The sequence below is a fragment of the Paracoccus mangrovi genome, assembly GCF_042648425.1.
Taxonomy (GTDB): Bacteria; Pseudomonadota; Alphaproteobacteria; order Rhodobacterales; family Rhodobacteraceae; genus Paracoccus; species Paracoccus mangrovi.
Genome location: NZ_JBHRXJ010000004.1, coordinates 111217 through 165511 on the forward strand (window position 1 = coordinate 111217; position 54295 = coordinate 165511).

The window sequence follows — 54295 nt, forward strand, 5'->3', positions numbered from 1 at the left end:
ATCAACCGCATCGCGCGGGATGCCCGGCCGGCCTCGGTGCCGCTGTTGATGGCGCTGGGTGACCGGGAAAAGCGTTCCGGCAGCGATGGCCCGCCGCCCGATGGACCGGCCCCCGCCACAATGCAGTTCATCGAAACGCTGCGCCGGCATCCCGGCCACCGGGCACAGGTGCATGTCCTGCCCGGTCATGCCCATATCCAGACGCTTGCCGGTTCCTTCCCGCTGGTGCTGCCCTTTGCTGGCGCCTGAGCGCGTCAACCCGATCTTAACGGAAACCGTTCATCCTTGATTCGGTAACGGAGGGTGACGATGGTCTTTGCCGGATATGCCCTGATCCTGTCATGGGCCGCCTTGTGCGGATGGGGCGCCATTGAGGTGCAAAACGGGATGTCGGGCCCGTATCTCTTGTCGGGGGGATGGCCCGGATTTGCGGGGGAAACCGCGCGGGCGGAGGAAATTCATCTGGGCATCAGCTGGCTTGTCGGCGGGTTGGCCTGTGGGGTTTTCATGCTGGCCTTTCCGACGCTGGGGCCGCCGGGCTGGCGATTGCGCGGCGGGTGGCGGTGACCGGCATTTGCGGGTCGATTGCCTGTGCCGGTCGGGTGGGCCGGGCGGGCCGGATCCCCGGCCTAGCCCTGCGCCATGCGCCGCAGAAGTTCGGGCGCGATCAGGGATGACGCCTCGGCCGAGGTCATGTCGGCATGCCGCAGCGGCAGGTCGATCACCTCAAGCCGGGCGGCATAGGGTTGCCACATGGCCGGGCTGAGCGCCGTGCCCTGATGGTCGCGGGCGGCACGGAAATGCACCAGCTTGCCGTCAAAGCGGCTGTGGTGGTGGCCGCGAATCAGGCGATTGGTGCCGGTCACGGTGCGCACCACCCCGTCCAGCACCCGCGTCGGCAGCGCGCCCAGTGCGCTGTCGCCACGGCGCAGGAATTCGACCACGGCATCGCGCGTGTCCAGATCGCGATGGGCATCGGGATCATAACCGGCAATGGCCAGAAGCGCGCGCAGCGCGGTCACCGGATCGGGTTCGGGTTCGTCGCGCCAGGCGTCGCTGGGATAGCTGTCGAACAGGGCGACGGTTCCGATCCGGCGCCCCGCATCCACAAGCTGCACCGCCATTTCCTGGGCCAGAATGCCGCCCACCGACCAGCCGGCAAGATGGACCGGCCCCTGCGGCGCAAGATCGTTCAGCCGCCGCACATAGTCGCGGGCCAGCGCGCCAAGGCTGTCGGGCATCGCCGCATTGGGGTCCAGCCCGGGATGTTGCAGGCCGTAAACCCGGCGCGCGGGCGCGATCCGCCGCGCCAGCATGCGATAACCCCAGGCCAGCCCGCCCGCCGGGTGGATGACGAAAAGCGGCGGTTCGGCCGGGTCGCCATCCGCCAGCAGGATCGCCGGACCCAGCCCGTCATCGCGCGGCGCCCGTGCATCCAGCGCCTGCGCCAGCGCGGCCAGAACCGGCTGTTCAAAGATGGTGCCCAGCCCGGGATCGCGGCCGGTTTCGGTCTCGATCGCCTGCGCCAGCCGCACGGCAGAGAGCGAGTCGCCGCCAAGGGCAAAGAAATCGGCCTCGGCCGGGGCGGGGGCGGAAAGGTGCAGGATCCTGGCGTAAAGCCGTGCCAGCAGGGTCTCGGTCGGCGTATCCGCCGCGCGTCCCGTGGCCAGAAACTCTGGCTCGGGCAGGGCCTTGCGGTCCAGCTTGCCATTCGCGGTGACGGGCAGCGCCGGCAGGGCCACCTCGGCCGAGGGGACCATATAGGCCGGCAGGCGCGCGGCAAGATGTTCGGTCAACAGGCCGGCGCGCCAGCCGTCGCCCGGTACAATATAGGCCACCAGCCGCTTGTCGCCGGCATGATCCTCGCGCGCGACGACGACGGTTTCGCGGGCCAGACCGCTGGCCATGATCGTAGCCTCGATTTCGCCAAGCTCGACGCGCAGGCCACGGATCTTGACCTGATGATCCGAGCGGCCAAGATAGGTCACCGCCCCGTCGCCACCAAGCCGCGCCAGATCGCCGGTCGCGTAAAGGCGGCCCGAGGGGCCGGTAACGAAACGCTCGGCCGTCAGGTCGGGCCGGCCCAGATAGCCGCGCGCGAGCTGTACCCCGCCCAGATACAGGTTGCCCGCCAGTCCCGGCGGCAGCGGGCGCATGCGGTCGTCCAGCACCTCAAGCGTGGTGTTCCAGACCGGAAAACCGATGGGGACCGGGTTCGATGTGTCCGCCGCCGTGGCGGGCCAATAGCTGACATCGACGGCGGCCTCGGTCGGGCCATAAAGATTGTGCAGCTCGGCCCGGATGCGGGCGTGGAAACGGTCGCGCTGATCCGCGGTCAGTTCCTCGCCGGAACAAAAGACGCGGCGCAGCGACAGCCCGTCCGAGGCCGGCGCCGCCAGAAAGGCCGACAGCATCGACGGCACGAAATGCAGCGTGGTGATGGCGCGGTCGCGGATCAGTCGCGCGATCCGGGCGGGATCGCGATGCGCGCCGGGCGGCGCCAGCACCAGCTCGGCCCCGGTGAGCATCGGCAAAAAGAATTCCCACACCGAAACGTCAAATGTCGCGGGCGTCTTTTGCAGGATGCGGTCGGACGGCCCGATACCGTAATGCGCCCGCATCCAGAGCAGGCGGTTGACGATGGCGCGATGCTCGACCGCCACCCCCTTGGGCGCGCCGGTCGATCCCGAGGTAAAGATCACATAAGCCAGATCGCCCGGCCCGGGGCGGGCGGCCGGGCGCCCCTCATCGGGCCAGTCGGGCGGCGTCAACAGGCTGCTTTCCGGCGGAAACAGTCCTGCCAGATCGGGCGTGGTCAGAACCGCCACGGGGTCGGCCTGCGCGAGGATGGCGGCGATCCGTTCGGGCGGGTGGTCGGGATCCAGGGGCAGATAGGCCGCTCCGGCGCGCAAGCAGGCCAGCAGGGCGATGGGCAATTCGGCCGAGCGTTCCATCGCCACCGCCACGATCCGGTCCGGTGCCGCGCCAAGACGTTCCAGCCGCGCCGCCAGTGCCGCGCTGCGCCGGTCAAGCTGGGCAAAGCTCAGCGTGGTGTCGCCAAAGCTCAGCGCCGGGGCGTCGGGGGTCGCGGTCAGCTGTGCCTCGATCAGCGCGGTCAGGGTGGTGTCGGGAATGTCGTGGCGGGCCGCGCGGGCGCGGTCACCGGCGGCGGCGATTTCGGCGGGGCTGGCGGTGGGGATATCGGCCAGCCGCTCGGCGGCCAGCGCGGCGCCGAGAAACGCGATCAGGCGGTCGCCATGGGCCCGCGTTTCGGCCCGTGAATACAGCGCGGGATTGGCGTCGACCTCGAAGATGATGCCGGCATCGGGATCGCCGCGAAAGGTCAGCGTCAGATCGTCGACCGCGCCAGCGCCAAGAATATGCAGTCGGCAATCAAGGCCCGGAAAATGCGGCGGCTTGTCAAAGGGTTGCACATTCACGATCGGGCCGTATAGCCGCCGGGTGCCGCCCACCAGCCCCAGTTCCCGGCGCAAGAGCTCGCTGCGGTAAAGACCGCGGCGGCGGCCCTGCGCCATGCGCCGCGACTGTGCGGCCAACCATTCGGGCAGGGGCGCGTCCTCATCGGGGTCGATGCGAAAGGGCAGGACATTCATGGCCATGCAGGGCAGGTTCGCGATCTTGCGTCCCATCCGCGCCATGAATGGCAGGCCGATCACCGCCGCGCCGCCGGTCCAGCGCGCCAGATAGGCACCGCAGAGCGCGGCCAGCACATCGGGCCAGCCAAGCGCGTGGCGACCGCAATATCCGGCCAGCGCGCTCCGCAGATCCACGGACAACGCGCAGCTGTCGCGCAGAAAGTCGTGCCCGCTGAGCGCGCGGCCCGGCGCGGGGCCGGTGACCTCGGGCAGGTCGGCCAGTTCCGCGTGCCACCAGTCGCGATCCGCCGCGCGGCGGGGCGAGGCGCGATAGGCCGCATCCTCATCCCCGGCAAGCGACAGCGCGCCAAAGGCCTCGGGCGCCGGCGCGCCATCCGTCAGCGCGGCATAATGCGCGGCGATGCGGTTCGTCACCAGCACCATGCCATAGCCGTCAATGGCAAGATGGTGGATGCGTTCGTAAAGCAGGTGATGCTCGGGCCCCAGCACGAACAGGATAAAGGTCGCGGCGGCGTTTTCGGCAAGGTTCAGGGGGCGCTGGCTGTCGGCCTGCATCTGGGCCAGGGCCTGTGCCCGGGCGTCGGGCTGGGCCGAGAGATCGGCAAAGCCCAGCATCGGCGGCAGGCCCGGCGCCTGCCGGGGGCCGCTGCCCGGATCGGCAAAGCGCAGGGACAGGGCCGGCGCCTCGGAGATGGTGCGCGTCACCGCCTGGGCCAGCGCGTTGCGGTCGAGAGGCCCCAGAAGTTCCAGATACTGTCCGGTGTTCAGGATCGGGTTCGCGGGGTCCAGCGCCTGCGCGTACCAAAGCCCCTCTTGCGCCTCGGTCAGGGGGGCGGCGTCTTGCAGCGCGCCGGCCGGCGAGGCAAAGCTGAAGGGCAAAGAGGGGCTGGACATAGGGACAGTTCCGCTGACGGCCATGTTATCGGGGTGCCATGCTTTGCAAACGCTGTGGCTGCGGGTCTTGCCCGGGTCGAGACCGGGGCATAATGATGCAGGGCGTTTTAGTCAACTTTTCCGCGGCTCCATGCCGACCCATCCCAGCCCGGCTTCAGGAGCAACATGTCCCAAGATCATCCCCGGGTCCGGCTGTCCCTTTATGATACGCCCTTGCGTTACGGTCTTGTCACGCGGTTTCTGCATTGGTCGATCGCGGTGCTGATGCTGTGGCAATTCGCCGGCATGACGCTCAAGCTGGTGCTGGGCCGGGTGCCGGTGGCGGCGTTTTTCGTTGGCACGCATCAGAAGGTGGGACTGATCCTTTTCGGGCTGATCGTGCTGCGCCTGATCTGGGCGGGGCTGAACCGGCACCGGCGCCCCGATCATGGCGGCGGGATGCGGGGGCTTGCGGCGCGGCTGGGGCATCTGGCGCTGTATCTGGCGATGCTGATCGTGCCGGGGGCCGCGTTGCTCAGGGCCTATGGCTCGGACAAGGTCTTTGCGCCCTTTGGCGTCGCGATCTTTCCCGCGCAAGAGCCGCCGATCGGCTGGATGGTCACATTGGGCGACCTGCTGCATGGCGAGGGCGCGTGGCTGTTATTGGCGCTGATTGCCGGGCATGTGGCGATGGTCGGCCTGCACGAAGGCATGTGGCGCGACGGCACGCTGGCGCGGATGGCCGGGCGGCCGCGGCGCGATCCCTGAACGCCGAGCTTTTTCGTTGATCGCGGCGCGCGGCGGTGTCACCATTCCGACATGATGAACCTGCCCTTTGGCCTGCCCCCGGACCATGACCGCGTTGCCTTTGACCGGGCCGAGCTGGGCATTATCCTTTCGGTTTATGGCCGCATGGTCGCGGCGGGGGAATGGCGCGACTATGCCATGTCCTTTCTGCGCGATGCGGCGGTTTTTTCGGTGTTCCGCCATGCCGCCGAACATCCGCTCTATCGCATCGAAAAACGGCCCCGGCTGCGCGCGGCGCAGGGGCAATATGCGGTGATCGGCATGGATGGGCGGATCCTCAAGCGCGGGCACGATCTGGCGGTCGTGCTGCGTGTGCTTGAGAAAAAGCTGATCCGCCCGGTTGACTGACCGCGTCGATTTGCCGCGCGCTCAGTCGGGCTTGATCTTGACCGCCGTGCCCTTGGCAAAGGATTCGAGCCGCCCCTTGGCCGCGTCCTGGGTGTTGACGATGCCGGCCAGCGTCGCCTCGGCATAGGCGGCATCCAGCCCGGACATGTTCTGCATGTGCGAAATGCCCGAGCAGATGGCGAAATTCGACAAGGGCGTGTTCCGGGCACAGGCGCGGGCCAGTTCATAGGCCTTGGCCTCGCTGTCGGGGACGCGGTATTGCGCCATGCCCACGGCCACCGCCTCGTCCCCGGAATAAAGCCGCCCGGTTAACATCATGTCGATCATCCGCGCCTTGCCGATCAGCTGCGGCACCCGGATCGTGGCGCCGCCGCCGGTGAACAGGCCGCGCTGTCCCTCGGGCAGGCCGAAATAGGTGGTTTCGTCCATGACCCGGATATGGACCGAGGATGCCAGTTCCAGCCCGCCGCCGACGACCGCGCCCCTGAGCGCGGCGATGACCGGGATGCCGCCATATTCGATCTTGTTGAACGCCTCGTGCCAGCGCAGGCAGATGCGCATGAACTCGGCGGGGCTGCGCTCGGACTGGCCATGTTCGACAAGGTCGAGCCCGGCGCAGAAATGCGGCCCCTCGGCGCGCAGGACGACCGCGCGCGCGCCCGATACCGGCAGCGCCGAGAACAGCGCCACCAGTTCCTCGATGGTGGCTGCGTTCAGGGCGTTGCGTTTCGCGGGGCGGTTCAGGGTGACGGTGGCGATGCCTTCGGCGTCAATGTCGCAAAGCAGGTGCTCAAGCCGGAGGTCGGCGATATCGGGCATGGCGGTCAGCCTTTCGTGATCCAGTGAATGACGGCGGGGACGGTGGCGATGCTGGCCGCCGTCGAAATCAGAATCGCGGCCGAAACGCGATGCGCCGCGACCCCGAAATGCTGGGCAAGGATATAGACATTGCCGGCGACCGGCAGGCTGGCCGCCGCGATCATCACCCCCGCCGCATAGGGTTCGAGCCCAAAGATCAACAGCGCGGTCGCCGCCACCAGCAGCGGATGCAGCACCAGCTTGGCGGTGCTGAGCCAGATCGCCGGGCCCAGCCGCTCGGCCGAGCGTTCGGCAAGGCTTGCGCCGATGGCGAACAGCGCGCCGGGTGTGGCGGCCGCGCCCAGAAGCGCCAGAAATTCACCCAAGGGCGCGGGCATGGGGATATGCAGCTTGGCCCAGATCAGCCCCGCCACCATCGACACGATCATCGGATTGGCGACAATGCCACGCGCCAGCGGAATGAGCGTGGACAGCGTGATCCGCCCCTGTCGCGCCACGGTGATCAACAGCGTGACCAGCGTCGAAAATACCACAAGATCGATGGTCAGCACCATCAGCACCGGCCCGATCGCCGCCGGCCCCAACAGCACCACCAGCATCGGCACGCCCAGAAAGCCGGTATTGCCGGTCATCGCGACATGGGCCTCCATCGCGGCCTGATCCAGCGGCAGGCGCCGCCATTTCGCCACCGCGAATGCCAGCGCCCAAAGCGCCAGCGAGCCGGTCAGATAGGCCAGCACGAAACCCGGATCGAACAATTCGTCGATGTCCAGCGTGGCGGCGAAACGAAACAGCATCGCCGAAAGCGCGAAATAGAACACGAATTTCGTCAGCCAGGCGGTGGCCTGTGCGGGGAAAAACCCGGTCTTGCCCGCCAGCCAGCCGGTGCCGATCAGCAAAAAGAACGGCAGCGTCTTTAGGAATATCTCAAGCATCGGGGCCGCGCTGGACGGTGTATTCGACCTCGCCCGGGGCGGCTTCGCGGGTCGCGATCAGAACATGCCCGGCTTCGGCGCAGAAATGCGGCACGTCGATCATCGCCGCGCGATCCGTCGCGATCAGCGTGACACAGGCCCCCGGCGGCAGCGCCAAAAGCGACTTGCGCAGGCGCAGGACCGGCAGCGGGCAAAGCAGTCCGCGCGCGTCGATCCGCCCCGTCATGCCGCGCGCCGGGTCTTTGCGCGGCACCAGTCAAGCACGGTTTCCGGGCGCAGGGCCTCGGCCAGATCGCCGGCGAATTCGTGAAAGCCGGGCAATTGGTCCACGGGCACCGACAAGAGCACCGGGATATCGCGGGCCAGAGCCTCGGCGATGAAATCGCGAAAGCCGCGGCCATAGGATTCCTGTTTGCCGAACTTGTTCACGATGACCAGATCGGCGCCCCGCGCCAGCACCGCCTCGGCCCGGGCGACGGCCTGTTGCAGCGCGCCGCTGTCCAGCCGGCAGGCGGTCGCATGCGGTCCCAGCGATTGCGAGATGCGGATCGCCGGCCCCGAATCGCCCAGAATCCGAAGATCCATGTCGCAATCATGGCCGGGACCGCGATCCAGATTGTCCTGCACCGCGCCGGCCAGTTTCAGCCCTTGTGCGGCAAGCGTGTCGGCCGTGCCGGCCAAAAGCCGGTCGGCGGCGCCCGCGATATCGTTGACGGTGACAAAGCCCAGCATCATTCCCCCTTGGCCGAGGACCAGAATAGTCGCGGCGGCGGCGGGTGCAACACGATGCGCCCGCCATCGCGCCCCTATTGCGTGGCGGCATCCGTTTGCGCCAATGGCCCATAGAGGATCAGCGCCGGATGCGGGCTTGGCCCCTCGGCCGCCAGCAGCTTGGCCAGTTCGGCGACGGTCGTGCGGATCAGACGCTGATGCGGGTGGCCGACGGCCTCGGCCAAAAGGGCGGGGGTGTCCGGCGGCAGGCCATGTTCGATCAGCGACGCGGCCATGGCCGGGAATGTCCGCTGCCCCATAAAGACCACGGTCGTGGCGTGATCGTCGGCCAGCGCCGCCCAGTTCTGATCGGCGGGAAGGCCCCCGGTCACATCGGCGCCGGTGACGAATTGCAGCCGTCGCGCCGTCAGCCGCCGGGTCAGCGGCAGCCCCGCCACCGCCGCCGCCGCCATGGCCGAGGGCACGCCGGGCACGATCTCATAGCCGATCCCGGCCTCGCGCAGCGCGGTCAGTTCCTCCTCCAGCCGCCCGAACAGGCCCGAATCGCCGGATTTCAGCCGCACCACATGGCGGCCCGCCCGCGCATGTTCGACCAATAGTGCATTGACGCTTTCCTGCTTGGCCGAGGGGCGGCCGGCGCGCTTTCCGACCGCGATCAGCTCGGCCTGCGGCCCGGCCTGTTCCAGCACCGGCCCCGAGGCCAGATCGTCATAAAGCACCACATCCGCCGCCTGCAGCCGCCGGATGGCGCGCATGGTCAAAAGCTCGGGATCGCCGGGACCCGATGAAACGAAACTGACCATGCCCTTCATATCCTGCATCCTTTCGCGATGCGGCAATTTCCATGCCTTGGCAAGCCCCCGCGCGGTCGCTGCTTGCCGCCCCGCCGCGCATTTGCGATAGAGGACACAACCGAACCGGGGGACCCAAATTCATGTTCCGTGCCCGCCATCTTTTGGGGATCGAGCCGCTTCATCCCGTTGAAATCACCACGCTTCTTGATCTGGCCGAAACCTATGTCGACCTGAACCGGCGTACGGTCAAGCATTCCGACGCCTTGGAGGGCATGACCCAGATCAACATGTTCTTCGAAAATTCGACCCGCACCCAGTCCAGTTTCGAACTGGCCGGCAAGCGGCTGGGCGCGGATGTGATGAACATGTCGATGCAGACCAGCAGCGTGAAAAAGGGCGAAACCCTAATCGACACCGCGCTGACGCTGAACGCCATGCATCCCGACCTGCTGGTGGTGCGCCATCCCGAATCCGGGGCGGTCGATCTTTTGGCGCAAAAGGTGAATTGCGCCGTCATCAATGCCGGCGACGGCCGCCACGAACATCCGACGCAGGCCCTGCTGGACGGGCTGACCATCCGCCGCGCCAAGGGGCGTCTGCACCGCCTGACCGTGGCGATCTGCGGCGATATCGCCCATAGCCGGGTCGCGCGCTCGAACCTGTTTCTGCTGGGCAAGATGGAAAACCGGCTGCGCCTTGTCGGGCCGGCGACCCTGATGCCCGCCGGTGCGCGCGACTGGGGCTGCGAGGTCTATGAGGACATGCACGAAGGCCTCAAAGGGGCCGATGTGGTGATGATGCTGCGCCTGCAAAAGGAACGTATGGATGGCGGGTTCATCCCGTCCGAGCGGGAATATTACCACCGCTGGGGGCTGGATGCCGAAAAGCTGGCCCTGGCCGCGCCCGATGCCATCGTCATGCATCCCGGTCCGATGAATCGCGGCGTCGAAATCGACGGCACCATCGCCGACGACATCAACCGGTCCGTCATTCAGGATCAGGTCGAAATGGGTGTCGCCGTGCGCATGGCCGCGATGGATCTTCTGGCGCGCAATCTGCGCGCCGAACGCGGCGCCAAAGCCTCGGAGATGATGGCATGATCACGCATTTCCAGAACGCCCGCCTGATCGACCCCGAAGCGCTGACCGACGAACCGGGCAGCCTGACCATCCGCGACGGACGCATCGAGGCTGTGGGCGCCGAGGCCCCCGAGGGCGCCGAACTGATCGATTGCGGCGGCAAATGCCTTGCCCCCGGGCTGATCGACTGGGGTGTCAAGATCGGCGAGCCGGGCGAACGCCACAAGGAAAGCTTTCGCAGCGCCGGCCTTGCCGCCGCCGCCGGGGGGGTGACGACGATCGTTGCGCGCCCCGACACGCAGCCGCCCATCGACACCCCGGAATCGCTGGAATTCGCCACCCGACGCGCCGCCGATGCGCCGGTCAATATCCGCCACATGGCCGCCCTGACCCGCGCCCGCGCCGGACGTGAAATGGTCGAGATGTCGTTTTTGCAGGATGCCGGCGCGGTGGCCTTTACCGATGGTGTGCGCGTGGTCGCCGATGCCCGGCTGATGTCGCGCTGCATGACCTATGCGCGCGGCCTTGGCGCGCTGATCGTCGGCCATCCGCAGGAACCGGTTCTGTCAAAGGGCACGGCCGCGACCAGCGGCAAGTTCGCCTCGCTTTACGGGCTGCCCGCCGTTTCGCCCATGGCCGAGGTGATGGGGCTGGACCGCGACCTTGCGCTGGTGGCGATGACCGGCGCGCGCTATCACGCCGACCAGATCACGGTGGCCGCCAGCCTGCCGGCGCTTGGCCGCGCGCGCGCGGCGGGGCTGGATGTGACCGCCGGGATCTCGATCCACCATCTGACGCTGAACGAATATGATGTCGGCGGCTACCGGACGTTTTTCCGCTTTACCCCGCCCCTGCGATCCGAGGACGACCGGCTTGCCATGATCGAGGCCGTGGCCGGGGGCGTGATCGACATTATCGCAAGCTTTCACACCCCGCAGGACGAGGAATCGAAGCGCCTGCCCTTTGCCGAGGCGGCGCCGGGCGCGGTCGGGCTGCAAACCCTGCTGCCGGCGGCGATGCGGCTTTATCAGCAGGGCGGGCTGAGCCTGCCGCAGCTTTGGCGCGCGATGTCGTTGAACCCGGCGAAGCGGCTTGGGCTGGATGCCGGCCGGCTCGGCGCCGGCACCCCCGCCGATCTGGTGCTGTTCGATCCCGATGCGCCCTTTGTCCTCGACCGCTTCACGCTGCGCTCGAAATCCAAGAACACCCCCTTTGACGGCGCCCGGATGGAGGGGCGGGTGCTGGGCACCTGGGTCGCCGGCCAACGCGTCTATGGAGGTGAGCCATGACCAGCCTGATCCTTTGGGCCGTGATCGGCTATCTGCTGGGCTCGGTCCCCTTTGGCATCGTGATCACAAGGATGCTGGGTCTGGGCGATCTGCGCCAGATCGGATCGGGCAATATCGGCGCGACCAATGTGCTGCGGACAGGCAACAAACCTGCCGCGCTGGCGACGCTTCTGCTGGATTCCGGCAAGGGTGCCATCGCGGTCCTGCTGGCGCGCGCGCTCGCTGGCGACGGAGCGGCGCTGATCGCGGGTGCGGCGGCCTTCCTTGGCCATCTTTATCCGGTCTGGCTGAACTTCAAGGGCGGCAAGGGGGTCGCGACATTTCTGGGCACGCTGCTGGCGCTGGACTGGCGACTGGGCCTTGGGGCCTGCGCGATCTGGCTGGTGACGGCATTGCTGACGCGCATTTCGTCGCTTTCGGCGCTGGTGGCCGCCGCTTTGTCGCCGCTGGTGGCGCTTTGGCTCGACGGCCCGCGTCTCGCGCTGGTGGTGGCCTTCATGGCGGTGCTGATCTTCATCCGCCACCGGGCCAATATCGCCCGTATCAGGACCGGAACCGAACCCCGGATCGGCAAAAAGACCTGATCTCTTTCATGTAAAAATATCCTCGGGGGTCCGGGGGCAGACAGCCCCCGGATGGTGACGCCGGATCCGTGTTACCGGGTCGGAACCGGAACCTCGCCGGAATAGTCGTAGAAGCCGCGTCCGGTCTTGCGCCCCAGCCAGCCGGCCTCGACATATTTCACCAAAAGCGGACAGGGCCGGTATTTGCTGTCGGCCAGCCCGTCATAAAGCACGTTCATGATCGCCAGACAGGTATCCAGCCCGATGAAGTCGCCCAGCTCCAGCGGGCCCATCGGCCAGTTGGCGCCCAGCTTCATCGACTGGTCGATGGATTTCACCGAACCGACCCCCTCGTAAAGCGTATAGACCGCCTCGTTGATCATCGGGATCAGGATGCGGTTGACGATAAAGGCCGGATAGTCCTCGGCACTGGCGGCGGTCTTGCCGATCTTTTCGACCACTTCGACCAGCGCGTCATAGGTCGGCTGATCGGTGGCGATGCCGCGGATCAGTTCGACCAGCTGCATCACCGGCACCGGATTCATGAAGTGAAAGCCCATGAATTTTTCCGGCCGGTCGGTGCGGCTGGCCAGCCGCGTGATCGAGATCGACGATGTGTTCGAGGTCAGGATCGTTTCCGGTTTCAGATGCGGCAGCAGATCCTCGAAGATGGCCTGTTTGACGGTCTCGCGCTCGGTCGCGGCCTCGATCACCAGATCGGTCTTGCCCAGATCGGAAAGTTGCAGCGTGGTCTTGATGCGGGCCATGGCGGCTGCCTTTTCGGCCGCGGTGATGCGCTCTTTGCCGACCTGACGTTCCAGATTGTGGTCGATGAGCGCGACTGCCTTGTCCAGCGCATCGCGCGAGATGTCGGTCATCAGAACGTCATAGCCCGCCAGTGCAAAGACATGCGCGATTCCGTTGCCCATCTGTCCGGCGCCGATCACGCCCACCAATTGAATTGTCATCTGTTCCGCCTCTGCTTGCCCGTCCGGGCGTGAATGCGGCGACGATAGGGGCAGGGGCGGGGGCGTTTCAACGTGAAACTTGTGCCTGTCGCAGCGTCGCATGGGGGCATGGACGGGGCCGCGATCCCGGTTCGCGGGTGGCCGAAACGGAAACTGCCCGGCAGGGCCGGGCAGTTCGGTGGTTTTCCCGGATGGGGCTCTGCCCCGTCGCCTGACGGCGACTCCCCGGGATATTTGGACATGAAAGATGTCTAGAGCTTTTCGGTCAGTTCCGGCAGCACGGTGAAGAGATCGCCCACGAGGCCGTAATCGGCGATCTGGAAGATCGGGGCCTCTTCGTCCTTGTTGATGGCGACGATGACCTTCGAATCCTTCATCCCCGCAAGGTGCTGGATCGCGCCCGAGATGCCGACGGCGACATAGAGTTCCGGCGCCACGACCTTGCCGGTCTGGCCGACCTGCCAGTCGTTCGGCGCATAGCCCGAATCGACGGCCGCGCGGGATGCGCCGACCGCGGCGCCCAGCTTGTCGGCGAGTTTCTCGATGATCTCGAAGCTGTCTTTCGAGCCGACGCCGCGCCCGCCCGAGACCACGCGTTTGGCCGAGGTCAATTCCGGGCGGTCGCTTTCGGCGACCTCATCGGCGACCCATGCGGACAGCGCGGGATCGGCGGCGGGGGCCGCATCGGCGAGATTGGCCGCGCCACCTTCGCCGGCCGCATCGAAGCTGGCCGTGCGGATGGTGAAGACCTTTTTCGCGTCTTTCGATTTCACCGTCTGGATGGCGTTGCCGGCATAGATCGGGCGCTCGAAGGTGTCGGCATCGATCACCGCCGAAACATCCGAAATCACCATCGCGTCCAGAAGCGCCGCCACGCGTGGCATGACGTTTTTCGCATCCGTGGTCGCCGGCGCCGCGATATGGCTGTAATCACCCGCGAGCGACACCATCAGCGCCGCCGTGGGTTCGGCCAGACGGTGACCGTAAAGCGGGTTTTCCGCCACCAGAACCCGGGCCACGCCCGCGATTTTCGCGGCTTCGGCCGCCGCATCCCTGGCCGAGGCACCGGCGCAGAGTACCGTCACATCGCCAAGCGCCTTGACCGCGTTCACGGCCTTGGCCGTGGCATCGCGGTTCAACTCGCCACCCGTGACTTCACCCAGCAGAAGAACAGCCATCAGATCACCCCCGCTTCTTTGAGTTTGCCGACCAGTTCGTCGACCGAGCCGACCTTGATCCCGGCCTTGCGGCCTTCGGGTTCGCGGGTCGAGACGATTTCGAGGCGCGGGCTGGGATCGACGCCGTAATCGGCGGGCGTCTTTTCATCCAGCGGCTTTTTCTTGGCCTTCATGATATTGGGCAGCGAGGCATAGCGCGGCTCGTTCAGGCGCAGGTCGGCGGTGACGACCGCCGGCAGCTTGACGCTGATCGTCTGAAGGCCGCCGTCCACCTCGCGCGTGACCTTGGCGGCGCCGCCGTCGATTTCCAGCTTGCTGGCAAAGGTCGCCTGACCCCAGCCCAGAAGCGCGGCCAGCATCTGGCCGGTGGCGTTCATGTCGTTGTCGATCGCCTGTTTGCCGGCGATCACCAGTTCGGTGCCTTCGGCCTTGGCGACGGCGGCCAGGATCTTGGCCACGGCCAAGGGTTCGATGTCCTGCTGCACGTCATCGGCGGCAACGACCAGAATGGCGCGATCCGCCCCCATGGCCAGCGCCGTGCGCAGTGTTTCCGCCGCCTGCTTGACGCCGATCGAGACGGCGATGACCTCATCGGCCTTGCCCGCCTCTTTCAGGCGGATCGCCTCTTCGACCGCAATTTCGTCGAACGGGTTCATCGACATCTTCACATTCGCAAGATCGACGCCGGGCCCGTCCGCTTTGACACGGGCCTTAACGTTATAGTCGATCACGCGCTTCACTGGCACGAGAACCTTCATGGCCTCTCCCCTTTGGTTGCGTCACCTGTTCGGAGGGTTTGTTAGCGGGCCATGGGCTTCATTGACAGGGAAAAAATGACTGCGGGGCGTCGTTACGCAACGATCCTGCAATGTTGACGCTAACGACTTGCCCCCGGCACCCAGAGGATGTCCAGCGCGCCGTCATCATTGGCCACGCGCCCGGCCACGAAGAGCCAGTCCGACAGCCGGTTCAGATATTTGATCGCCGCCGGATTGGCATCGGCATGGGCGGCAAGGGCGGTGGCGGCGCGTTCGGCCCGGCGCGCCACCGTGCGCGACAGGTGCAGATGCGCGGAAAGCGCGCTGCCGCCGGGCAGGATGAAGCTGCGCAGCGGTTCCAGCGCGGCGTTCATCGCGTCGATTTCGGCCTCGAGCCGGTCCACCTGCGGCTGGATGATGCGCAGCACCGGATAGGGGGCGTCGCCATCGCGGTCCATATGCGGGCGCGACAGATCCGCGCCAAGGTCGAAAAGATCGTTCTGGATCACCGCGATCCGCGCCGCCATCTCGCCCGTGGCATGAAGCCGCGCCAGACCCAGCGTGGCGTTCAACTCGTCCACGGTGCCATAGGCTTCGACCCGCAGGGAATGCTTGGGCACGCGCGTGCCGTCCGAAAGCGCCGTTTCACCCTTGTCGCCGGTGCGGGTGTAAATCCTGTTCAGAACGACCATCAGCTGCCCCTTGCCCAAAGGTAAAGCAGAAACACCGCGATGGCGACGGCCTGCGCGATCAGGCGCCAGCGCATCATGCGGTTGCCGTGCTTGCGGTTGAATTCGCCGCCCCGCGCAAAGCCGCCGATGCCGATGGCCAGAATGACCACCACCGCAAGGCAGCAGACGGCAAGCAGGATCAGCAGGGGTTTGTCATGCATGGGGGTGCCTTTCTTTCGGCGCAGAGCCTAGCTGCGGCGCGCGAACCAGTCCAGTGCGCGCGTGGGCAGAAGCCGGCGCCCGATCCCGGCGATATATGTCGGCGTTGTGACATAATAGCGCGGGCGGGGGGTCCGGCTTTCCAGCGCATGGGCGATCTTTTCGCTGACCGCGCGGGGCGGCAGCTCGAAGCGGTCCTTTTTCGCCGATGGCTCATAAAGGCGCCTGAGCAGGGTCTGGCGGTACTGATCGGCGCGGGGGCTGGCCTGCCAGTCGATCCATGTCTCGAAATGCGGGATCGAGTTCAGACGGATGCGGGTGCCGATCGGGCCCGGCTCGATCAGGATCACCTTGACCGGGGTGTCGGCCATTTCGACGCGCAAGACGTCGGTCAGCCCCTCAAGCGCGAATTTGGTCGCCACATAGGCGCCGCGCCACGGGATCCCCGCCAGCCCCAGGACCGAGCTGATATTGACGACGCGGCCGCCGTTTTCGCGAAAATGCGGCAGGAAATGCCGGGTCAGGTCATGGGTGCCGAAAAGGTTCGCCTCGAAGATCGAGCGCAGGGCGCCGCGCGGCAGATCCTCGACCGCGCCGGGAATGGCGAAGGCGCCGTTATTGACCAGCGCGTCGACCGGCCCCATGGCCAGCGCCGCCTGCGCGCAGGCGGCCACGCTGGCCTCGTCGCCCAGTTCCAGGTGCAGCGTGTCGAAACCTTCGGCGCGGCGGGCCTCGATATCCTCGGGGCGGCGGCAGGTGGCGATGACGCGCCAGCCGCGGCCGCGCATGTGACGGGCCGCATCCAGCCCGATGCCCGACGAACAGCCTGTGATCAGAACGGTTTTCATGCGCCCCCCCTTTGGCGCGGGTTTTGCGACATGGCGGGCGGGCGCGCAAGCGGCGCATTTCCGGCTGGACCCGGCCCACGCGCGGGCCTATCACGCATCCATGTCAGACGATCCGAACATTCCCGATCCGAACGCGGATCAGACCAGTTCCGAACCCCTGTCGCGCGCCATTGGCGAGCGTTACCTGACCTATGCGCTGTCGACGATCATGCATCGCGCGCTGCCCGATGCCCGCGACGGGCTGAAGCCGGTGCATCGCCGCATCCTTTACGCGATGCGCGAATTGCGGCTGTCGCCCACCGGCGCGTTCCGCAAATCGGCCAAGATCACCGGCGATGTGATGGGCAACTATCACCCGCATGGGGACGCCGCGATCTATGACGCGATGGCGCGGCTCGCACAGCCCTTTGCCATGCGCTATCCGCTGGTCGACGGTCAGGGGAATTTCGGCAATATCGACGGCGACAACCCCGCCGCCAGCCGCTATACCGAGGCCCGCCTGACGGCCGCCGCCGAGGCCCTGATGGAGGGGCTGGGCGAGGATGCGGTCGATTTCCGCCCGAATTATGACGGCACGCTGGAAGAACCCATCGTGCTGCCCGCCGCCTTCCCGAACCTTTTGTGCAACGGCGCAAGCGGCATCGCGGTCGGCATGGCCACGAACGTGCCGCCCCATAACCTGCACGAGGTCATCGACGCCTGCCTGCATCTGATCAAGTCGCCCGATGCGCGGGACGAGACGCTGGTTTCCATCATCCCCGGCCCGGACTTCCCGACCGGCGGCGTCTTGGTCGAGGATCGCGCCACCATCGCCGAGGCTTACCGCACCGGGCGCGGCAGCCTGCGCCTGCGGGCGCGCTGGACGCGCGAGGATCTGGGCCGCGGCAACTGGCAGGTCGTGGTCACCGAAATCCCCTATCAGGTGCAGAAATCCAAGCTGATCGAGCGTCTGGCCGAGCTGATCCAGACCAAGAAGATCCCGATCCTGGCCGATGTGCGCGACGAATCCGCCGAGGATATCCGCATCGTGCTGGAACCCCGCGCCCGCACCGTCGATGCCGATCAGATGATGGCCGCGCTGTTTCGGATGTCCGACCTCGAGATCCGCTTCGGGCTGAACATGAACGTGCTGATCGACGGCCGCGTGCCCAAGGTCTGTTCCCTGAAAGAGGTGCTGCGCGCGTTTCTGGACCACCGGCGCGAGGTGCTGGTGCGGCGCTCGAACTATCGGCTGGACAAGATCGCCGCCCGGCTCGAGGTGCTCGAAGGCTATATGATCGCCTTTCTGAACCTGGACCGCGTGATCGAGATCATCCGCTACGAGGACGATCCGAAATCGGTGATGATGGCCGAATTCAAGCTGTCCGAGGTGCAGGTCGAGGCGATCCTGAACATGCGCCTGCGCGCGCTGCGCCGGCTTGAGGAAATGGAACTGCGCGCCGAGCACGAGACCCTGACCGCCGAGCGCGCCGCCTTGCAGGCCATGCTCGCCGATGAGGGCAGCCAGTGGTCGCGCATCGCCGAAGAGCTGCGCGAAACGCGCGGCAAGTTCGGCAAATCCGCCCCCGGCGGCCTGCGCCGCACCGAAATCGGCGAGGCGGGCGCCGTGGCCGAGATCGACATGGACGCGATGATCGAGCGCGAGCCGGTCACCGTCATCCTGTCCCAGATGGGCTGGATCCGCGCGATGAAGGGGCATCAGCCGCTGGACGCCGAGGTCAAGTTCAAGGATGGCGACGGCCCGTTCATGGCGCTGCATGCGGAAACCACCGACAAGCTGATGATATTCGGGGCCAATGGCCGGTTCTATACGCTGCCGGCCAATAACCTGCCCGGCGGGCGCGGCATGGGCGAACCGCTGCGGCTGATGATCGACCTGCCCAATGATGCGGCGGTGATCGACATGTTCCCGTGGCGGGATGGCGGGCGGTATCTGGTCGCGTCCAAGGCCGGGGATGGCTTTGTCGTGGGTGCGGCCGATATTCTGGCCCAGACCCGGTCCGGCAAGCAGGTGCTGAACGGCGATGCGCTGCTTTGCCGCGCGGTCAGCGGCGATCACGTCGTCACCGTGGGCGAGAACCGCAAGATGCTGGTATTCCCGCTGGCCGAGCTGCCCGAAATGGGCCGGGGCAAGGGCGTGCGCCTGCAAAAGTTCAAGGATGGCGGGCTGTCGGATGCGGTCTGCATCACCCTTGCCGAAGGGCTGCGCTGGCAGGAAAGCGGCGGTCGCACCCGGCACGAACCCGATCTGGCCGCGTGGCTGGGCAAGCGGGCGGGCGCGGGCTACATGGCGCCGCGCGGCTTTCCCCGCGACAATAAATTCAACTGACCCGACCGATACCGGGGCCTGAAATGCACAAGGGCGGCACCACGGTGCCGCCCTTTGCCGTTCGGTCAGACGCTGCCCTTGGGCGCCTTGATCACCGGTGTTTCGGTGCCCGTCGAAGCCGTGGTGTCATGTGGCTTGTTCTTGCCCACGCAGTCGGCAAATGCCGGCAGCGCGGTCAGCGACAGGGTCAATGCGGCAAGCGCAGCGAAGATCTTGGTCATGTCGGCATGCTCCTTTCGTGAAAGTTACACGTCGGGGCGGTGACGAAGATTGCGTGAACACAGGCACCCCAAAAGGCGCCCCGTTCCTTCGGCGACCGTAAGGTAACGCTGACATGACGGGGTGATTCGATCAACGCCCCGTCACGGGCCGGGCCGTTCACCATCCGGTGTGCGCGATTGCGCGCCGAAGGCCGCGGCGGCGTCCTCGGGGATTTCCTTGATCCCGGTCAGCATCGGGGTGATCAGATCCTCGTGCTTCCAATGGCGGTAAAACAGGATCACCCCCAGATGCATCAGCACAAGGATCAGGATCAGGTTGGCGCCCAGCTCGTGCCAGCCCACCGCCGCGCTGCGGGTCGCCGCGCTGACATGTTTGGCCAGCGGGCCGACATTGATGTAATCGTCGGGATCCGAAATCAGCCCGGTGGTGACCTGTGTCGCCAGCGCCGCCAGCATGGCGATCACCGACAGCGCGCCCAGCGGGTTATGGCCGGGCCAATGGCTGGGCCGGCGCATGAGCATATGCCCGGCATAGTCGCGGATCGCGCCCGGCCCGCGCAGGAAATGCGCGAACCGCGCCGGCGCCGGGCCGACAAAGCCCCAGATCAGGCGAAAGATCAAAAGCCCGGCGATGGCATAACCGCTCCAGAAATGCAGGGTCATCTTGGCCGGGCCGAATTGTCCCAGACACCAGCTGAGCGTCACGAAAAATGCCAGCGACCAGTGGAACCCGCGCAAAAGCGGGTCCCACAGCCGGATCTTGCGCGACCCGCCGGCCATCAGCTTTTTTCGCGATAGCTGTCGTGGCAGGCCTTGCAGGCGGCGCCGATCTTGCCGACCACGGCGCCGGCCTTGTCGGCCCCGCCCTTGACCGCCTCCGAGGCGCCGGTGGCGGCCTCGGCAAGGCCCGCGAACTTGGCGCGGAAATCGTCCATATTGGTCCAGATATCGGGCTTGGCGGCGGTTTCCTCGCTGGTCTGGCCACGGCCGCTGCCCTCGATGAACAGGCTGGGCAGGTCGTATTGGGTCAGGGCCTCGATATTGGCGGCGGCGCGGCTGGCGGCGGCCTCGTCATAGGCGATGTCGCCCTTGGCCATGCCGGCCAGCTGGCCCATGTTGATCGCCAGCATCTGATAGAAGCCCTTGCGAGCCTCGATCGCCTGATGAATGGGGTCTTCGTCCTGGGCGATCGCGGTCAGCGGGATCGCGGCCATCGCGGCGGCGCTCAGCATGGCGGTCACAATATATCGCATGTCGTCATCCTTTCTGTGGCATTTGGCTTCAGTCACGGAGGCGTCCCGGCCAAGGTGGCACAGCCGAAGGCGTTCTGCCAACGGATATGAAATGTCATTTTTGTGAAATTCGGTGCGGCGGCGGGCATCGGATGGCCGCTTTGTGCCGGTTCCCGTGGCCGGAATGGTGAAATTTTGCGCAAAGCGCACCCGCATCCGGGGACGTGACAGGTTTTTCTTGCGCGATGCTGCGATGCGGCGCAACCTGAGGGTGACGGGCGCAGGTCCGTTCCCCGGCCGCACGGGGCATATATGGCAGCCGCCGCCGTTCATGCCGCGAATCCTCCCTCCACGCGGGCATGGACGGCGGTTCTGCATTCGGGCGGGCGGGGTGAAGGGCTGGCGGATCAGCCCGGCAATGCCCCGCCGCGATCCATAAGATAAATATCCATGATCCAGCCATGCGCGGCGCGGGCCCGGGCGCGGACCTGCCGGATTTCCGGGCCCGCCTCGGCCAGCGGGCCGTGGATCAGGATCTGTTCCGGCATGCCGAGATAGGCCCCCCACCAGATGGTCACCCCTTGCGGGTCCAGCCCGTCAAAGGCGCAATCGCCATCCAGCATCACCACGATCCGGTCGGCGCCCGGCGGCCAGCCATGATCGCGCAATTGCCGCCCCGTGGTGATCACGACCGGCGCGCCGACCGTGTTCAGCGTGATCGCATGGGCCGCGCAAAGCGCCTGAATGGCGGTGATGCCCGGAATGACCCGCCGCGTCAGCGGCAGGGTCAGCCGGTCGGCGATGCGCAGGCTGCTGTCGTAAAGCGAGGGATCGCCCCAGATCAAAAGCGCCACCCGCCCGGACAGGCCCGGCAGATGGGCGCGGATCGTGTCCTGCCAGACGCGGGCGATGGCGTCGTGCCAGCGGTCGACGCCGTGCCGGTAATCGGGATCGGCGCTGTCCCGGCGCGGCAGGTCAAAGGTCGCGATGGCGGTCCCCGCGCCGGCATGGGTGTCGCAGATGCTGCGCCGCAACCCGGCCAGATCATCCTTTTCCGCCCCCTTGTGCGGGATCAGGATCAGGTCTGCCGAGGCAATGGCCTTGGCGGCATCCAGCGTCAGCTGGGTCGCGCCGCCGGTGCCAATGCCGATCAGGGTCAGTTCAATCATCGGGATGCAAGGCGCGCGGGCGGTCATGCCCGCGCAAAGCCCCTCAGGCGTAAAGGCGCGGCGTCACCAGCCCGCTGTCGCGCAGGCCGCGCAGCGATTTCGCGCCGGCCAGCACCGCCAGGTCGACCAGAGGCTCGATCAGCACGACCAGCATATAGGCCGCGCCAAAGGTGGCGATGCCGCCGATCCCGGCCAGCCCCTGACCCCAGATCGCCCAGAACGCGACCCATGCCACCACGCCGCCCTGATAGACCGTCGACAGCGCCAGCGCCTGTGCATAGCGCAGGTCGACATAGGCGGTGCCGGGCGCGATGATCCGCGCGGCCAGCGCCTGCAACGCAAAAAGCGGCACCAGAAGCGTGGTCACGTTCATGCCGTATTGCGGCAGGTCGAAGGGGGCGAAAAGCAGCCCCTGGATCAACAGCCCCAGCGCCAGCCCGATCGCCGCCGGCGCCGCGCCAAAGATCAGAAACAGCGTCGAGCCAAGGATGAAATGCACCTCGGACACGCCGACCGGGTAATGCGGCAGTACCTCGAAAAAGCCAAAGACCAGCGCCGCGCAAAGCGTGCTGCGCCCGACCAGCGAGGCAAGACCGGTTTCGCGCAGCGCGCCCCATGTCTGTTTCAGCGTGTAAAGCCCCGCCCCGGCGGCGGTGGCATAGCTGAGCGCGATCTTGGCGCCCGCGACGATTCCGGGTTCGATATGCATCTTCATCTCCTGTGGCCGTCACACCCGACGGCGATTGGTATGGTCTGACGGCCGGTCTCCTGGCTTGCGGGTCAGGGCGGGGCCTTTGCCTTCCCGGGCGTTGTCGCCCAGTGGCATGGTCAAGGCCCGCTCTCCGCATACAGTCGCGGGGGCGGCTGGGGTTTCGGGCGAACCCGTTCCCATTCCCGATTAAGCCCGACGTGAATTGCATCACGCGGCGGGCACCGATCAGGGCTTTAGCTAAAGGGCATCAAGCGGTTGCCGTCAAGCTTTCCGCGATCAGATGGAAAAAGCTGCCGGTGGCGTGGCCGCGCCGCGACCCGGTTTCCGCCACCGCATCGCCATTGGCGTCGGTGACGCGGGCCAGTGCGGCGTCGGGCTGGGCCAGAATGCTGGCATAGTGGAATTCATGCCCGGTCAGCCTTTGGGCATAGGCCCCGGCCAGCGGCGCCAGCGGTTCGGCCCGGCGATAGCCGAGATGCATCCGCCGCTTTTCATAGCTGGTCTCAAGGCCTAGCAACCCCGCCATCCGGTGCCGGACCCCCGAGGCATCGACCAGCCCCGCACCCATGGCCATATAGCCGCCGCATTCGCCATGGACGGGGCGGGTTTCGGCGAAACGCAACAGCCCCGCGCGGAAATGCTCCGCCGCCGCAAGCCGCCCGGCATGCAGTTCGGGATAGCCGCCCGGCAACCAGCAGGCGCCGGCGCTGTCATCCGGCCCCTGATCCGCGAGGGGCGAAAATGGCAGGATTTCGGCCCCCGCCGCCCGCCATCCCGCGACCAGATGCGGATAGATGAATGAAAACGCCTCATCCTGCGCCAGGGCGATGCGCATCGCGGGCGGGCGCAGGGGGCGAAAGGGTTCGGGGGCAAGCCCGCCCGAGGCGGCGGCGACGATTGCGTCCAGATCCAGATGGCGCGATGCCGCCTCGCCCGCCCGGGCCAACAGCGCCTCAAGGGCGGCGTGTTCCTGGGCCTGGACAAGGCCCAGATGGCGTTCGGGCAGTTCGATATCGGCCGCGCGCGGCAAAACGCCAAGGACGGGAATGCCCAGCGGGTCCAGCGCGTGGCGCATCAACGCCTCGTGCCGGGCCGAGGCCACGCGGTTCAGCACCACCCCCGCAAGCCGCACATCCGGGCGCATCTGCCGAAACCCAAGCGCGACGGCACCGGCGGATTGGGCCTGTCCCTTGCAATCCATCACCAGCACCACCGGCCAGCCGGTCAGCGCGGCGATATCGGCGCTGGCGCCATTGCCGCAACCGCCCGGCACCGCCACACCGTCGAAAAGCCCCATCGACCCCTCGACCAGCGCGATATCGGCGCCCGCGCCCGCGCCGATCAGATGTGCGATCTGGGCCCGGCCCATCGCCCAGCTGTCCAGATTATAGCTTTCGCGCCCGGCCGCCGCGCGATGGAATGCGGGGTCGATGTAATCCGGCCCGCTTTTATAGGGCTGCACCGCCAGTCCCCGCGCGCGCAGAGCCGCGATCAGGCCCAGCGTGACCGTGGTTTTCCCGGACCCCGAGGCCGGCGCGCTGATCACCAGCCCCCTCATTCGGGAAACCTCGGCTCGGTGCCGACGGGACGGAAACGGCGGTCGTAATCGCCGGCATAAAGGCGGCTTTCGTCAAAGCCCTCGGCCGCCAAAGCGCGGCCGACAAGGATCAGCGCCGTCCGCTCGCCCACACCGATTTCGGGGTCGAGCGTCGCCAGCGTGGCGCGGACGATGCGCTGATCGGGCCAGCTGGCGCGAAACACCACCGCGACCGGGCAATCGGCGCCGTAATGCGGGATCAGCTCGTCCTGCACGCGCGCCAGCACATGCACCGACAGATGGATGGCCAGCGTGGCGCCGGTCGCGCCGAATGCGGCCAATGTTTCACCCTCGGGCATGGCCGAGGCCCGGCCCGAGGTCCGGGTCAGCACCACCGACTGCGCCACGCCCGGCAGGGTCAGTTCCGCGCCAAGGGCCGCGGCGGCAGCGGCGAATGCCGGCACGCCCGGCGTCACGTCATAGGGAATGTCCAGCGCCCGCAGCCTGCGCAGCTGTTCGCCCATCGCCGACCAGACCGAAAGATCGCCCGAATGCAGCCGCGCCACATCATGGCCCGCCGCATGGGCGGCGGCGATTTCGGCGATGATCTGGTCCAGATCCATCGCGGCGGTGTTCACGATCCGCGCGCCCGGCGGGCAATGGGCCAGCAGCGCCTGCGGCACCAGCGATCCGGCGTAAAGACAGACCGGGCAGGCCGCGATCAGGTCGCGCCCGCGCAGGGTGATCAGATCGGCGGCGCCGGGACCTGCGCCGATGAAATGGACGGTCATGGAGGTGCTCCTTCGGCGATGGCGGCGGTGGCCATGCCGTCTTGCGAGGTGACGCGGGGGGTCACGATGCGCGCGCCGGGGGCCAGCGCGGCCAGGGCGGCGGCCTCGGCCAGCGATCCGGTGCCGTGCCGGGCCATGATGCGCGGCGATTGCGTGGGGGTGATGACGCCCGCGACCCCGACCGTGATCACGGGCAGGCCGGTTTGCGCGGCCAATGCCCGCAGGGCCGGCGCGGCGGCCTTGGCCGGGATGGTCGCCAGCGCATCGGCGGGGCCGGCGCGTTCAAGCGCATCGGCCAGCGCGGCAAGGCTGGCATCGCGGCGAAAGCCGATGCCCGCGACCCTCATGGCCAGCTCCATTGTGTGACCGCGCGGGCCGGGGTCCAGCCGCGCATCCGGCCAAGGGGGGCGGCCTCTTCGATCGACAGGCGCATCAGACGGCCACCGCGTTCGGCATGCAGGGCGGCCAACAGCGCCTCGGTTTCCAGCGTCACCGCGTTGATGACCAGCCGGGCGGGGGGCAGCGCGGGGATAAGGTCCGCATCCGCGCCGCCGCCGACAAAGATCGCATCCGGCGCGGGCAGGCCGGCGAACACGCCGGGGGCCGCGCCCTGCACCGCCCGCATCCGGTCCGACAGACCGAAGCGGTCGATATTGGCGGCGATATTCGCGATCCGGTCGGCGCGCGGCTCGATACAGATGGCGCGACCGCCGTTCAGGCACCATTCCACGCTGACTGAGCCCGAGCCCGCGCCGATATCCCACAGCAATTCGCCCGGCCGCGGGGCCAGGGCTGACAGCGTCACCGCGCGGATGGCGCGTTTGGTGATCTGGCCGTCATGGGCGAAGGCGTCGTCAGGCAGGCCAAAGCCGCGCGGCAGGCCGGTCCCTGCGGGCAGATCGGCGCCATCGAGCGCCACCGCGACCGGCGCGGCGATATCGTCGGGCGCGAGGTCGCAGGCGGTCATGCGGCGGATCCGCTCGGCCGGGCCGCCCAGCCGTTCCAACACGGCGATGCGCATCGCGCCCAATCCCTGCGCCGCCAGCCATTCGGCCAGCGCACCCACCGCAGCCCCGTCGCGCAGCGTGACCAGCACCCGGCAGCCCCGCGCCAGATGCGGGCGCAGCCTGGCAAAAGGCGCGGCATGCAGGCCCAGGCAGGGCGTGTCCTCAAGCCGCCAGCCCAGCCGCGCGGCGGCCAGCGAAAACACCCCCGGCATGGGCAGCGCGCACCATTCGCCCGGTTCCAGCGCGGCGGCCAGCGTGCCGCCCGCCCCGAACCAGAACGGATCGCCAGAGACCAGCGCCGCCACCCGCTGTCCCCGCCGCGCGATCAGCGGTGCGATATCGAAAGGCACCGGCCATTCCCGCGCCCGCGCATTGCCCGCCAGACCGGCAAGCGTCAGATGCCGGGGCGCGCCAAAGACGATTTCGGCCCGATCCAGCGCATCGCGGCTTGCGGCGGGCAGGCCGGGCAGTCCATCTTCGCCCAATCCGACAATGGTCAGCCAGGGGTCACCCATGACGCGCATCCTGTTGCTTGGCGGCACGCTTGAGGCCCGTGCGATGGCCCGCGCGCTGGCCGATGCCGGGATCGATGCCGTCTATTCCTATGCCGGGCGCGTCCAGAACCCGGCCCAGCAACCGCTGACCACGCGGGTCGGCGGCTTTGGCGGCGCCGACGGGCTGGCCGCCTATCTGCGGGCCGAAGGTTTCAGCCATCTGATCGATGCGACCCACCCCTTTGCCGCTGCGATCAGCCAGAATGCCCATGCCGCCGCCGGCCGGGCGGGGGTGCCGCTGATCGTGCTTGAGCGCGCGCCATGGGGCAGCCAGCCGGGCGACCGCTGGACCCATGTGGCCGATTTTCAGGCGGCGGCCCAGGTCCTGCCCGGCGATGGCTCGACCGTGTTTCTGGCCATCGGGCGGCAACAGCTCGCGCCCTTTCTGGGCTGCAAGCATCGCTGGATGCTGCGCTTTGCCGAGGTGGCAAGCCATCCCCTGCGCGATGCGACGCTGATCGTGTCGCGCGGGCCGTTTTCGGTCGCGGGCGATGTCGCGTTGATGCGGCGCCACGGCGTGACCCATGTCGTGACCAAGAATTCCGGCGGCCGGGGCGCCGAGGCCAAGCTTGCTGCCGCGCGCGAACTGGGGCTGCCGGTGATCGTGATCGACCGGCCCGCGCTGCCGGCGCGGCATGTCGTCGCCTCGGTGGCCGAGGTGATGGACTGGCTTCATGGCGCCGACCGGGGGGAATAGACCCAGCGCCCGGCGCGGCGGGTGGCGCTGTTGCCCAGAATGACGACGGTGCGCATATCCGCCATTTCGGGGCGCGCCTCGGCCAGCGTGACGGTGGTCAGCGCCTGTTCGGGGGTCGAAACCGCGCGGGCGAATGAAATCAGGCGGTCGGGGCCGCATTCCGCGCGCAGGATGTCCAGCGCCCGGGCAAAGCCCTCGGGCCGGGATTTCGAGCGCGGGTTGTAAAAAGCCATGGCGAAATCGGCCTGTGCCGCCAGCCGCAGGCGGCGTTCGATCAGCGCCCATGGTTTCAGGTTATCCGACAGGTTGATCGCGCAAAAATCATGGCCCAGCGGCGCGCCAAGGGCGGCGGCTGCGGCCAGCATGGCGGTGATGCCGGGCAGGATGCGGATGTCGAATGCGGGGTCCGGCGCGCCCTCCAGCGCCTCGAACAGCGCCGAGGCCATGGCAAAGACCCCCGGATCGCCCGAGGATACGACCACCACGCGCCGCCCCGTGGCCGCCATTTCCAATGCGGCGCGGGCGCGGTCCAGTTCCACCCGGTTGTCCGAGGGATGCAGGGTCAGACCCGGGCGCGGCGCGATCCGCGCGACATAGGGGATATAGCCCACGATATCGGTGGCCTCGGACAGCGCGGCCTGAACCTCGGGCGTGATCAGCGCGTCCGCGCCCGGGCCAAGCCCCGCGACCGCGAGCCAGCCGGTCATTCGGCGGCCTCGGCGCCGGCGGCAAGGGGGCGGCGGCCATTGCCGTGGACCAGCACGGTCGCGAAATAGGGACAGGCGTCCAGATCGGCCTGCGCCAAGGGCGTCACGCGCTGGTTGGGCATGGTGCCGCGTTCGACCAGCCACGCGTCGGCCATGCGCCCGGCGGCGGCGATGGCGCGGGCGATCTTGGGCAGGTTGCGGCCGGTCTTCATCACCACGACCGCGTCCGAGGCGGCGATATGCCGGGTCAGATCGGGTTCCGAAAGCGTCCCCATCAACACGCACATCGCATCGTCGCCCCAGGTCATCGGGCGCCCGACCACGTTCCAGCAGCCGGTCATGCCGGGGATGCCGGGGATGATCTCGACCTCGGCCAGACCTTGCAGACGGGCATGCAGATGCATGAACGAGCCATAGAACAGGGGATCCCCCTCGCACAGAACGACCACGTCGCCGGTCGCGGCAAGGGCCGCCAGCCGGGCGGTCCAGTCGTCATAGAATGCCGCCAGAAGGCGGTTGTATTCGGGGCTGTCAAAGGGGATTTCGGTCGTGACCGGATATTCCATCGCGTGTTCGGCCACGCCTTCGGCCAGCATTTGGGCGACGATGCGGCGGGCCTGACCCGCGCGGCCCTTTTTGCGGAAATAGGCGATCTGGCGCGCGGTGCGGATGGCGCGGTCGGCGCGCACCGAGATCAGGTCCGGGTCGCCGGGGCCAAGCCCCGCGCAGATGATCTTGCCCATGCTCATTCCTTCCGGCTGGCCAGCGCGTTGATGGCGGCGACCGTGATGGCCGAACCGCCAAGCCGCCCGCGCACGATCAGCGCGGGCGCGGGCAGGTCGGCCATCAGCGCGTCCTTGGATTCGGCGGCGCCGACAAAGCCCACGGGACAGCCGATGATGGCGGCCGGGCGCGGGCAGGCGGGATCCCTGAGCATGTTCAGCAGGTGAAACAGCGCGGTCGGCGCATTGCCGATGGCCACCACCGCGCCCGCCAGATAGTCGCGCCACAGCTCGACCGCCGCCGCCGACCGCGTGGTGCCCATGCCCGCCGCCAGTTCCGGCACGCCCGGCGCGTTCAGCGTGCAAAGGATGCGGTTATCGGCCGGCAGGCGGGGGCGGGTGATGCCCTCGCTGACCATGCGGGCATCGCACAGGATGGGCGCGCCAGCTTGCAGCGCCGCCCGCGCGGCACCGGCCATGCCGGGCGAAAACACCACGTCGCGTTCCAGCCCTACCAGCCCGGCGGCATGGATCATGCGCACCACCACCGGCTCCTCGTCGGGGTCAAAGCGCGACAGATCGGCCTCGGCCCGGATGGTGGCGAATGACTGGGCATAGATCTTCGCGCCGTCGGTTTCGTATTCATGCATGAGGCCGGCCCTGCCTTGTCGCGGATGCCGTGTTTTGCGGGGATGCAAGCAAACGCGCAAGACCGTTCTTGTCCAGCCCGTGGCCGGTCGCGGCATCATGCACCCAACCGTCCCGGATCAGGTCAAACCGGTCCGGCGCGGTGGCGATCACGGTCAGATCGGCGCGGCCGAAATGGGCGCAGCCCTTGGCACAGCCACTGAGATGCAGGCTTTGGCCGGCACCCAGATGCGGCGCCAGTTCGCGGGCCAGCGCCCGGACATCGGCGCGCGCCTGCGGACAGCCCGGCGCGCCGGTACAGGCATGGACGCGCAGCAGCGGATCGTCCGGGGCCAGCACCTGACCGGCGATGGCCGGGGGCGCGACGGCCCCCTCGATCAACAGCATGCGCCAAGGTGTCAGCCGCAGCGGACCGGCATCGGCGCAGGCAATCAGCTGGTCGGGCGTGATCTGACCAAAGGCAAAGCCCAGCATCCAGCCATTCGGCGCCGCGCCGGGGCAGGGGTCGGGTGCGGCATGCGGGACGGGCTGCGGGACAGGTGTCGCGCCGGCGGGCAGCTCTGGCTTGCGGCGCAGATAGTCGCGCATGCGCCCGCGCCCGTCACGGATCCCGCCCCGCGCGAACCAGCGCGCCATCTCGACCGCGCCGGCGGCGGCCCGGGCGGTGTCGGGCGCGGCGATGACCCAATCGCCGCTATCGGGGGCGATCTGCCAGCCCGCGCCGACCGGGCGCAGGCGGATGTCACAGGGCACCCCGCCCAGCACCCAGGGGTCGGTATCGACGGCAAAGCCGAATTTTCCGGGCGTCTGCGGCGCGTCGGGGGCGGTCATGGCGCGCGCGATCGCCTCGGCAAGCCGCCATGCCGGGCCATCCACCGGCGCAAAGGGCGAAAGAACCACATTGCGCCGCGATTCCGCATCGGCATCGCGGTCCAGCAGCCCCATTTCGGCCAGCGCGGTGATGGCGGCGGTGTGGCTTTGTCGGTCCAGCCCGCGCAATTGCAGATTGGCGCGGCTGGTCAGATCGATCAGCCCGTTGCCATGCCGCCGCGCCAGTTCGGCGATGCGCCGCGCCTGATCGGGTTCCAGCCGGCCGTTCGGCGCGCGCACGCGCAGCACCAGCCCGTCGCCCGATGCCATCGGACGCAGCGCGCCGGGACACCAGCCCTGAATCTGATAATCGGTCATGGTGTTATCTCCTCTGTTGCCAGGATCGAGTTTCTGCGCGTTATCCATAATCCCGCCGCCAGCAGCCGCGCGAACATCTCGCGCATCGCGGCCAGGGCTGCGGGGTTTTCCGTCTGCATGAAGGCCACCACCTCGGGCCGGCCCAGCGTGGCGTCGTGATAAAGGTCGAAGAGGTGCCCCGGCACCACGCCCGCCAGATTGGCAAAGGCCGCCAAGTGATCGAGCGTCGCCGCGATTTCGGCCGCGCCCCGGAAACCATGCGCCATCATGCCGTCCGCCCATGCCGGATTGGCGGCGCGGGCGCGGGTGACGCGGGCGATTTCCTCGGTCAGGGATCGCGCGCGGGGGGCGTCGGGCCGGGACGTGTCCAGGTGATAAAGCGCGGGCCGCGCCACGCCCAGCCGGGCCATGGCGGCGGCGAAACCCGCCTCATGCGCGGCATAGTCGGCGGCCAGCAACAGGTCGGATTCGGGCAGGTCCTGCGCATGGACAAAGACATCCGCCCCGGCCAGCCGGTCGCGGATCGCCTGTGGCGCGTGGTGGATTTTGCCGTCCGCGCCGATCGCGTGCGACGATGCCGCAAGCCATGCCTCGCCCGCCGCCGCGCGGGCCTCGGGGGTAAAGGTCTCCGCAAGATCGGCCATGCCAAGGCCGTAAAGGCCGGGTTTGGGGCCAAAGACGCGAGGGGCGCGCGTCACCAGATAGGGGTTGTCCCCGGGATCCTCGTCACGGTCGTACAGCGCGCGCGCGCCGGTCTCGAACAGCTGCGCAAGGCCGGGAAACACGTCCCGAAACAGCCCCGAAACCCGCAGCGTCACATCGATCCTTGGCCGGCCCAGTTCCGCCAGCGTCAGGATGTCGACCCCGCCGACCCGGCCGGATGCCGCGTCCCAGCGCGGCGCCATCCCGGCCAGATGCAGCGCCATGGCGAATTCCTCGCCCGCCGTGCGCATGGTGGCGCTGCCCCACAGATCGACGACCAGCCCGCGCGGCCAGTCGCCATGGTCTTGCAGATGACGGCGCAGCAGTTCCTCGGCCAGCTTCACCCCTTGGGCATGGGCCGCGCGGCTGGGCACGGCGCGCGGATCGACGGCGAACAGGTTGCGCCCGGTGGGCAGCACGTCCTGACGCCCGCGCGCGGGTGAACCCGATGGGCCCGGCGCGACCCGCAGCCCCGCCAGCGTGCGCGCAAGCCCGTCGCGTTCGGCATCGCCACAGGGGCCGGTGGCATAGACATGCAGCCCCTCGCCAAAGCGGCTTTCCTTGAGGTCGCAGACAAAGCGGTCGATCAGCGGGATCGCCTGCGCTGGCGCGGCGTCGGGGGGCAGGCCAAGATCGGCTTCAAGCCCGGCGGCGCGGGCCTCGTCGCGGATCGCCCCGATCAGCCGGTCGCGGCGGCGCGGGTCCAGCCCGTCGGCGGTGGAATATTCGTCGAGCAAGCGTTCCAGGTGCGTCAGGTTTTCGGGCAGCGCGGCCTCGGCCAGTGGCGGCGGCAGATGGCCCAGCGTGACTGCGCCCAGCCGGCGCTTGGCCTGCGCGGCCTCGCCGGGGTCATTGACGATAAAGGGATAGGCGACCGGCAGATCGCCCAAAAGCGCCTGTGGCCAGCAATCGTCCGACAGCGCCACCGATTTCCCCGGCAGCCATTCCAGCGTGCCATGCGCGCCCATATGGATCAGCGCGTCGGCCCGTGTCCGCAGCCAAAGGTAAAAGGCGACATAGGTGTGGCGCGGCGTGCGGGACAGGTCGTGGTAATCGTCGGCGCGGGTGCGGACCTCGCCCCGTTCGGGTTGCAGGGCGATCCACGCGTCACCGGCGCGGATCGCGGCAAAGCGAAAGACGCCGTCCGGGGCCTCGTCCTCTGGCGCGCCCCATGCCGCATGCAGGTCGTCTTGCAGCCGCCGGGGCAGGGTGGCCAGCGCGGCGCGGTAATCGGCGATGGGCCATGCCACGCGTTCCGTCATCAGCCGGCGGCCAAGGTCCTGATGCGCGACACCAAGGATTTCCCCGCAGGAGGCCAGCGCGTCCAGCCCGACCGCATGGGCCAGTTGATGCGGTTTGCCCGGGTATGTCGACAGCACCACCGCCCGCCGCGCCGGTTCGCGCAGCCGGTGCCACGCCGCGATGCGCCGGACGACGGCGGCGATACGGTCGGGGTCGGGGCAGTGGACATGCCGCGAGAATTGCAGCGCCTCGTCGCGCATCTGCGGGGCCTTGAAGCTGATGACGCCCAGAAAGATGCGCCCGTCCACCTCGGGCAACACGACATGCATGGCCAGATCGGCGGCGGAAAGGCCGCGTTCCTCGGCCGCCCAAAGATCGCGCGGCGCGGTGGACAGGGCGACCTGAAAAACCGGGCAATCGGCGCCGTCAAAGGGCGTGGCGCCGGTATCGTCGCGGGCGGAAAAGGCGGTCATGTTCAGAATGGCCGCCATGCCCGGCAGATGCGGGGCAAGCCAGGTGCCAAAGCCCGCAACCTTGAGCGAGGGCGCGAAAACCCCGGTCGCGGCAAAGCCCGCATCCCGCAGCGCGCCGATCATCGCATCCACCGGACCCAGATCGGCCGAGGTCAGATAGCTGCGGTAAAAGCTGATCAGAACCGGGTTCGCGCCGGCCGCCGGTTTTGTGATCACACCGGCATCGGGGTCATAAAACCCCCATTGCGGGATCGTGGCCTGACCCGTGACCGGTGCGGCGGGCAGGCCTGCGGCGTGGGCCAGTTCCGCCAGCGCGGTTTGCGCCGCAACCGCGCCACCCTCGTCGCAAAGCGCGGCCAGCCGGTGCAGCACCGCCGCGTCCAGCGTCGAGAACCGTTCCAGCGTGGCGTCCGGCCGGCCATCGGCGGGCAGAAAGGCCAGCGCGATGCCATGCCTGCGGGCATGGTCCTGAAGGCTGGCGACGCCATAGGGCCAATAGGCTTCGCCCCCGATCAGACGCACCAGCACGGCGCGGGCACCCGCCAGCGTGGTGTCCAGATAATTATCGACCGATACCGGGTGCCGCAGCGCCGAGATATTGCACAGCCGCAGTGACGGCAGGCCGACGCCCGACCCGTCCTGCGCCCTGTGCCAGCCCGCCGCGAAAGCGCCGAGGTCGCTGTCGGAATAGGACAGCACGACCATATCGGCGGGGCTTTGGCCGGGGTCGGTCGGGACCTCGGTTTCCTCAAGCCCACGGCTTTCGCGAAAGACGACGTGCATCCTCAGGCCGCCAGAACGGCCCGGATCGCAGCCTCGTCGATGTCGTCATGCTCGGCGATCACGACAAGGCGCGAGGCGCGGGGCGCGGCGCCCCATGGCCGGTCATATTGGTGGCGCACGCGTTCGCCCACCGCCTGCACCAACAGGCGCATGGGCTTGCCGGCGACGGCGACATGGCCCTTGACCCGCAGGATGTTCTGTTCGCGCGCAAGCCGGGTGATGCGGGCGGCCAGATCGGCGGGATCGGCGATTTCGGCAAGCTCGATCACCACGGAATCGAAATCGTCATGTTCGTGATCGTCCGCACCATCGTGATGGCTGGGCCGGGCGGCCAGATCGTCCTCGGCCGCAGCACCCAGCCCAAGGATCACGCGCGGGTCGATCACGCCATCGGTCAAGGGCAGGATCGGCAGCTTGCGCGGGGCCTCGGCCTCGATGACCGCGCGGGCGGCGGCAAGGCCCGCATCACCGGCCAGATCTGCCTTTGAAAGCAGGACGATATCGGCGCAGGCGATCTGATCTTCGAATACCTCGGACAGGGGCGTTTCGTGGTCGAGACTTTCGTCGGCCTCGCGCTGGGCCTGAACGGCGGCCTCGTCGGGGGCAAAGCGGCCGGCGGCCACCGCCTCGGCATCGGCCAGCGCGATCACGCCGTCCACGGTGATGCGCGAGCGGATCGCGGGCCAGTCAAAGGCTTTCAACAGCGGTTTCGGCAGCGCGAGACCCGAGGTCTCGATCAGGATATGATCGGGCTTCACCGGCATCGCCATCAGGCGTTCCAGCGTCGGGATGAAATCGTCGGCCACGGTGCAGCAGATGCAGCCATTCGACAGCTCAAGGATGTTTTCTTCGGGACAGTTCTCATCGGCGCAGGATTTCAGGATCTCGCCATCGACGCCCATGGTGCCGAATTCGTTGACCAGCACCGCCAGCCGCTTGCCCTGCGGATTCAGCATCAGGTGGCGGATCAGCGTGGTCTTTCCGGCCCCCAGAAAGCCGGTGATGACGGTAACGGGGGTCTTGGTCAGGTCGGTCATATGCTACCCAATCGAAGGAATGCGCGCGATGCTGCGCTTGCGGAAAATGGCGATGCGGTCGCGCCATGGCACGATGCCGTCATCGGCGGCGGCATAGGCGGCGGCGCCGGTCAGGATCTCGGCGGCATCGGCATCCGACATGCCGCCATAGATATAGGACCAGCGGCCCGGCCCGCTCAGCGCGATGGCGCTGCCGCTGTTGCAGGCCGACAGGCACTCGACGGGCAGGATGCGCACGCCTTCGGGCGCGCCCAGTCGTTCCAGCGCGGCAAAAAGACGCGCGCCCGGCACCGGCTGGCCATCGATCACGGGTTGGCCGGCCCGGCAGGTCGTGCAGACAAGCAGTGAAACGGTCATGCGCCCTTTATCCATCATTGCGGTTCAGGGCATGCCAAGGGTGCGCGGGGGCGCGCGCGCCCCTTCTACCCCAGGCGGGAACACCCCGTCCGCCGGTCAATATCTGCGCAGGCAGGTCTCCCGGCTTGCGGATTCAGGCTTTCGCCAACGGTCGGCCCACCTTCCCGGCCCCGCGAAATCGATCGGGCCAGTGGCATCGGGCGACCTTTCCGGTCACGGTCGCGGGGGCGGCTGCTTTCAGGCTTTCACCTGTCGCATTCCCTTTTCACCTGTCATAGGACAGGAACCAGCGCAGCCAAAGCTGTGCGCGCCCGGCCCCGACTTGTCAAGCGAAGGAGTGCCCGATGGATGCCGATGAAAACGCCCGCCACGCCGAGAAGATGGCCAAAATCAAGGCGGCCCGCGACCGAATGATGCAGGGAAAGACCGGCGAAAAGGGGCTCGTCATCGTTCATACCGGCAAGGGCAAGGGCAAGTCGTCATCGGGGTTTGGCATGATCCTGCGCGCGATTGCGCATGATATGCCCTGCGCGGTGGTGCAGTTCATCAAGGGCGGCTGGGACACGGGCGAGCGTCGCCTGCTGACCGGGCATTTCGGCGATTTGTGCCAATTTCACGCCATGGGCGAGGGGTTCACCTGGGAAACCCAGGACCGCGCCCGCGACATCGCCGCCGCCCGCGCCGGCTGGGACAAGGCGCGCGATCTGATCCGCGATCCGGCCATCCGTATGGTGCTGCTCGATGAAATCAACATCGCGCTGCGCTATGACTATCTGGATATTGGCGAGGTGGTGGCGTTCCTGCGCGATGAAAAGCCGCCGATGACCCATGTCGTGCTGACCGGCCGCAATGCCAAACCCGAGCTGATCGAGCTGGCCGATCTGGTCACCGAGATGGAGGCAGTCAAGCATCCCTTTCGCGATGGCATCAAGGCCCAGCCGGGGGTCGAGTTCTAGGCCCTGGCAAGGGCTGTCCGGGGGGCGCGTGGTCCCTGTGGATGGGTTGGGGCGATACGGGATTGTGTCGCGGCCCCGTGCATTCCATCATGCCCGGCAATGGCACGGCCGCCCATCGCACCTTGTTTGCCGCCGGTGGCCGTCATAGCGGAAAAAGGAACAACCGTTTCCAAGAGGGGGGATATTTCATGTCGATGTTGATGTTTTTGGCCGCGCTGGTCCCGATCGCGGCGGTATTTGTCCTGTTGGTCGTGATGCGCAAATCGGCCAAGTTTTCGATGCTTGTCGCCTATCTGGCGACCGTGGTTCTGGCCGTGCTGTTGTGGGGGACGGATATCGCCAAGGTGGCGGGGGCGACGGCCAATGGCGTGATCACGGCGATCACCCTGCTTTACATCGTCTTTGGGGCGATCCTGCTTTTGTATACGGTACAGGAATCCGGCGCGATCCAGTCGATCAAGCGCGGATTTACCGATATTTCGCCCGACCGGCGGGTGCAGGCGATCATCATCGCCTGGCTGTTCGGGTCCATGGTCGAGGGGGCCTCGGGCTTTGGCACGCCGGCGGCGGTCGCGGCGCCGCTTCTGGTCGCCATCGGCTTTCCGGCCATGGCGGCGGTCATGGTGGCGCTGATCATCCAGTCGACGCCGGTCTCTTTTGGCGCGGTCGGCACGCCCATGCTGGTCGGCGTGCAGACCGGCCTTTCCAATAGCGACACCGTCAACGCCGCCATCGCGCCGGCCACGCTGGCCGAATATGTCCCGGTGGTTGCGGAGCGCGTGGCGTTTCTGCACATGACCATCGGCTTTGTCATCCCGCTGTTGATGGTGGCGATGATGACGCGCTTTTTCGGCACGCGCCGCAGTTTCCGCGAAGGCTTTGGCGCGTGGCAATTCGCGCTGTTCGCGGGGCTGGCCTTTACCATTCCCTATTATCTGGTCGCGCGATTCCTGGGCCCGGAATTCCCGTCGCTGGTCGGCGGGCTTCTGGGGTTGCTGATCGTGGTGCCGGCGGCGCGGCGCGGGCTGTTTCTTCCCAAGACCGTGTTCGATTTCCCGGCGCGCCGCGACTGGGATCCCAGCTGGAAGGGCAAGCTCGACACCGAAATCGCGCATGAGGCCGCCGATACCGCGCATCCGCACGGGCGCGGCGACATCTCGTTGATGACGGCGTGGAGCCCCTATGTCATCACCATCGCGCTTTTGGTGCTGACGCGGGTGATCGGGCCTTTGAAGGCGTGGCTGACCGGCCCGTCGACCACGCTGGCTTTCGAGAACCTGTTCGGTTCGGGCATCACCTCGAAGGTGCAGCTGCTTTATTCGCCGGGCACCATCCTGATCCTGGTTTCGGTGATCTCGTTCTTTGTCTATCGGATGAAGGTCGCGGATTTCAGCCGCGCCTGGGGCCTGTCGGCCAAGACCATGATCGCGGCGGCGCCCGCGCTGCTTTTGGCGGTGCCGATGGTGCAGGTGTTCATCAATTCCGGCTCTGAGGGGGTGCTGTCCATGCCGCTGACCCTGGCCGAGGGCATGTCGGCGGCGGTCGGCAATGTCTGGCCGATGTTCGCGGCGGTGATCGGGGCCATGGGGGCGTTCATCGCCGGGTCGAACACGGTCTCGAACATGATGTTTTCGCTGTTTCAGTTTTCGACCGCACAGGGGATCGGGCTGGATCTTTTGGGCGTGACGGTGGTCGTGGCCTTGCAGGCAATCGGCGGCGCGGCCGGCAATATGATCTGTGTCCACAATGTCGTCGCGGCCTCGGCCACGGTCGGGCTGACGGATCGCGAAGGCGATCTGATCCGCAAGACGCTGGTGCCGATGACCTATTATGTCGTGCAGGCGGCGTTCCTGGGCATGGCATTGATCTGGGGCGGTTTCTGGTGGCTGCTGGCGCTGGTCTGGTTGGTGGTGGTGCTGGCCTCGATGTACAGCCAGGATGGCGCCCCGGTGCGACAAACCCAAAGCTGAGCGAACGGGCGAATGCATGAAGTTGCGGGGCGGTGCCGATGGCGCCGCCCCGCCGCATTTGTGCCGCCCGCGACCGGCGCGCGAACCGCCGGTCATGCCGCCCGCCCGTCATGGCCCGGATGCGGGGCCGGCCCGACGCCACCCGCATGGTCGTGCGGGCTAAGACCGTGGCCCCGGGGGGCATGCGCACCCGGCCTATACGCCTAGCTAAAGCGCCATTCGGGGATTTCGGAGGCCGTGAATGTGTCGGCCGAGGCGCGGTCCCAGCGTCGATGCCATTCGCGCAATTCCTCGATGGGCTGTTCGGCCAAAAGAAAGCCCGAGGGCAGATAGGGAAATGCCTCGTTCCCGTCCATGAAGGTGCCGTCCTTGTGCCGGAACATGAAGTGATAGGGCATGAAATCCACGGGTGAGGACAGGCCGGCCGCCCCGGCGATTTCGGCCAGCGCGTGCAGCGTGTTCTTGTGGAACCGGGTGACGCGCAGCGATTTGGTCCCGACCTCAAGCGCGCGCTGACGCAGCTTGTCCTGGGTGGCGATGCCGACCGGGCATTCGTTGGTGTGACAGGATTGCGACTGAATGCAGCCGATGGCGAACATGAAGCCGCGCGCCGAATTGCACCAATCCGCCCCCAGAGCCAGCGCCCGGGCGATGTCAAAGGCGCTGATGATCTTGCCGGCCGCGCCGATCCGGATCTGTTGGCGCAACCCGGCGCCGCGCAGGGTGTTGTGGACAAACACCAGCCCCTCAAGCATGGGCATGCCGACGCGGTTGGCGAATTCCATCGGCGCCGAGCCGGTTCCGCCCTCTTTGCCGTCGACGACGATGAAATCGGGGGCGATGCCGGTTTTGAGCATGGCCTTGACGATGCACATGAATTCCCGGCGGTGACCGATACAGAGTTTGAAGCCCACCGGTTTTCCGTCCGACAATTCGCGCAGCTGGGCGATGAATTCCATCAACCCGACCGGCGTCGAAAAGGTGCTGTGCGTGGGTGGCGAGATGCAGTCAACACCCATCGGGATGCCGCGCGCCTCGGCGATTTCGGGGCTGATCTTGCTGGCCGGCAGCATGCCGCCATGGCCGGGCTTTGCGCCCTGGCTCAGCTTGATCTCGATCATCTTGATCTGTGGGTCCAGCGCCTGTTTGCGAAAGCGTTCGGGATCGAATTTGCCATCCGGTGTGCGACAGCCGAAATAGCCCGAGGCAACCTGATAGATCAGGTCGCCGCCATGTTCGCGGTGATAGGTGCTGATCCCGCCTTCGCCGGTGTCATGGGCGAAATTGCCCATCTTGGCGCCCTTGTTCAGGGCCTGGATCGCATTGGGCGACAGCGCGCCAAAGCTCATTGCCGAGATATTGTAGATCGAGGCCGAATAGGGTTGGCGGCAATCCGGGCCGCCGATGGTGACGCGGAAATCGCTGTTGGTGATGACCTTGGGCGAAACCGAATGCGTGACCCAAGCGTAACCTGCATCATAGACCCGTTCCGAGGTGCCGAAAGGCTTTTTATCCTCGACCCCCTTGGCGCGTTGATAGACAAGGCTGCGCGCGTCGCGCGAAAACGGCAGCTCTTCGTTATCGCTTTCGATCAGGTACTGACGGATTTCGGGCCGGATGGTTTCGAACAGGAACCGGGCGTGGCCGATGATCGGATAGTTGCGCAGCACCGCGTGCCGTTTCTGGACCATGTCGCGCAGGCCCAAAAGGCACAGCGCCGCCGCCATCAGCCCGGGCAACAGCGCCCATTGGTGCCCGGCGGCGTAAAGCGCCGTCAACACCAGCGCCAGCAACACGCAAAGCGCAAAGAACGAATAATGCTTGATCTGGGGCAGGTTCCGCATGAGCCAATCTTACCTTGAGGCCCCCGCGGGACCGTTGTCGTCAAAGACATACGCTCTCTGGGTTAATAATCGGTTTGTCCAGACCGGGACCGGGCTGAAAACGCAGCCGTGATGGGCCGGGGCGGGGCGTGGCGGATATCGCTTGTGATTTAATCAATCGTTTGATTAAATCACCACATGAACACCGATTCGCCCCCCGCCGGCACTCGCGCCGCCCTGATCTATGCCGGATTGCATCTGTTCGGCCGCGACGGCTTTGCCGCCAGTTCGACCCGCGCGCTTGCGGCCGAGGCCGGCACCAATATCGCCTCGATCGCCTATCATTTCGGCGGCAAGGAGGGGCTGCGCCATGCCTGCGCCGAAGAGGTCGCGGCGCGTGTGGCCGAGGTCGCCGGCCCGCCCGAAACGCCGCCGCAGATGCCCCCCGAAATGGCACTGGCGCGGCTTGAGACGATGCTGCGCGCGCTGGTCGCCTTTCTGACCCGGGGTCCGGGGGCCGCCGATACGGTCGCATTCATCCTGCGCGAAATGGCCGAGCAGGGGCCGGTATTCGATCTCTTCTATGACCGGCTGCTTTTGCCCAAGCACCGCGAGCTTTGCGCCCTGACCGGCATGGCCACAGGCCGCGACCCCGAGGCCGAGGCCACGAAACTGTTGGTGTTTTCGCTGTTGGGGCAGGCGTTCTATTTCCGCATCGGCCAGCCGCTGATCTGTCGTCGCATGGGCTGGCCCGGCTATGACGCGGCCGCATCGCAGGCCATCGCCGACCGGCTGGTGGCCAATATGCGCGCCGCGCTGGGGGTTGGGACATGATCGGATTTGTCTGTGCGATACCGTTGATTTCGGCGCTGTTTGACGGTTGCAGCATGCCGCCCCCCTTTGCCACCGGCTATGTCGAGGGTGAATATGTGTTGATCGCGCCGCTTGCTTCGGCGCAGCTGCTGGACCTGCCGGTGGCGCGCGGCGACCGGGTCGCGGCCGGTCAGACGGTCGCGGTGATGGAAAGCCGCGATGCCCGCATCACCGTGGCCCAGGCCGAGGGTGCGCTGGCGCAGGCCGAAAATCAGCTGGCCAACCTGCAAGAGGGCAGCCGCAACGAAGAGATCCGCGTGCTTGAGGCCGCGCTTGTCTCGGCCCGCGCGCAGGCGGGCGTGGCCGAGAAAGAGGTCGCCCGCCAGGAAAGCCTGCGCGACCGCAATGTCACCTCGCAATCGCAGCTGGATCAGGTCGAAAGCTCGGCCGAGGTCGCCCGCGCCCGCGTGGCCCAGGCCGAGGCCGAGCTGGCCGTCGCCCGCCTGCCGGCCCGTCCAAAGGAAATCGAGGCCGCGCGCGCCGCCGTCGCCCAGGCCCGTGCGGCGCTGGATGCCGCGAAATGGCAGCTGGATCAACGCCGGCTGACGGTGCCGGCGCCGGGCACCGTCTTTGACCTGATCCGGCGTCCGGGCGAGTTGGCGGGACCGTCGGCGCCGGTGCTTTCCTATCTGCCCGATGGCGCGACCAAGCTGCGCCTTTATGTCCCCGAGGCGGATATTTCGCGCATTTCGGTGGGCGGGCAGCTGCGGGTGAATTGCGATGGCTGTGCGGATGCATCCGCCACGGTGACCTATGTGTCCGAGGACCCGGAATTCACCCCGCCGGTGATCTATTCCCTGCAAAATCGCCAGAAGCTGGTCTATCTGATCGAGGCGCGGCCCGATGCCGGCGCGGCGGCGCTGAAGCCGGGTCAGATCGTCGATGTGGATCTTTCGCAATGACCCGGGCGGCCGCCGATCCCGCACCGGACACGGTCATCGCCGTGCATGGCCTGACCAAAAGCTTTGGTGGCCGCAAGGTCGTCGATGACGTTTCGCTTGGCGTCGAGCGGGGCGAGATCGCGGGATTTCTGGGACCGAACGGGTCGGGCAAGACCACCTGCATCCGCATGATCTGTGGGCTTTTGACGCCGGATGCGGGGCATGGCCAGGTGCTGGGCCACGACATCCTGACCCAGCAGGGCGCGATCCGGCGGCAGGTCGGCTATATGACGCAGAAATTCTCGTTCTATGAGGATCTGTCGATCAAGGAGAATCTGGATTTCGTCGCCGGGCTTTACGCGCTGCCGCGCGATGCGGTGCGCGACACGCTGGCCGATCTGGGCCTGACGTCGCGCAAGGATCAGCTGGCGGGAAGCCTGTCGGGGGGCTGGAAACAGAGGCTGGCGCTGGCCGCCTGTATCATGCACGACCCGCAGCTTTTGCTGCTGGACGAACCCACCGCCGGGGTGGACCCCAAGGCGCGGCGCGAATTCTGGGATGAGATTCATGCGCTTTCGGCGCGCGGCCTGACCGTGCTGGTCAGCACCCATTACATGGACGAGGCCGAGCGCTGTCACCGCATCAACTATATCGCCTATGGCCGGCTGGTCGCGCATGGCACGGTCGCGCAGGTGATCCGGGATGCCGGGCTGGTGACTTATACGGTCACCACCGACCGCCCCGGCCGGGTGGCGGGGCAGCTGGCCGGTCAGCCCGGTGTCGATCAGGTCGCGCCCTTTGGCGCCAATCTGCATGTCACCGGCACCGATCCCGCCGCGCTTGAGGCCGCGCTGCGCGGGCTGGGCGTGGCGTTCCAGCCGACGGATACCAGCCTTGAGGATGTCTTCATCCGGTTGATGGAGCAAAGCCGGGACAATATGGCATGACCGCGATTTCGCTGAGCCGTCTGCGCGCATTGCTGGTCAAGGAACTGATCCAGATGCGCCGCGACCGCGTCACATTCGCGATGATGCTGGCGGTGCCGCTGATGCAGCTGATGCTGTTCGGCTATGCCATCAACAACGACCCCAAGCATCTGCCGGCCGCGCTTGTGGCGCCGACGCAGGACAGGTTCACCCGGGCCATGGTTTCGGCGCTGGAACTGACGGGCTATTACGATTTCCGCTATCCCACCGCCTCGGCGACCGAGGCCGAGATGCTGATGGCGCGTGGCAAGGTGGCCTTTGTCGTCACCGTGCCCTCGGATTTCGGACAGCGGGTCGAGCGCGGCGACGATCCCCAGATCCTGATCGAGGCCGACGCGACCGATCCCGCCGTCGCCTCGGGCGCTATCTCGACCCTGGGCACGGTGGCGGACAAGGCGCTGCGGCGCGAACTGGGCACGGTGGCGGCGGCGCGGGCACCGGTCGAGATCGTCGTCCACCGCCGCTATAACCCCGAAGGCATCACGCATTACAATATCGTTCCGGGGCTGATGGGTGTCATCTTGCAGATGATCCTGGTGATGATGACGGCGATGGCGCTGACGCGGGAAATCGAACGCGGCACGATGGAAAACCTTTTGGCCATGCCCGCCACGCCGATCGAGATCATGCTGGGCAAGGTCATGCCCTATATGGCGGTCGGCGCGGTGCAGGTGGCGGTCGTGCTCATGGCGGCGCGGGGGCTTTTCGGGGTGCCGTTCATCGGCAGTCTTGGCCTGCTTCTGCTGGGGGTTTTCATCTTTGTGCTGGCGCTGGTGATCCTTGGCTATCTGATCTCGACGCTGGCGCGGACGCAGATGCAGGCGATGCAGCTGACGTTTTTCGTCTTTCTTCCGTCGATCATGCTGTCGGGATTCATGTTCCCGTTCCGGGGCATGCCGGGTTGGGCGCAGGCCCTGGGCGAGGTGCTGCCTTTGACGCATTTCCTGCGTCTGATCCGGGCGGTCATGCTGAAAGGGGCGGGTTTTGCGGATGTCGCCCAGCCAATGGCGGCGCTGTCGGTATTCGTGATCGTGCTGGGCGCGCTGGCGCTGAGGCGGTTCCGGCGGACGCTGGACTAGGCTTCCCGTTCCGCGCCCCGTTCCCCCCCGCGCGAAATCAGCCGCGCCGCATCCGCCAGCGGCAAAAGCGGCGGCAGCCCCGAAGGCGTCGCCAGATAATGCGGCACCCAGTCGGGGTCGAACTTGGCCTTGAAGGCGCGCAGCCCCTCGAAATTGTAGAACGCCCCGCCATGGCGATAGGCAAGCGAGCCAAAGCGATCCCACAGCCGACCGCTGCGCTGGGGCGACAGGCCCGACAGCGGCGCCATGCCCAGCGAGAACCGGGCAAATCCCCGCGCCTTCATCTGCAACAAAAGCTCGGTGAAAAGGAACTCCATGGTCCCGGCCGGGGCGTGCAGCGAATGCCGCATCAGATCGACCCCGCAGCAATCCTGACGGTCGGTTTGCAGCAGATTGGCGAACGCCACCGGCGCGCCGTCCAGACGCACCACCGCAAGCGGCCACATGTCCAGCCAGTCGCGTTGAAAGCGGCCGACCGAAAAGCCCTTTTCCTGCGATTTCTTCAAGGAAAGCCATTCGTCCGAAATCGACCGCAGCCGCGCCATCAGCCCGGCGTCATGGGGCGGATACATCAGTTCCAGCGTCAGCCCGTCGCGGCCGGCGCGGGCATGGGCGGTGCGCAGCCGCTTGCGCGACGGCCCCTCAAGCGAAAACCGCCTTAGATCGACGACCGCCTCTTCGCCCATCTTGTGCAGCGTCATGCCCAGATCCAGCATCAGCGGCACCGCCTCGGGGCCGATCTGGTAAAAGACCGGGCGGACGCCATCGCGGCGGGCGGCGTCGACAAAGGTATAGGCGACCTCTTCGGCCGATTCCGGCTCGCCGATCGGGGCGCCATAGGCCAGCCACGAGGTGCCCGCGACGCCGAACATGACAAAGGCGCGGCGGTCGTCGGAAAGCAGGATCGTCTTGTCGCCAGTCAGCGCGAAACAGGCGGCGGGATCGCCCTGCGCCATGGCGATGGTCCGGGCCGCCGCCAGCTCGTCCGCGGTGGGCGGACAGGCGCGGAACCGCGGCGTGCGCAGCAATAGAAACAGCGATCCCGCCCCGACCAGCAGGCTGGCCAAAAGACCCGAGCGCAGCGCCCGGGGCGCGTTGGCGTCGGTCGCGAACTGCCACCACAATTCATGCGCATAGGGCGTGCTCTTGTGGGAAAAGAACATCACGAAGCCGACGCCCAGAATGGCCGCCAGCAACAGCACCACCCAGCCCGGCGTCAGCGCCGCATGGGTCAGCATCGAACGGCGGTGAAACGCCCGCCGGAACGGCATCAGGATCAGCACACCCACGATCAGCGCGGTCGCCTGTTCGGGCTCGACATTCTGCACAAGCGAGATGACGGCCCCCGTCAGCATCGCCAGCATGGTCAGCCAAAGCGCGCCAAGGCTGCGCCGCACAAGCCCCAGCGACAGCACGATCAAAAGCGCCCCCAGCGCGCTGGTCAGCAGCGCGGACCCCTCGATGAAGGCGAGCGGGAAAAAGGTTTCGGCGGCATCTGCCGCCTCGGTCATGGGCGGCAACAGCGAGGACAGCGACATCCACAGCCCCGAGCCAAAGACCATCACCGCAAGCAATAGCGGCGCCAGCGGCTCGACCGCGCGAAAGGCCGGTTCGGTGGCCGAGAAAAGCCGGCCCATCCGGTTTTCCCAGCGCCGCCCCGAAACCACGCGCCACGCCTCGAACAGCGCCAGCAGAACCAGCGCGGCGGCAAAGGGAACCAGATAATAGATCAGCCGGAACAGCAAAAGCGCCGCCGCGATCTTGTCGATGCCGCCGGCGGCGGGCAGGGCGGCGATCATCACCGTCTCGAACACGCCGACGCCGCCGGGCACATGGCTGATGATGCCGGCCATGGTGGCGGCGGCGAAAATCGCCAGGAATGTCAGGAAATCCGGCGCGCTGCCCGTCGGCAGCAACAGATACAGCGTCAGCGCCGACAGGCTGATATCGCCCAGCGAAATCAGCAGCTGCGCCGCCATATTGGCCGGCGAGGGCGCGTTCAGCGTGAAGCGGCGGATCTTCATCTGCCGCTGCGAGACCGAGGCCCAGATCAGCGGCCCGAGAATGCCCAGCACCGCCAGCACCGCCATAAGCCGCACCATGTCCGGCCCGAATGGCAACAGCCCGGCCAGCGCGGTCGGATGCACCGCAAGCGCGGTCAGCCCGACCAGCGTCGCCGCGATGCCAAAAGCGACCGAGGTGAAGGTCGAGATGGCGGCGATGTCATAGCCGTCCAGCCCAAGCCCGGAATAGACCCGCCAGCGCACCGCCGCGCCCGACACCGCCGTCAACCCGATGGTATTGCCAAAGGCATAGGCCAGAAACCCGCCCATCAGCGCCACCGGCGGCGGCAGCCGCTTGCCGATATGGCGCAGCGCCGACCAGTCGTAACAGGCCAGACAGCCATAGCCCGCCAATGTCGCGACCATCGCCGCCCCGATCACATGCCAGGGCGTGGTCATGATCTGATGGGCGACGGCCTGAATATCCACCGGCTCCAGCAGACGATACAGCGCCATGATCCCGGCGCCGAACAGCAGCAAAGCCGCAAGATAGGGCAGCAATGCCCGCAACTGGCTTTTCTGGCCGCTCCGTTCCGGGGCGGCGGCACTGTCGCTGGGCTTTGTCGTCAACGTCATCTGCTCTTTCATCGGCCTTGGTCCCGTCCGGCGCCCAGTGCCGCGCGGCGGTCGTGGCGGTCTCGGTCGCAGGATCAGATACACCCAGAGATGTGCGACGAACAGCGGGCGCGTCAATTTGGATGATTTACCGCCGCACCAGCCCCCCATCGCGGCTTTGACGCATCAGGAAAAGACCAAAGCATCGCAGGGATGCAGGTGCCAAAGGGATGCGGATTGTCGTGGGGATCCCGATCGGCGCGCAGGACAGCTTGGAGGCGGGTACCGGAATCGAACCGGTCTTCACGGATTTGCAATCCAACTCGCTTTCGTTCTACCTCAATAGCTTAGTTATCAAAGAGTATCAGGACATTGGGCGAACAGCCGATGAACATGATACCGCCACTTTTCATGCAAACTCCGGTGGCCGCGGCCCGTGCAAAATGCAGGGGTGGCCGCAATGAGCTGGAAAGTCGCCACCCTTTGCTCTGAGCGGCGTTTCGGCAGCCCTGTGCGCAAGCAGATCATCATGTACCTCGCTGACAAGGCCAGTGATGACGGTTCAGGCATCTGGTGCAGCAAGGGTACCATCGCACGGCAGACAGAGTTGGGCGAAACCACAGTTAAGCGGGCCATCTCCGAGTTTCTGTCGGAGGGGGTTCTGGTTGAAACCGGGCGTCGCGCCTGCATGAACGGATACACTGCGATTTACCGGATCGACCTTGACGCTGTCGGGCTTCTGGAGGCGATCTGTGACCCCAACATGGGGACGGGGTCCAGAGTGGACGGGGTCCGCTGCGGACCCGGTAGGGGTGCCAGCCCGGACGGGGTACCCGGTCCGCAGCGGACCCCAAACAATCCTAAAACCATCCGGAAACCCCCTACGCGCGGGCAAGCGCGTGAGGAGGAGGTGGTTCCTGAGTTGGAAAAGGCCTGGAAGGCATATCCTGCGGATCGCCGTCGGGATCAGCGGACTAGCTTGGAACGGATGCGACAGGCGTTATCCGAGATTTCGCCCGATGAACTCATTGCCGCCGTGAGGGCCTACGCCGTCGAGACCGAGGGTTTTACGCGGTCGAAAGTGAGTTTCAGCGACAACTGGCTGCGCGATGAAAAATGGCGGCGGCATATCGATGACCTGAGGCGGCGCAAGGCCGAGACAGAGGCGGCTGCCGAAAAGCAGCTCGGCCAGATCGCAGCATGGGTGAAAGCGCGGCACGGGATGTGCAAGCATCTCACCAAGGCGCAGGTTGTCGACGCGGTAGAGCGCGGTCTGATCTCGCGGCAGGAAGCACACGCAGCGGGGGTTATGCGATGATGGTCGTGCTTGCGCTCCCATCCTCTGCCACCGTGCCCGTCATTCCGGCCGCGTACATTGTCCCTGCAAGTCCAGCCCGAAGCGCCCACCATAAGGCTGGCGAAGGGCGGGGCTTGCAGCCATCAGTGGTGGCTTCGATCCGGGACGGATCGGCGGCGCAGCCGCTTGCGGGGTCGAGGGGCGCAGCGTCCTCGCCGACATGTTGCTTGCAACATAATAGTCGGTCCATATTGCGTTTCGTCGGTAACGGGGGCGCATGATGGCTGGCCCCCAGTTCTTCCGAATTCAGTCGTTCGCGGCAAAGGCCAACCCGGCCGGGCAGTCTGTCGCTCAGATCCTTGGCGAAGCGGCTCGGCAGCCGAAGTTTTCCACCCATGTCAGAAACCCGCAGCCGCCATTGGTGGTCTTTGGTCTGTCGCCCGACCAAGTGGCAGAGAAGCATGCCGAGATGGTTGCCGGAGGTGCGGTTACGGTCAGGCTGGCCGATGGCAGCGTAAAACAACGGGCCGTTCGCAGTGACCGGCACACGCTGATGACCGCGATTGCCTCGCACCCCCACCTGACCGCGCAGGTTATGCAGGATGCCAGCGCGAATGCCGACTATCAGACTTGGGTTCGGCTGAACGTTGCGTTCTTCCAGACACTTTACGGTGAGCGTCTGGTCAGCGTGGTCCAACACCTGGACGAAGAGCATCCCCACTTGCACGCCTTCGTCCTGCCGCTGGGAGATCGGAACTGCTCGGCGCGCGATCTGAACCCTGCATGGACGGCGAAGGTTGAGGCAGAGGCGGCGGCCAAAGCGCAGGGTTTGGATGCAAAGGCAGCGGTCAAGTTGGGGAATGCAGCCTACAAAGACCGCGCCCGGTCGCTTCAGGACCAGTATTATCACGAGGTTTCGTTGTCCGCAGGCCTGACGCGCGACGGACCAAAGCGGCAGCGCCAATCGCGTGCCCAGTGGAAAGCGCGCAAGGCCGAAGCAGACCGGACGGCGCGTATCGTACAGCAGATGGGGGCGCGCGTCGCGGAGTTGGCCGAACAGGAGGAGGCGCTGGAAACCTCGGTCGAAGACCTTGCTGATCGGCTGGATCACGCCGAAGCCCTTTTCGCGGATGCTGAGGCCGAAAGGGCCTTGGCTGCGCAAGAGCGAGCGCGGGCCGGGGCTTTGGCCGATATGGTGGAAAGGGAAGCAGCGGCCCGGAGGTCCGCTGCGGAGGAGGAGGCACAGAAGATCAGGTCAAAAAGGAAACAGGACGCGGCGCTGATCCTGGCCGAAGCCCGGACCAAAGCGGCCCGGCTGACCGATGACCTGCATCAGGCCCGGCAGGCGTTCGAGGCACAGAGGGCCGCCATTGTCCGGCATGCGGCTGCACAGGCCGCATCGGTCGCGGTGCAGGTGGTGCTGGGCGTGCTGACCGGCAAGGTGACCCGCCGCCTGGATGGCGCGGGCTGGGAGGTTCACGACAATGCCCTGCGCCAGAAGGTCGAGGCGCTGGACCTTGGGACTGCGCTGGACGAGGTGGTCTCGAAGATGGCAGCCCTTTGGGAGCGGTTGGTCGGCCGCCTGACAGCAACAGACGTTGCGACTGAACGCCAAGTTGCGGAAGCCACCCTTTCGCCCGTCAAGAAACGCCCGCCAGACGAGCGCATGTCGCCATGACCTCGGAACTGGATGCAAAGATCGCCGCCCTGCGTCAGCGCAGAAGCCGGACCATTGCGGAAGCCGAAACCGAGGCTGCCCGGCTCACGGCTGCGCTGTCGGAACAGGCGACGGGCATCCGGTCTGACCTTATGGCCGAGGCCGAGAAAATTGGCGGCCGGATGGCCTCGGTTCGGCGCCAGGTTCAAGATGCCGAGGCGATGATCGGAAACCTTCGGGCTGATGCCGAGGGGCTTGTTGTGCGTCTTAATGCCAACGAGACCTCTCTCCGGCGGCAGGCACTTCGAGCCGGGTTGGCCCTTGGCGTTGCCGTTCTGGCCGCCGGGATTGTCATTTTGGTGGCGATCTGGACGGGCGCTGCTCTGGTGGAGGAGGCACGCGCAGAGGCCGGGACAATCCGCGCCGGGAACCTGCGGGCTTTGGCCGAGGCCCGGGCCGAAGGCGAACGTGCGCTTGCAGCCTTGGAGGACGGCCTGACCGCGCGGCGCGCTGAGGTGGAGCGGGGAATCGACGAGATCGGCCTGGAGCTGGCGGGCCTTGCCGCTGAGCGGGATGCCGTAAAGGCGGAACTGACCGATTTTGTGGCATTGCGTGATCGCCTTGGTATCCAATTGATCGAGAGCCGGACTCAGCCGGTGATCATCGTGCCTGAGGGCAGGGAAATCCGCCTCTGGCGGGCGGCGGGTCTGCATGAGCTGGCGCGCTATAACGGGCGCATGTACCGCGTGGTGGAGCGCGAGTGATCAGGCGCGCAGGGCCAGCAACTCCTGCCCGAACTGGTGCAGCGGCAGCACCTCGATCCCGTTGCCCTGTGGAAAGGCCTCGGTCCCCGGATAGACGATAATCCGCCGCGCGGGGGTCAGGTCCTCGCAGGCATGGTAAAAGCCGCGTTCGGCCTTTGGGGCCAAGCTGCGCTTGATTTCGACCGCCCAGATCGCGCCCCCTGGCAGGGTCAGCACCAGATCGACCTCGGCCCCTGCGCCGCTACGGTAGAACTGCGCCTGCGTGTCGTCCGGCATCAGGTCATGGGCGGTCTCGATGACAAGCCCTTCCCAACTGGCGCCTGCGACCGGGTGGCCCAACACGTCATCCAGCGTGGTCAGCCCCAGAAGGGCATGCAGGATGCCGGTGTCGCGCACATAGATGCGGGGCGATTTGACCAGCCGCTTGCCGGTGTCCGAATGCCAGGGTTCCAGCCGACGGACCAGCATCAGATCGACCAGCAGGTCGAGGTAGGAGGCGACGGTTTTGGCATCGACCCCAAGCGCGCGGGCCAATTCGGCGGCGTTCGACAGGCCAGATTGCCGATGCGCCAGCATGGTCCAGAAGCGCCGCAGCGTCTCGGCTGCGATGCGGGGGCCAAGGGCGGGGATGTCGCGTTCCAGATAGGTGCGGATGAAGTCACGCCGCCAGCGCAGGCTGGCCTGATCGTCCTTGGCAAGGAAGCTGTCAGGAAACCCACCCCGCAGCCAAAGGCGGTCCAGATCGGCGGTGGGCACTTCCATCGCATCCAAGGGCGCGAGTTCAAGATAAGCGATCCGCCCGGCCAGCGTCTCGCCCGATTGCCGCAAGAGGTCGATGGAGGCCGAGCCGAGCAGCAGGAGGCGGCCGGTGCGAAGGCCCTTGCGCCGCCCCCGGTCAATCAGGCCGCGCAGCGGCTGGAAAAGGCCAGGCATCCGCTGGACCTCGTCCAGGATCATCAGCTTGTCTTCATGCGCCGAAAGGTAAAGCTCGGGATCGGCAAGCTTTGCCCGGTCGGCATCGGATTCGAGATCAAGGTAAAGCGAGGGGCGTGTATTGCCCAACTCTTGTGCCAGCGTGGTCTTGCCAACCTGACGCGGCCCCAAGAGGGCGACGGCGGGGCTATCGTCCAGCAGGGATTTCAAGGTGTCGGTGATACGGCGCTCAATCATCATCCGTGCAATTATGGAGCTTAATTCCCGTTTTCCAAGGATAAAGACCAATCAGAGGCGATCAGGTAGGGCGACCCTGGCTTCAGCCCAGAAGGTGCCAAAGTCGGCTTCAAGCGCGCTCAGGATAACCATCAGCTCGATCACATCCAGCCGCCGCTCACCCAACTCGTACTTCCCAACAAAGGAGGGCGGTTTGCCCAGCCTTGCCGCAAGCTCCGCCTGAGACAAATCGCGATCATTCCGAAGAGCGACCAGCGCTTTCAGAAAGCTGCGATAGGCATCTGAATGAACGCTGCCCGCCAAATCCTGCCTGCCGTTCTATCTCGACAGGATCAGCTACTCCCGTTATAGGATTACCCCCAAAATGGGGGTGAATTGCCGCGCTTTGCCGTGGGCGGCCTCCCACTTGGTGCATGTAGGGGGTATTCATGGCAGAAGAAGCGGCATCCCGGACGGCGCCCGTCACGCCGGATGAGCGGCCCCTTACGGTCTGGCGCGGCCAGGTGGTCTCGGTTGCCGACCGGGTGACCAGCACGACCTATTCTGGCAAGCATCGCGATCACACGCGGGTAAGTTCCCTGCCAGAGGTCTGGATTGCCGATGCCAGTGGGCAGGAGTTTCAGTTCACCGACCTCACGCTGGCGGGCTGTCGGCCTGGGCACATGGTGGTGATCGTCGGCGATCCGGCGAAGAACCGGGTTGTGGGCATGGCCAACCTGACCACGGGGCGGACCTATTATGCGCCGACGCTGGCCATTCTGCCGGTCAACGCCGGACACATCATGGGAATGGTGGTCGCTGCCATCCTGTTCTGTGGCTTCGCCTGGTTTCTGTCGATTGCCATTTTCGGTGAAGTGCGCACACGCCATAGTTGGTGGGCAAGAACCGCGCCTGAGCTGATGTTTTACCTCGCGCTCTTCTTCGCCTGGTGGATGCCGGAGAAGTTGCGACAGAGGGTTAATCGCCGCACCGAGGCTTTGCGCGCCCGGATAGACCGAGAGATCGAGGCCGCAGGGCGATGAATGTGATCGAATGCGCTCCCGGACAGGTTGGGTTCATGGCTTTGGCGATGCCCCCTGATCCTTGACGATGCCGCCGGGGGTGCGGCATATGCGCTGCCCTGTCTGTCAGGACCTGTTACGATGACCCACTGGTACACCGCCGACACGCATTTCGGCCATGAAAACATCATCCCCAACGCCCGCCGTCCGTTCCGGGACGGCGAACATATGGCGGCTGTCCTGATCGAAAGGCTGTGGGACCGTGTCGGCCCCGAAGATGACCTTTGGATCATTGGCGACTTTGCCTTCGGTCCCAAGGCGAAGGACGAAGGCTGGCTGCTGGGCATCTTCTCCCAACTGCCCGGGGCACGGCGGCACCTTCTGGTGGGCAACCACGACAGCGCTTTAACGAAAGGGCTGCCCTGGGACAGCGTCTCGCTGCTGGCCGAGGTCGATGACCCCGAGGCTGACCGGCCGGTGACACTTTGCCACTACCCGATGATCACCTGGAACCACGCCCGTAAGGGCGCGCTGCACCTCTTCGGCCACGTCCACGGCAACTGGCGCGGAAGCACGAACGCGGTGAATGTCGGGGTGGATGTGTGTGACTACTATCCGGTGTCCTTGCGCGAAGCAGCCGCACGCGCAAAGACGCTGCCGCAGAACCGGCATTGGAGGGATGTCGAGCCGAGGGGGTAGTTCCGGCCCTTTGCGGACGTTCGAGCCTCGTCGATGCTGCGCGGCGACATTCCCCGAACCGGCCACTGGATACGGTGCCCAGCATTTCGGGCTGCGGAGCTTCAGCGATGCGGACAAAGGGCTGATGACCCGCCGAGGTTCAAACCGGCGACGGAAGGCCGCAACCCTTTCTAGATGCTCAGCAACATTAATTTTCGCCTTAGCCGCCGGGCCGGCATATTCTCGTTCGCCCTTGCCAGCGAAATAGAATGCCACCTGCATTTCCTGAGGAACGCAAACAGCAAGACAGCCTGTCGACCGTCCCGACAAGCAGGTAGCCGAGCAAGTAAGCTGACATGTATTCCTTCCGTCAGGTACCCGTGTCGCTGAAGGTCGGGTCAGATCTGGCCGTCCGTCTCGTCGGCTTCTGGCAAGCGCAAATCTGCAATAGCGTCTAGGACGCGTCTAATGATCGCAGCCCCCTCAGGAGTATGGTCCCAGATCCGACGCAGGCTCGCATTCGCTTTTGCCCACTCAGTGTCCATTATAATCTCTTCGTCGACTTTCGGCACCTTAACGTTGAGGACTTTGCAGATTTGTACAACATTATTGCTAATCGTCTTGAAATGTCCCGCACATATACGGCCAACCTGACTTGGATGTACGTTCGCTAATCTGCCTAGATCAGCTTTGCTGAGCTTGCTTTCCGCGTATTTGGTCGAAATCCGCTTGTGTAGCTCACTTAATTGATTGCTTGTTGGCTTCATGCAAATTAGCATGTAATAATGCTAGCAGATTTGCAAGGAGTTATCGATGAGCGAGATCCGCTTCTACCGGGCCAGCGAGAAGCCCTTCGGCGTGTTGAGCAACCTCTATCGTCGCGAGATCGAGTTCGAGGGCGAGACGTTCGCCACCAGCGAGCACGCCTACCAGGCGGGCAAGCCGCGCAAGCCAGCGGTGAGGAAGTGGCTAATGGAGGCTCCATCGCCGGCGCTTCTGGCAATGGCGGCCCACGGTCTCTACTACTGGGACGTGGCCCCGGGCTGGTCGACCTCAAAATTCGATCGCATGCGGGCTGTGCTGCGGGCGAAGTTCACGCAGCATCCCGATCTCCTCAAGCTGCTTCTCGGAACCGGCGACGCGAGGCTCGTCGAATCGGCGACCGAAGACAACCAGGTCAATCGGCTATGGGGCGAGGTCAATGGGGTCGGCCAGAACAAGCTCGGGGAAATGCTAATGGAGCTTCGCGCAGAGTTGCGAGATCAGGGCGCGGACTCTGACACATGTCTTACGGCAGCTGAGTGAAGCCCAGGTTAGGAGCTGAGCGGATGTTTAGAATTTCGCGCACGAACCTGGCGCCCCGGTTCTTGAACAAGCCACGGGCGCCGGCGTACGCGCAGTTCTCGGCGGCGAGACGCTGACCCGCGACGATCCCTTCGAGCAAATCCGCCGCCTTGAGGCAAGAAGTGCCGAATTCGTTGGCGAGGATCCAGTCAATCACGCCGACGCTGACCATGTCTCCCGAACCGCATGTGTCCAAGACCGTAGGAGCGTTGATCGCGTCACACCAGGTAGTTCCCGCCGCATCGCGCACCTCGAGACCCGCAGCGCCGTAAGTAACGATGCGAACACACTTGTGGAGGCGGTCTGCCAAACGATCGCCAAGCCTGTCATCCGAATATTTCAGAATTGTTGCGAGCTGCACGGCCTCATCGAAGAGATCACTGTCCTTGAAGTCGGACGGCTCGAAGAAGATGACCGCGCCCGCCGCACTCGCCGTCCTCATCGCCTCGAGGATGCCGTCTGATAGCCGGTCGGCATAGAAAATCGAGCATTGCGTAAGCATATTCAGCGCAGGTGCAACCTCGGCGTGGCTGATTGGCTCGTATCGCGGCAACTCCTCGCGCGTCTCCGGGCACAAGAAGCTGAATTCATG

At 66.5% G+C, this 54295-nt stretch carries 56 protein-coding genes and 2 riboswitches (2 of these 58 running past the window's edge); of the genes, 22 read left to right on the forward strand and 34 right to left on the reverse strand.

The features are described 5' to 3' along the window. Together ACFOMH_RS07290 and ACFOMH_RS07295 are read left to right on the forward strand one after the other, a co-directional pair. Positions 1-249: the 3' portion of an alpha/beta hydrolase gene (locus ACFOMH_RS07290; RefSeq protein WP_377743586.1), read on the forward strand. 582 nt of this gene lie to the left of the window's left edge; 249 of the gene's 831 nt are visible here — the last part of the coding sequence; its start codon lies off the left edge, out of view; it ends in the stop codon at positions 247-249. 60 nt (positions 250-309) lie between these two features. Then, positions 310-567, forward strand: a complete 258-nt coding sequence (locus tag ACFOMH_RS07295) for a hypothetical protein (RefSeq protein ID WP_377743587.1) — start codon at positions 310-312, stop codon at positions 565-567. Positions 568-629: 62 nt separating this feature from the next. Here ACFOMH_RS07295 and ACFOMH_RS07300 read toward each other — a convergent pair whose 3' ends face one another. Further along, positions 630-4511 carry an amino acid adenylation domain-containing protein gene (locus ACFOMH_RS07300; protein WP_377743588.1) on the reverse strand — a complete coding sequence of 1294 codons (3882 nt, stop codon included), beginning with the start codon at positions 4509-4511 and terminating at the stop codon, positions 630-632. A gap of 165 nt (positions 4512-4676) precedes the next feature. Here ACFOMH_RS07300 and ACFOMH_RS07305 point away from each other — a divergent pair, with 165 nt between their 5' ends. Further along, positions 4677-5258, forward strand: coding sequence for a cytochrome b (locus ACFOMH_RS07305; RefSeq protein WP_377743590.1), 582 nt, complete (start codon positions 4677-4679; stop codon positions 5256-5258). A 54-nt stretch (positions 5259-5312) separates the two neighbouring features. Beyond that, on the forward strand, positions 5313-5645 hold the full coding sequence (locus tag ACFOMH_RS07310; RefSeq protein ID WP_374427754.1) for a DUF2794 domain-containing protein: 333 nt from the start codon (positions 5313-5315) through the stop codon (positions 5643-5645). Positions 5646-5666: 21 nt separating this feature from the next. Here ACFOMH_RS07310 and ACFOMH_RS07315 read toward each other — a convergent pair whose 3' ends face one another. From ACFOMH_RS07315 to cobA, 5 genes are all read right to left on the reverse strand, one after another. Beyond that, entirely contained in the window at positions 5667-6464 is a 798-nt protein-coding gene (locus ACFOMH_RS07315; RefSeq protein ID WP_374427753.1) for a crotonase/enoyl-CoA hydratase family protein, read from the reverse strand. Positions 6465-6469: 5 nt separating this feature from the next. Continuing rightward, positions 6470-7399, reverse strand: coding sequence for an AEC family transporter (locus tag ACFOMH_RS07320; protein ID WP_377743591.1), 930 nt, complete (start codon positions 7397-7399; stop codon positions 6470-6472). Continuing rightward, positions 7392-7625 carry a sulfurtransferase TusA family protein gene (locus ACFOMH_RS07325; RefSeq protein WP_374427749.1) on the reverse strand — a complete coding sequence of 78 codons (234 nt, stop codon included), beginning with the start codon at positions 7623-7625 and terminating at the stop codon, positions 7392-7394. Before ACFOMH_RS07325 ends, ACFOMH_RS07320 begins: the two co-directional genes overlap by 8 nt. Then, entirely contained in the window at positions 7622-8134 is a 513-nt protein-coding gene (locus ACFOMH_RS07330; protein WP_377743593.1) for a DUF2478 domain-containing protein, read from the reverse strand. The genes ACFOMH_RS07325 and ACFOMH_RS07330 overlap by 4 nt, the downstream gene beginning before the upstream one ends. Before the next feature lie 71 nt (positions 8135-8205). Next, positions 8206-8943: a uroporphyrinogen-III C-methyltransferase gene (gene cobA, locus ACFOMH_RS07335; RefSeq protein ID WP_374427820.1), complete on the reverse strand. Its 738-nt coding sequence runs from the start codon at positions 8941-8943 to the stop codon at positions 8206-8208. A gap of 122 nt (positions 8944-9065) precedes the next feature. Here cobA and ACFOMH_RS07340 point away from each other — a divergent pair, with 122 nt between their 5' ends. The 3 genes from ACFOMH_RS07340 to plsY are packed head-to-tail and all read left to right on the forward strand — an operon-like array spanning position 9066 to position 11877. Beyond that, positions 9066-10025, forward strand: a complete 960-nt coding sequence (locus tag ACFOMH_RS07340; protein ID WP_374427744.1) for an aspartate carbamoyltransferase catalytic subunit — start codon at positions 9066-9068, stop codon at positions 10023-10025. Next, positions 10022-11293 (forward strand): dihydroorotase, encoded by a 1272-nt coding sequence (pyrC, locus tag ACFOMH_RS07345; protein ID WP_377743594.1) that lies wholly within the window; start codon positions 10022-10024, stop codon positions 11291-11293. The genes ACFOMH_RS07340 and pyrC overlap by 4 nt, the downstream gene beginning before the upstream one ends. Then, complete coding sequence (plsY, locus tag ACFOMH_RS07350) at positions 11290-11877, forward strand: glycerol-3-phosphate 1-O-acyltransferase PlsY (RefSeq protein WP_377743595.1); 588 nt, start codon at positions 11290-11292, stop codon at positions 11875-11877. Before pyrC ends, plsY begins: the two co-directional genes overlap by 4 nt. Before the next feature lie 71 nt (positions 11878-11948). Here the strand turns inward: plsY and ACFOMH_RS07355 are convergent, their stop codons facing one another. From ACFOMH_RS07355 to ACFOMH_RS07380, 6 genes are all read right to left on the reverse strand, one after another. Next, complete coding sequence (locus ACFOMH_RS07355) at positions 11949-12824, reverse strand: 3-hydroxybutyryl-CoA dehydrogenase (protein ID WP_374427094.1); 876 nt, start codon at positions 12822-12824, stop codon at positions 11949-11951. A 251-nt stretch (positions 12825-13075) separates the two neighbouring features. Next, positions 13076-14002 (reverse strand): electron transfer flavoprotein subunit alpha/FixB family protein, encoded by a 927-nt coding sequence (locus ACFOMH_RS07360; protein ID WP_377743596.1) that lies wholly within the window; start codon positions 14000-14002, stop codon positions 13076-13078. Continuing rightward, on the reverse strand, positions 14002-14760 hold the full coding sequence (locus ACFOMH_RS07365; protein WP_377743597.1) for an electron transfer flavoprotein subunit beta/FixA family protein: 759 nt from the start codon (positions 14758-14760) through the stop codon (positions 14002-14004). The genes ACFOMH_RS07360 and ACFOMH_RS07365 overlap by 1 nt, the downstream gene beginning before the upstream one ends. A gap of 119 nt (positions 14761-14879) precedes the next feature. Further along, on the reverse strand, positions 14880-15452 hold the full coding sequence (locus ACFOMH_RS07370; RefSeq protein ID WP_377743599.1) for a cob(I)yrinic acid a,c-diamide adenosyltransferase: 573 nt from the start codon (positions 15450-15452) through the stop codon (positions 14880-14882). Further along, positions 15452-15652, reverse strand: coding sequence for a twin transmembrane helix small protein (locus ACFOMH_RS07375; protein ID WP_377743600.1), 201 nt, complete (start codon positions 15650-15652; stop codon positions 15452-15454). The genes ACFOMH_RS07370 and ACFOMH_RS07375 overlap by 1 nt, the downstream gene beginning before the upstream one ends. Positions 15653-15679: 27 nt before the next feature. Then, positions 15680-16498 carry an SDR family NAD(P)-dependent oxidoreductase gene (locus tag ACFOMH_RS07380; protein WP_377743602.1) on the reverse strand — a complete coding sequence of 273 codons (819 nt, stop codon included), beginning with the start codon at positions 16496-16498 and terminating at the stop codon, positions 15680-15682. Positions 16499-16598: 100 nt separating this feature from the next. Between ACFOMH_RS07380 and parC the strand changes: the two genes are divergently transcribed. Further along, positions 16599-18827: a DNA topoisomerase IV subunit A gene (gene parC / locus ACFOMH_RS07385; protein ID WP_377743909.1), complete on the forward strand. Its 2229-nt coding sequence runs from the start codon at positions 16599-16601 to the stop codon at positions 18825-18827. A gap of 65 nt (positions 18828-18892) precedes the next feature. Here the strand turns inward: parC and ACFOMH_RS07390 are convergent, their stop codons facing one another. The 9 genes from ACFOMH_RS07390 to cbiE all read right to left on the reverse strand — a co-directional run bounded on the left by ACFOMH_RS07390 (position 18893) and on the right by cbiE (position 26011). Next, positions 18893-19048, reverse strand: coding sequence for a hypothetical protein (locus tag ACFOMH_RS07390; RefSeq protein ID WP_377743603.1), 156 nt, complete (start codon positions 19046-19048; stop codon positions 18893-18895). A gap of 141 nt (positions 19049-19189) precedes the next feature. After that, a complete protein-coding gene (locus ACFOMH_RS07395; protein ID WP_377743605.1) occupies positions 19190-19828 on the reverse strand; it encodes a cytochrome b/b6 domain-containing protein in 639 nt (212 codons plus the stop codon). Next, entirely contained in the window at positions 19828-20301 is a 474-nt protein-coding gene (locus tag ACFOMH_RS07400; RefSeq protein WP_374427117.1) for a c-type cytochrome, read from the reverse strand. Before ACFOMH_RS07400 ends, ACFOMH_RS07395 begins: the two co-directional genes overlap by 1 nt. Before the next feature lie 386 nt (positions 20302-20687). Beyond that, positions 20688-21449, reverse strand: a complete 762-nt coding sequence (cobF, locus tag ACFOMH_RS07405) for a precorrin-6A synthase (deacetylating) (protein ID WP_377743608.1) — start codon at positions 21447-21449, stop codon at positions 20688-20690. Between the two features lie 43 nt (positions 21450-21492). Further along, entirely contained in the window at positions 21493-22158 is a 666-nt protein-coding gene (locus ACFOMH_RS07410; RefSeq protein ID WP_377743610.1) for an energy-coupling factor ABC transporter permease, read from the reverse strand. Positions 22159-22190: 32 nt separating this feature from the next. Further along, a riboswitch (cobalamin riboswitch) is annotated at positions 22191-22403 on the reverse strand. Between the two features lie 5 nt (positions 22404-22408). Then, a complete protein-coding gene (locus ACFOMH_RS07415) occupies positions 22409-23719 on the reverse strand; it encodes a cobyrinate a,c-diamide synthase (protein ID WP_377743611.1) in 1311 nt (436 codons plus the stop codon). Beyond that, entirely contained in the window at positions 23716-24489 is a 774-nt protein-coding gene (gene cobM / locus ACFOMH_RS07420; protein WP_377743613.1) for a precorrin-4 C(11)-methyltransferase, read from the reverse strand. The genes ACFOMH_RS07415 and cobM overlap by 4 nt, the downstream gene beginning before the upstream one ends. Beyond that, complete coding sequence (locus ACFOMH_RS07425) at positions 24486-24836, reverse strand: cobalamin biosynthesis protein (protein WP_377743615.1); 351 nt, start codon at positions 24834-24836, stop codon at positions 24486-24488. Before ACFOMH_RS07425 ends, cobM begins: the two co-directional genes overlap by 4 nt. Next, positions 24833-26011, reverse strand: a complete 1179-nt coding sequence (gene cbiE, locus ACFOMH_RS07430; RefSeq protein WP_377743617.1) for a precorrin-6y C5,15-methyltransferase (decarboxylating) subunit CbiE — start codon at positions 26009-26011, stop codon at positions 24833-24835. Before cbiE ends, ACFOMH_RS07425 begins: the two co-directional genes overlap by 4 nt. Between cbiE and ACFOMH_RS07435 the strand changes: the two genes are divergently transcribed. After that, complete coding sequence (locus ACFOMH_RS07435) at positions 26010-26747, forward strand: cobalt-precorrin-6A reductase (RefSeq protein WP_377743618.1); 738 nt, start codon at positions 26010-26012, stop codon at positions 26745-26747. The genes cbiE and ACFOMH_RS07435 overlap by 2 nt on opposite strands. Here ACFOMH_RS07435 and cobJ read toward each other — a convergent pair. Genes cobJ through ACFOMH_RS07470 form a run of 7 tightly spaced genes read right to left on the reverse strand, consistent with a single transcriptional unit; the run spans position 26723 to position 34606 of the window. Then, entirely contained in the window at positions 26723-27454 is a 732-nt protein-coding gene (gene cobJ, locus ACFOMH_RS07440; protein ID WP_377743620.1) for a precorrin-3B C(17)-methyltransferase, read from the reverse strand. The two genes, ACFOMH_RS07435 and cobJ, sit on opposite strands and share 25 nt — an antisense overlap. Continuing rightward, positions 27451-28197, reverse strand: a complete 747-nt coding sequence (cobI, locus tag ACFOMH_RS07445) for a precorrin-2 C(20)-methyltransferase (RefSeq protein ID WP_377743622.1) — start codon at positions 28195-28197, stop codon at positions 27451-27453. Before cobI ends, cobJ begins: the two co-directional genes overlap by 4 nt. Positions 28198-28199: 2 nt before the next feature. Next, positions 28200-28826, reverse strand: coding sequence for a precorrin-8X methylmutase (locus ACFOMH_RS07450; RefSeq protein ID WP_377743623.1), 627 nt, complete (start codon positions 28824-28826; stop codon positions 28200-28202). Continuing rightward, a complete protein-coding gene (cobG, locus tag ACFOMH_RS07455) occupies positions 28819-30012 on the reverse strand; it encodes a precorrin-3B synthase (RefSeq protein WP_377743625.1) in 1194 nt (397 codons plus the stop codon). The genes ACFOMH_RS07450 and cobG overlap by 8 nt, the downstream gene beginning before the upstream one ends. Beyond that, the gene (cobN, locus tag ACFOMH_RS07460) at positions 30009-33212 is read right to left on the reverse strand and encodes a cobaltochelatase subunit CobN (protein ID WP_377743626.1); all 3204 of its coding nucleotides are present in this window, start codon (positions 33210-33212) and stop codon (positions 30009-30011) included. The genes cobG and cobN overlap by 4 nt, the downstream gene beginning before the upstream one ends. Positions 33213-33214: 2 nt before the next feature. Beyond that, the gene (gene cobW, locus ACFOMH_RS07465) at positions 33215-34249 is read right to left on the reverse strand and encodes a cobalamin biosynthesis protein CobW (RefSeq protein ID WP_377743627.1); all 1035 of its coding nucleotides are present in this window, start codon (positions 34247-34249) and stop codon (positions 33215-33217) included. Positions 34250-34252: 3 nt separating this feature from the next. Next, entirely contained in the window at positions 34253-34606 is a 354-nt protein-coding gene (locus tag ACFOMH_RS07470; protein WP_377743629.1) for a DUF1636 family protein, read from the reverse strand. Between the two features lie 93 nt (positions 34607-34699). Continuing rightward, positions 34700-34912: riboswitch (cobalamin riboswitch) on the reverse strand. 38 nt (positions 34913-34950) lie between these two features. Here ACFOMH_RS07470 and cobO point away from each other — a divergent pair. Together cobO and ACFOMH_RS07480 are read left to right on the forward strand one after the other, a co-directional pair. Next, a complete protein-coding gene (gene cobO / locus ACFOMH_RS07475) occupies positions 34951-35562 on the forward strand; it encodes a cob(I)yrinic acid a,c-diamide adenosyltransferase (protein WP_377743630.1) in 612 nt (203 codons plus the stop codon). A 188-nt stretch (positions 35563-35750) separates the two neighbouring features. Next, entirely contained in the window at positions 35751-37532 is a 1782-nt protein-coding gene (locus ACFOMH_RS07480) for an L-lactate permease (protein ID WP_377743632.1), read from the forward strand. Positions 37533-37735: 203 nt separating this feature from the next. Here ACFOMH_RS07480 and ACFOMH_RS07485 read toward each other — a convergent pair whose 3' ends face one another. Further along, the gene (locus ACFOMH_RS07485) at positions 37736-39376 is read right to left on the reverse strand and encodes an FMN-binding glutamate synthase family protein (RefSeq protein WP_377743634.1); all 1641 of its coding nucleotides are present in this window, start codon (positions 39374-39376) and stop codon (positions 37736-37738) included. A gap of 177 nt (positions 39377-39553) precedes the next feature. Here ACFOMH_RS07485 and ACFOMH_RS07490 point away from each other — a divergent pair, with 177 nt between their 5' ends. Genes ACFOMH_RS07490 through ACFOMH_RS07505 form a run of 4 tightly spaced genes read left to right on the forward strand, consistent with a single transcriptional unit; the run spans position 39554 to position 43174 of the window. Then, positions 39554-40189 carry a CerR family C-terminal domain-containing protein gene (locus ACFOMH_RS07490; RefSeq protein ID WP_377743635.1) on the forward strand — a complete coding sequence of 212 codons (636 nt, stop codon included), beginning with the start codon at positions 39554-39556 and terminating at the stop codon, positions 40187-40189. Continuing rightward, positions 40186-41130, forward strand: coding sequence for an HlyD family secretion protein (locus tag ACFOMH_RS07495; protein ID WP_377743637.1), 945 nt, complete (start codon positions 40186-40188; stop codon positions 41128-41130). The genes ACFOMH_RS07490 and ACFOMH_RS07495 overlap by 4 nt, the downstream gene beginning before the upstream one ends. Beyond that, positions 41127-42056, forward strand: a complete 930-nt coding sequence (locus ACFOMH_RS07500) for an ABC transporter ATP-binding protein (protein WP_377743639.1) — start codon at positions 41127-41129, stop codon at positions 42054-42056. Before ACFOMH_RS07495 ends, ACFOMH_RS07500 begins: the two co-directional genes overlap by 4 nt. Then, entirely contained in the window at positions 42053-43174 is a 1122-nt protein-coding gene (locus ACFOMH_RS07505; RefSeq protein WP_374427174.1) for an ABC transporter permease, read from the forward strand. The genes ACFOMH_RS07500 and ACFOMH_RS07505 overlap by 4 nt, the downstream gene beginning before the upstream one ends. Here the strand turns inward: ACFOMH_RS07505 and mprF are convergent. Further along, positions 43171-45813, reverse strand: coding sequence for a bifunctional lysylphosphatidylglycerol flippase/synthetase MprF (mprF, locus tag ACFOMH_RS07510; protein ID WP_377743642.1), 2643 nt, complete (start codon positions 45811-45813; stop codon positions 43171-43173). The two genes, ACFOMH_RS07505 and mprF, sit on opposite strands and share 4 nt — an antisense overlap. 209 nt (positions 45814-46022) lie before the next feature. On the opposite strand from mprF, the gene ACFOMH_RS07515 reads away from it, so the two are divergent. From ACFOMH_RS07515 to ACFOMH_RS07530, 4 genes are all read left to right on the forward strand, one after another. After that, positions 46023-46256 (forward strand): hypothetical protein, encoded by a 234-nt coding sequence (locus ACFOMH_RS07515; RefSeq protein WP_377743644.1) that lies wholly within the window; start codon positions 46023-46025, stop codon positions 46254-46256. Further along, positions 46253-47110 (forward strand): hypothetical protein, encoded by an 858-nt coding sequence (locus ACFOMH_RS07520; RefSeq protein WP_377743645.1) that lies wholly within the window; start codon positions 46253-46255, stop codon positions 47108-47110. The genes ACFOMH_RS07515 and ACFOMH_RS07520 overlap by 4 nt, the downstream gene beginning before the upstream one ends. 256 nt (positions 47111-47366) lie before the next feature. Beyond that, positions 47367-48767 (forward strand): plasmid recombination protein, encoded by a 1401-nt coding sequence (locus tag ACFOMH_RS07525; RefSeq protein ID WP_377743647.1) that lies wholly within the window; start codon positions 47367-47369, stop codon positions 48765-48767. Further along, positions 48764-49510, forward strand: coding sequence for a hypothetical protein (locus ACFOMH_RS07530; protein ID WP_377743648.1), 747 nt, complete (start codon positions 48764-48766; stop codon positions 49508-49510). Before ACFOMH_RS07525 ends, ACFOMH_RS07530 begins: the two co-directional genes overlap by 4 nt. Here the strand turns inward: ACFOMH_RS07530 and ACFOMH_RS07535 are convergent, their stop codons facing one another. Both ACFOMH_RS07535 and ACFOMH_RS07540 read right to left on the reverse strand, forming a co-directional pair. Further along, positions 49511-50683 carry an ATP-binding protein gene (locus ACFOMH_RS07535; protein ID WP_377743650.1) on the reverse strand — a complete coding sequence of 391 codons (1173 nt, stop codon included), beginning with the start codon at positions 50681-50683 and terminating at the stop codon, positions 49511-49513. A 48-nt stretch (positions 50684-50731) separates the two neighbouring features. Then, a complete protein-coding gene (locus ACFOMH_RS07540) occupies positions 50732-50983 on the reverse strand; it encodes a helix-turn-helix domain-containing protein (RefSeq protein ID WP_377743651.1) in 252 nt (83 codons plus the stop codon). A 125-nt stretch (positions 50984-51108) separates the two neighbouring features. Here ACFOMH_RS07540 and ACFOMH_RS07545 point away from each other — a divergent pair, with 125 nt between their 5' ends. Together ACFOMH_RS07545 and ACFOMH_RS07550 are read left to right on the forward strand one after the other, a co-directional pair. Next, entirely contained in the window at positions 51109-51702 is a 594-nt protein-coding gene (locus ACFOMH_RS07545; protein ID WP_377743653.1) for a hypothetical protein, read from the forward strand. A 120-nt stretch (positions 51703-51822) separates the two neighbouring features. Next, entirely contained in the window at positions 51823-52380 is a 558-nt protein-coding gene (locus tag ACFOMH_RS07550; RefSeq protein WP_377743655.1) for a metallophosphoesterase, read from the forward strand. Positions 52381-52757: 377 nt separating this feature from the next. Here the strand turns inward: ACFOMH_RS07550 and ACFOMH_RS07555 are convergent, their stop codons facing one another. After that, on the reverse strand, positions 52758-53126 hold the full coding sequence (locus ACFOMH_RS07555; protein ID WP_377743656.1) for a helix-turn-helix domain-containing protein: 369 nt from the start codon (positions 53124-53126) through the stop codon (positions 52758-52760). Between the two features lie 46 nt (positions 53127-53172). Here ACFOMH_RS07555 and ACFOMH_RS07560 point away from each other — a divergent pair, with 46 nt between their 5' ends. Next, positions 53173-53664, forward strand: a complete 492-nt coding sequence (locus ACFOMH_RS07560; protein ID WP_377743658.1) for an NADAR family protein — start codon at positions 53173-53175, stop codon at positions 53662-53664. Here ACFOMH_RS07560 and ACFOMH_RS07565 read toward each other — a convergent pair. Continuing rightward, positions 53648-54295: the 3' portion of a PfkB family carbohydrate kinase gene (locus tag ACFOMH_RS07565; protein WP_377743910.1), read on the reverse strand. Its footprint extends 312 nt past the window's final position; 648 of the gene's 960 nt are visible here — the last part of the coding sequence; the start codon falls outside the window, past its right edge — the gene reads right to left on this strand; it ends in the stop codon at positions 53648-53650. The two genes, ACFOMH_RS07560 and ACFOMH_RS07565, sit on opposite strands and share 17 nt — an antisense overlap.

Bases quoted from the DNA above. Each gene is read 5' to 3' on its own strand.
- ACFOMH_RS07295 (WP_377743587.1), top strand. From the start codon at position 310: ATGGTCTTTGCCGGATATGCCCTGATCCTGTCATGGGCCGCCTTGTGC.
- ACFOMH_RS07300 (WP_377743588.1), bottom strand. From the start codon at position 4,511: ATGTCCAGCCCCTCTTTGCCCTTCAGCTTTGCCTCGCCGGCCGGCGCG.
- ACFOMH_RS07305 (WP_377743590.1), top strand. From the start codon at position 4,677: ATGTCCCAAGATCATCCCCGGGTCCGGCTGTCCCTTTATGATACGCCC.
- ACFOMH_RS07310 (WP_374427754.1), top strand. From the start codon at position 5,313: ATGAACCTGCCCTTTGGCCTGCCCCCGGACCATGACCGCGTTGCCTTT.
- ACFOMH_RS07315 (WP_374427753.1), bottom strand. From the start codon at position 6,464: ATGCCCGATATCGCCGACCTCCGGCTTGAGCACCTGCTTTGCGACATT.
- ACFOMH_RS07320 (WP_377743591.1), bottom strand. From the start codon at position 7,399: ATGCTTGAGATATTCCTAAAGACGCTGCCGTTCTTTTTGCTGATCGGC.
- ACFOMH_RS07325 (WP_374427749.1), bottom strand. From the start codon at position 7,625: ATGACGGGGCGGATCGACGCGCGCGGACTGCTTTGCCCGCTGCCGGTC.
- ACFOMH_RS07330 (WP_377743593.1), bottom strand. From the start codon at position 8,134: ATGATGCTGGGCTTTGTCACCGTCAACGATATCGCGGGCGCCGCCGAC.
- cobA (WP_374427820.1), bottom strand. From the start codon at position 8,943: ATGAAGGGCATGGTCAGTTTCGTTTCATCGGGTCCCGGCGATCCCGAG.
- ACFOMH_RS07340 (WP_374427744.1), top strand. From the start codon at position 9,066: ATGTTCCGTGCCCGCCATCTTTTGGGGATCGAGCCGCTTCATCCCGTT.
- pyrC (WP_377743594.1), top strand. From the start codon at position 10,022: ATGATCACGCATTTCCAGAACGCCCGCCTGATCGACCCCGAAGCGCTG.
- plsY (WP_377743595.1), top strand. From the start codon at position 11,290: ATGACCAGCCTGATCCTTTGGGCCGTGATCGGCTATCTGCTGGGCTCG.
- ACFOMH_RS07355 (WP_374427094.1), bottom strand. From the start codon at position 12,824: ATGACAATTCAATTGGTGGGCGTGATCGGCGCCGGACAGATGGGCAAC.
- ACFOMH_RS07360 (WP_377743596.1), bottom strand. From the start codon at position 14,002: ATGGCTGTTCTTCTGCTGGGTGAAGTCACGGGTGGCGAGTTGAACCGC.
- ACFOMH_RS07365 (WP_377743597.1), bottom strand. From the start codon at position 14,760: ATGAAGGTTCTCGTGCCAGTGAAGCGCGTGATCGACTATAACGTTAAG.
- ACFOMH_RS07370 (WP_377743599.1), bottom strand. From the start codon at position 15,452: ATGGTCGTTCTGAACAGGATTTACACCCGCACCGGCGACAAGGGTGAA.
- ACFOMH_RS07375 (WP_377743600.1), bottom strand. From the start codon at position 15,652: ATGCATGACAAACCCCTGCTGATCCTGCTTGCCGTCTGCTGCCTTGCG.
- ACFOMH_RS07380 (WP_377743602.1), bottom strand. From the start codon at position 16,498: ATGAAAACCGTTCTGATCACAGGCTGTTCGTCGGGCATCGGGCTGGAT.
- parC (WP_377743909.1), top strand. From the start codon at position 16,599: ATGTCAGACGATCCGAACATTCCCGATCCGAACGCGGATCAGACCAGT.
- ACFOMH_RS07390 (WP_377743603.1), bottom strand. From the start codon at position 19,048: ATGACCAAGATCTTCGCTGCGCTTGCCGCATTGACCCTGTCGCTGACC.
- ACFOMH_RS07395 (WP_377743605.1), bottom strand. From the start codon at position 19,828: ATGGCCGGCGGGTCGCGCAAGATCCGGCTGTGGGACCCGCTTTTGCGC.
- ACFOMH_RS07400 (WP_374427117.1), bottom strand. From the start codon at position 20,301: ATGCGATATATTGTGACCGCCATGCTGAGCGCCGCCGCGATGGCCGCG.
- cobF (WP_377743608.1), bottom strand. From the start codon at position 21,449: ATGATTGAACTGACCCTGATCGGCATTGGCACCGGCGGCGCGACCCAG.
- ACFOMH_RS07410 (WP_377743610.1), bottom strand. From the start codon at position 22,158: ATGCATATCGAACCCGGAATCGTCGCGGGCGCCAAGATCGCGCTCAGC.
- ACFOMH_RS07415 (WP_377743611.1), bottom strand. From the start codon at position 23,719: ATGAGGGGGCTGGTGATCAGCGCGCCGGCCTCGGGGTCCGGGAAAACC.
- cobM (WP_377743613.1), bottom strand. From the start codon at position 24,489: ATGACCGTCCATTTCATCGGCGCAGGTCCCGGCGCCGCCGATCTGATC.
- ACFOMH_RS07425 (WP_377743615.1), bottom strand. From the start codon at position 24,836: ATGAGGGTCGCGGGCATCGGCTTTCGCCGCGATGCCAGCCTTGCCGCG.
- ACFOMH_RS07435 (WP_377743618.1), top strand. From the start codon at position 26,010: ATGACGCGCATCCTGTTGCTTGGCGGCACGCTTGAGGCCCGTGCGATG.
- cbiE (WP_377743617.1), bottom strand. From the start codon at position 26,011: ATGGGTGACCCCTGGCTGACCATTGTCGGATTGGGCGAAGATGGACTG.
- cobJ (WP_377743620.1), bottom strand. From the start codon at position 27,454: ATGACCGGCTGGCTCGCGGTCGCGGGGCTTGGCCCGGGCGCGGACGCG.
- cobI (WP_377743622.1), bottom strand. From the start codon at position 28,197: ATGGGCAAGATCATCTGCGCGGGGCTTGGCCCCGGCGACCCGGACCTG.
- ACFOMH_RS07450 (WP_377743623.1), bottom strand. From the start codon at position 28,826: ATGCATGAATACGAAACCGACGGCGCGAAGATCTATGCCCAGTCATTC.
- cobG (WP_377743625.1), bottom strand. From the start codon at position 30,012: ATGACCGATTATCAGATTCAGGGCTGGTGTCCCGGCGCGCTGCGTCCG.
- cobN (WP_377743626.1), bottom strand. From the start codon at position 33,212: ATGCACGTCGTCTTTCGCGAAAGCCGTGGGCTTGAGGAAACCGAGGTC.
- cobW (WP_377743627.1), bottom strand. From the start codon at position 34,249: ATGACCGACCTGACCAAGACCCCCGTTACCGTCATCACCGGCTTTCTG.
- ACFOMH_RS07470 (WP_377743629.1), bottom strand. From the start codon at position 34,606: ATGACCGTTTCACTGCTTGTCTGCACGACCTGCCGGGCCGGCCAACCC.
- cobO (WP_377743630.1), top strand. From the start codon at position 34,951: ATGGATGCCGATGAAAACGCCCGCCACGCCGAGAAGATGGCCAAAATC.
- ACFOMH_RS07480 (WP_377743632.1), top strand. From the start codon at position 35,751: ATGTCGATGTTGATGTTTTTGGCCGCGCTGGTCCCGATCGCGGCGGTA.
- ACFOMH_RS07485 (WP_377743634.1), bottom strand. From the start codon at position 39,376: ATGCGGAACCTGCCCCAGATCAAGCATTATTCGTTCTTTGCGCTTTGC.
- ACFOMH_RS07490 (WP_377743635.1), top strand. From the start codon at position 39,554: ATGAACACCGATTCGCCCCCCGCCGGCACTCGCGCCGCCCTGATCTAT.
- ACFOMH_RS07495 (WP_377743637.1), top strand. From the start codon at position 40,186: ATGATCGGATTTGTCTGTGCGATACCGTTGATTTCGGCGCTGTTTGAC.
- ACFOMH_RS07500 (WP_377743639.1), top strand. From the start codon at position 41,127: ATGACCCGGGCGGCCGCCGATCCCGCACCGGACACGGTCATCGCCGTG.
- ACFOMH_RS07505 (WP_374427174.1), top strand. From the start codon at position 42,053: ATGACCGCGATTTCGCTGAGCCGTCTGCGCGCATTGCTGGTCAAGGAA.
- mprF (WP_377743642.1), bottom strand. From the start codon at position 45,813: ATGACGTTGACGACAAAGCCCAGCGACAGTGCCGCCGCCCCGGAACGG.
- ACFOMH_RS07515 (WP_377743644.1), top strand. From the start codon at position 46,023: ATGCGGATTGTCGTGGGGATCCCGATCGGCGCGCAGGACAGCTTGGAG.
- ACFOMH_RS07520 (WP_377743645.1), top strand. From the start codon at position 46,253: ATGAGCTGGAAAGTCGCCACCCTTTGCTCTGAGCGGCGTTTCGGCAGC.
- ACFOMH_RS07525 (WP_377743647.1), top strand. From the start codon at position 47,367: ATGATGGCTGGCCCCCAGTTCTTCCGAATTCAGTCGTTCGCGGCAAAG.
- ACFOMH_RS07530 (WP_377743648.1), top strand. From the start codon at position 48,764: ATGACCTCGGAACTGGATGCAAAGATCGCCGCCCTGCGTCAGCGCAGA.
- ACFOMH_RS07535 (WP_377743650.1), bottom strand. From the start codon at position 50,683: ATGATGATTGAGCGCCGTATCACCGACACCTTGAAATCCCTGCTGGAC.
- ACFOMH_RS07545 (WP_377743653.1), top strand. From the start codon at position 51,109: ATGGCAGAAGAAGCGGCATCCCGGACGGCGCCCGTCACGCCGGATGAG.
- ACFOMH_RS07550 (WP_377743655.1), top strand. From the start codon at position 51,823: ATGACCCACTGGTACACCGCCGACACGCATTTCGGCCATGAAAACATC.
- ACFOMH_RS07555 (WP_377743656.1), bottom strand. From the start codon at position 53,126: ATGAAGCCAACAAGCAATCAATTAAGTGAGCTACACAAGCGGATTTCG.
- ACFOMH_RS07560 (WP_377743658.1), top strand. From the start codon at position 53,173: ATGAGCGAGATCCGCTTCTACCGGGCCAGCGAGAAGCCCTTCGGCGTG.